The sequence below is a fragment of the Streptococcus halichoeri genome (genome assembly GCF_019774635.1).
GTDB classification, from domain to species: domain Bacteria; phylum Bacillota; class Bacilli; order Lactobacillales; family Streptococcaceae; genus Streptococcus; species Streptococcus halichoeri.
The window spans coordinates 806,877-864,547 of sequence record NZ_CP081502.1 but is presented as its reverse complement, the minus strand read 5'-3'; the positions used below and the strand labels follow the sequence as shown (position 1 = coordinate 864,547).

53 protein-coding genes and 1 tRNA gene (2 of these 54 cut by a window edge) are annotated in these 57,671 nt (G+C 44.5%); 5 read left to right on the top strand and 49 right to left on the bottom strand.

Features of this window, described 5'->3' with window-relative positions; translation table 11 throughout:
• From K5J94_RS04175 to K5J94_RS04120, 12 genes are all read right to left on the bottom strand, one after another.
• Positions 1 to 1,251: the 5' portion of an ABC transporter ATP-binding protein gene (locus K5J94_RS04175; protein WP_159564110.1), read on the bottom strand. It extends 450 nt beyond the left edge of the window; the window shows 1,251 of its 1,701 coding nt (coding positions 1-1,251); the start codon lies at positions 1,249 to 1,251; its stop codon lies off the left edge, out of view.
• Positions 1,252 to 1,265: 14 nt separating this feature from the next.
• Positions 1,266 to 1,814, bottom strand: a complete 549-nt coding sequence (locus K5J94_RS04170) for an ECF-type riboflavin transporter substrate-binding protein (RefSeq protein ID WP_221913616.1) — start codon at positions 1,812 to 1,814, stop codon at positions 1,266 to 1,268.
• Between the two features lie 9 nt (positions 1,815 to 1,823).
• Positions 1,824 to 2,666, bottom strand: a complete 843-nt coding sequence (locus K5J94_RS04165) for an SAM hydrolase/SAM-dependent halogenase family protein (protein ID WP_159542942.1) — start codon at positions 2,664 to 2,666, stop codon at positions 1,824 to 1,826.
• A gap of 713 nt (positions 2,667 to 3,379) precedes the next feature.
• Entirely contained in the window at positions 3,380 to 4,798 is a 1,419-nt protein-coding gene (sufB, locus tag K5J94_RS04160; RefSeq protein ID WP_159564107.1) for a Fe-S cluster assembly protein SufB, read from the bottom strand.
• A gap of 168 nt (positions 4,799 to 4,966) precedes the next feature.
• Positions 4,967 to 5,404 carry a Fe-S cluster assembly sulfur transfer protein SufU gene (gene sufU, locus K5J94_RS04155; protein ID WP_159564106.1) on the bottom strand — a complete coding sequence of 146 codons (438 nt, stop codon included), beginning with the start codon at positions 5,402 to 5,404 and terminating at the stop codon, positions 4,967 to 4,969.
• Complete coding sequence (locus K5J94_RS04150; RefSeq protein WP_221913614.1) at positions 5,391 to 6,617, bottom strand: cysteine desulfurase; 1,227 nt, start codon at positions 6,615 to 6,617, stop codon at positions 5,391 to 5,393. The genes sufU and K5J94_RS04150 overlap by 14 nt, the downstream gene beginning before the upstream one ends.
• A 13-nt stretch (positions 6,618 to 6,630) precedes the next feature.
• Positions 6,631 to 7,893, bottom strand: a complete 1,263-nt coding sequence (sufD, locus tag K5J94_RS04145) for a Fe-S cluster assembly protein SufD (RefSeq protein WP_159542954.1) — start codon at positions 7,891 to 7,893, stop codon at positions 6,631 to 6,633.
• A gap of 35 nt (positions 7,894 to 7,928) precedes the next feature.
• Complete coding sequence (gene sufC, locus K5J94_RS04140) at positions 7,929 to 8,699, bottom strand: Fe-S cluster assembly ATPase SufC (RefSeq protein ID WP_159542957.1); 771 nt, start codon at positions 8,697 to 8,699, stop codon at positions 7,929 to 7,931.
• 514 nt (positions 8,700 to 9,213) lie between these two features.
• Positions 9,214 to 10,428, bottom strand: coding sequence for an LPXTG cell wall anchor domain-containing protein (locus K5J94_RS09665; protein WP_408022834.1), 1,215 nt, complete (start codon positions 10,426 to 10,428; stop codon positions 9,214 to 9,216).
• Between the two features lie 653 nt (positions 10,429 to 11,081).
• Positions 11,082 to 12,257, bottom strand: a complete 1,176-nt coding sequence (locus K5J94_RS04130) for a glycosyltransferase family 4 protein (protein WP_221913612.1) — start codon at positions 12,255 to 12,257, stop codon at positions 11,082 to 11,084.
• A 4-nt stretch (positions 12,258 to 12,261) separates the two neighbouring features.
• Positions 12,262 to 13,032, bottom strand: a complete 771-nt coding sequence (gene mecA, locus K5J94_RS04125) for an adaptor protein MecA (RefSeq protein WP_221913610.1) — start codon at positions 13,030 to 13,032, stop codon at positions 12,262 to 12,264.
• Positions 13,033 to 13,435: 403 nt separating this feature from the next.
• Entirely contained in the window at positions 13,436 to 14,275 is an 840-nt protein-coding gene (locus K5J94_RS04120) for an undecaprenyl-diphosphate phosphatase (RefSeq protein ID WP_159542966.1), read from the bottom strand.
• A 362-nt stretch (positions 14,276 to 14,637) separates the two neighbouring features.
• Here K5J94_RS04120 and K5J94_RS04115 point away from each other — a divergent pair, with 362 nt between their 5' ends.
• From K5J94_RS04115 to K5J94_RS04105, 3 genes are all read left to right on the top strand, one after another.
• Positions 14,638 to 16,200 carry an ABC transporter substrate-binding protein/permease gene (locus tag K5J94_RS04115; RefSeq protein WP_159582996.1) on the top strand — a complete coding sequence of 521 codons (1,563 nt, stop codon included), beginning with the start codon at positions 14,638 to 14,640 and terminating at the stop codon, positions 16,198 to 16,200.
• A gap of 1 nt (position 16,201) precedes the next feature.
• Positions 16,202 to 16,942, top strand: coding sequence for an amino acid ABC transporter ATP-binding protein (locus K5J94_RS04110; protein ID WP_159542975.1), 741 nt, complete (start codon positions 16,202 to 16,204; stop codon positions 16,940 to 16,942).
• A gap of 399 nt (positions 16,943 to 17,341) precedes the next feature.
• Complete coding sequence (locus K5J94_RS04105; protein ID WP_159542978.1) at positions 17,342 to 17,458, top strand: putative metal homeostasis protein; 117 nt, start codon at positions 17,342 to 17,344, stop codon at positions 17,456 to 17,458.
• Positions 17,459 to 17,652: 194 nt separating this feature from the next.
• On the opposite strand, the gene K5J94_RS04100 is transcribed toward K5J94_RS04105, so the two are convergent.
• The 6 genes from K5J94_RS04100 to K5J94_RS04075 all read right to left on the bottom strand — a co-directional run bounded on the left by K5J94_RS04100 (position 17,653) and on the right by K5J94_RS04075 (position 23,695).
• Positions 17,653 to 18,543 (bottom strand): SPFH domain-containing protein, encoded by an 891-nt coding sequence (locus tag K5J94_RS04100; RefSeq protein ID WP_159564101.1) that lies wholly within the window; start codon positions 18,541 to 18,543, stop codon positions 17,653 to 17,655.
• A 211-nt stretch (positions 18,544 to 18,754) separates the two neighbouring features.
• Positions 18,755 to 20,419, bottom strand: a complete 1,665-nt coding sequence (locus K5J94_RS04095) for a DAK2 domain-containing protein (RefSeq protein WP_159564100.1) — start codon at positions 20,417 to 20,419, stop codon at positions 18,755 to 18,757.
• On the bottom strand, positions 20,419 to 20,784 hold the full coding sequence (locus K5J94_RS04090) for an Asp23/Gls24 family envelope stress response protein (protein ID WP_159542987.1): 366 nt from the start codon (positions 20,782 to 20,784) through the stop codon (positions 20,419 to 20,421). The genes K5J94_RS04095 and K5J94_RS04090 overlap by 1 nt, the downstream gene beginning before the upstream one ends.
• Before the next feature lie 125 nt (positions 20,785 to 20,909).
• Positions 20,910 to 21,098, bottom strand: coding sequence for a 50S ribosomal protein L28 (gene rpmB / locus K5J94_RS04085; RefSeq protein WP_003025909.1), 189 nt, complete (start codon positions 21,096 to 21,098; stop codon positions 20,910 to 20,912).
• 182 nt (positions 21,099 to 21,280) lie between these two features.
• Positions 21,281 to 22,453, bottom strand: a complete 1,173-nt coding sequence (locus tag K5J94_RS04080) for a glycerate kinase family protein (RefSeq protein WP_159564099.1) — start codon at positions 22,451 to 22,453, stop codon at positions 21,281 to 21,283.
• Between the two features lie 180 nt (positions 22,454 to 22,633).
• Entirely contained in the window at positions 22,634 to 23,695 is a 1,062-nt protein-coding gene (locus K5J94_RS04075; RefSeq protein WP_331461849.1) for a serine hydrolase domain-containing protein, read from the bottom strand.
• Between the two features lie 60 nt (positions 23,696 to 23,755).
• Between K5J94_RS04075 and K5J94_RS04070 the strand changes: the two genes are divergently transcribed.
• Positions 23,756 to 24,646, top strand: coding sequence for a LysR family transcriptional regulator (locus K5J94_RS04070; protein ID WP_159542993.1), 891 nt, complete (start codon positions 23,756 to 23,758; stop codon positions 24,644 to 24,646).
• Here K5J94_RS04070 and buk read toward each other — a convergent pair.
• From buk to udp, 11 genes are all read right to left on the bottom strand, one after another.
• On the bottom strand, positions 24,643 to 25,707 hold the full coding sequence (gene buk / locus K5J94_RS04065; protein WP_159564098.1) for a butyrate kinase: 1,065 nt from the start codon (positions 25,705 to 25,707) through the stop codon (positions 24,643 to 24,645). The genes K5J94_RS04070 and buk overlap by 4 nt on opposite strands.
• Before the next feature lie 10 nt (positions 25,708 to 25,717).
• Positions 25,718 to 26,632, bottom strand: a complete 915-nt coding sequence (locus K5J94_RS04060) for a phosphate acyltransferase (RefSeq protein WP_159564097.1) — start codon at positions 26,630 to 26,632, stop codon at positions 25,718 to 25,720.
• Positions 26,633 to 26,705: 73 nt separating this feature from the next.
• Positions 26,706 to 27,755: a PTS transporter subunit IIC gene (locus tag K5J94_RS04055; protein WP_159564096.1), complete on the bottom strand. Its 1,050-nt coding sequence runs from the start codon at positions 27,753 to 27,755 to the stop codon at positions 26,706 to 26,708.
• A gap of 10 nt (positions 27,756 to 27,765) precedes the next feature.
• Positions 27,766 to 29,175 (bottom strand): dihydrolipoyl dehydrogenase, encoded by a 1,410-nt coding sequence (lpdA, locus tag K5J94_RS04050; protein ID WP_221913607.1) that lies wholly within the window; start codon positions 29,173 to 29,175, stop codon positions 27,766 to 27,768.
• A 4-nt stretch (positions 29,176 to 29,179) separates the two neighbouring features.
• Positions 29,180 to 30,565, bottom strand: a complete 1,386-nt coding sequence (locus tag K5J94_RS04045; protein WP_221913605.1) for a dihydrolipoamide acetyltransferase family protein — start codon at positions 30,563 to 30,565, stop codon at positions 29,180 to 29,182.
• Between the two features lie 10 nt (positions 30,566 to 30,575).
• Positions 30,576 to 31,553, bottom strand: a complete 978-nt coding sequence (locus tag K5J94_RS04040; RefSeq protein WP_159559854.1) for an alpha-ketoacid dehydrogenase subunit beta — start codon at positions 31,551 to 31,553, stop codon at positions 30,576 to 30,578.
• A gap of 1 nt (position 31,554) precedes the next feature.
• Entirely contained in the window at positions 31,555 to 32,652 is a 1,098-nt protein-coding gene (locus K5J94_RS04035; protein ID WP_159564093.1) for a thiamine pyrophosphate-dependent dehydrogenase E1 component subunit alpha, read from the bottom strand.
• A 484-nt stretch (positions 32,653 to 33,136) separates the two neighbouring features.
• Positions 33,137 to 34,348, bottom strand: coding sequence for a phosphopentomutase (locus K5J94_RS04030; protein WP_221913759.1), 1,212 nt, complete (start codon positions 34,346 to 34,348; stop codon positions 33,137 to 33,139).
• A 68-nt stretch (positions 34,349 to 34,416) separates the two neighbouring features.
• Positions 34,417 to 35,088, bottom strand: coding sequence for a deoxyribose-phosphate aldolase (gene deoC, locus K5J94_RS04025; RefSeq protein ID WP_221913603.1), 672 nt, complete (start codon positions 35,086 to 35,088; stop codon positions 34,417 to 34,419).
• Between the two features lie 31 nt (positions 35,089 to 35,119).
• A complete protein-coding gene (locus K5J94_RS04020; protein WP_159543020.1) occupies positions 35,120 to 36,322 on the bottom strand; it encodes a NupC/NupG family nucleoside CNT transporter in 1,203 nt (400 codons plus the stop codon).
• Between the two features lie 20 nt (positions 36,323 to 36,342).
• Positions 36,343 to 37,122, bottom strand: coding sequence for a uridine phosphorylase (gene udp, locus K5J94_RS04015; RefSeq protein WP_159543023.1), 780 nt, complete (start codon positions 37,120 to 37,122; stop codon positions 36,343 to 36,345).
• Between the two features lie 162 nt (positions 37,123 to 37,284).
• Here udp and K5J94_RS04010 point away from each other — a divergent pair, with 162 nt between their 5' ends.
• The gene (locus tag K5J94_RS04010; protein WP_159547738.1) at positions 37,285 to 38,031 is read left to right on the top strand and encodes a GntR family transcriptional regulator; all 747 of its coding nucleotides are present in this window, start codon (positions 37,285 to 37,287) and stop codon (positions 38,029 to 38,031) included.
• A gap of 433 nt (positions 38,032 to 38,464) precedes the next feature.
• Here the strand turns inward: K5J94_RS04010 and K5J94_RS04005 are convergent, their stop codons facing one another.
• The 20 genes from K5J94_RS04005 to K5J94_RS03910 form a co-directional block, all read right to left on the bottom strand.
• The gene (locus tag K5J94_RS04005) at positions 38,465 to 39,346 is read right to left on the bottom strand and encodes a class II fructose-bisphosphate aldolase (protein WP_159543031.1); all 882 of its coding nucleotides are present in this window, start codon (positions 39,344 to 39,346) and stop codon (positions 38,465 to 38,467) included.
• 163 nt (positions 39,347 to 39,509) lie between these two features.
• A tRNA-Leu gene (locus K5J94_RS04000) sits at positions 39,510 to 39,595 on the bottom strand.
• A 54-nt stretch (positions 39,596 to 39,649) separates the two neighbouring features.
• Positions 39,650 to 40,576 carry an alpha/beta hydrolase gene (locus K5J94_RS03995; protein WP_221913601.1) on the bottom strand — a complete coding sequence of 309 codons (927 nt, stop codon included), beginning with the start codon at positions 40,574 to 40,576 and terminating at the stop codon, positions 39,650 to 39,652.
• A gap of 59 nt (positions 40,577 to 40,635) precedes the next feature.
• On the bottom strand, positions 40,636 to 41,343 hold the full coding sequence (gene lrgB, locus K5J94_RS03990) for an antiholin-like protein LrgB (protein ID WP_159543037.1): 708 nt from the start codon (positions 41,341 to 41,343) through the stop codon (positions 40,636 to 40,638).
• A 14-nt stretch (positions 41,344 to 41,357) separates the two neighbouring features.
• Positions 41,358 to 41,810 carry an antiholin-like murein hydrolase modulator LrgA gene (gene lrgA / locus K5J94_RS03985; protein ID WP_221913599.1) on the bottom strand — a complete coding sequence of 151 codons (453 nt, stop codon included), beginning with the start codon at positions 41,808 to 41,810 and terminating at the stop codon, positions 41,358 to 41,360.
• A gap of 132 nt (positions 41,811 to 41,942) precedes the next feature.
• Positions 41,943 to 42,671, bottom strand: a complete 729-nt coding sequence (locus K5J94_RS03980; protein ID WP_159543043.1) for a LytR/AlgR family response regulator transcription factor — start codon at positions 42,669 to 42,671, stop codon at positions 41,943 to 41,945.
• Positions 42,671 to 44,428 carry a sensor histidine kinase gene (locus tag K5J94_RS03975; RefSeq protein WP_159547736.1) on the bottom strand — a complete coding sequence of 586 codons (1,758 nt, stop codon included), beginning with the start codon at positions 44,426 to 44,428 and terminating at the stop codon, positions 42,671 to 42,673. Before K5J94_RS03975 ends, K5J94_RS03980 begins: the two co-directional genes overlap by 1 nt.
• A 70-nt stretch (positions 44,429 to 44,498) precedes the next feature.
• Complete coding sequence (locus K5J94_RS03970; protein WP_159543049.1) at positions 44,499 to 46,103, bottom strand: CTP synthase; 1,605 nt, start codon at positions 46,101 to 46,103, stop codon at positions 44,499 to 44,501.
• 283 nt (positions 46,104 to 46,386) lie between these two features.
• Positions 46,387 to 46,899, bottom strand: a complete 513-nt coding sequence (locus K5J94_RS03965; protein ID WP_221913597.1) for an NYN domain-containing protein — start codon at positions 46,897 to 46,899, stop codon at positions 46,387 to 46,389.
• An 11-nt stretch (positions 46,900 to 46,910) separates the two neighbouring features.
• Positions 46,911 to 47,660, bottom strand: coding sequence for a 23S rRNA (guanosine(2251)-2'-O)-methyltransferase RlmB (rlmB, locus tag K5J94_RS03960; RefSeq protein ID WP_159543056.1), 750 nt, complete (start codon positions 47,658 to 47,660; stop codon positions 46,911 to 46,913).
• A 201-nt stretch (positions 47,661 to 47,861) separates the two neighbouring features.
• Positions 47,862 to 48,314 carry a hypothetical protein gene (locus K5J94_RS03955; protein WP_159564448.1) on the bottom strand — a complete coding sequence of 151 codons (453 nt, stop codon included), beginning with the start codon at positions 48,312 to 48,314 and terminating at the stop codon, positions 47,862 to 47,864.
• Positions 48,315 to 48,530: 216 nt separating this feature from the next.
• Positions 48,531 to 48,935: a Mini-ribonuclease 3 gene (locus K5J94_RS03950; protein ID WP_159564450.1), complete on the bottom strand. Its 405-nt coding sequence runs from the start codon at positions 48,933 to 48,935 to the stop codon at positions 48,531 to 48,533.
• Complete coding sequence (gene cysS / locus K5J94_RS03945; protein ID WP_221913594.1) at positions 48,928 to 50,271, bottom strand: cysteine--tRNA ligase; 1,344 nt, start codon at positions 50,269 to 50,271, stop codon at positions 48,928 to 48,930. Before cysS ends, K5J94_RS03950 begins: the two co-directional genes overlap by 8 nt.
• Before the next feature lie 64 nt (positions 50,272 to 50,335).
• Complete coding sequence (cysE, locus tag K5J94_RS03940; RefSeq protein WP_159543065.1) at positions 50,336 to 50,920, bottom strand: serine O-acetyltransferase; 585 nt, start codon at positions 50,918 to 50,920, stop codon at positions 50,336 to 50,338.
• A 10-nt stretch (positions 50,921 to 50,930) separates the two neighbouring features.
• The gene (locus tag K5J94_RS03935; protein WP_159564454.1) at positions 50,931 to 51,686 is read right to left on the bottom strand and encodes an SseB family protein; all 756 of its coding nucleotides are present in this window, start codon (positions 51,684 to 51,686) and stop codon (positions 50,931 to 50,933) included.
• A complete protein-coding gene (gene pnp / locus K5J94_RS03930) occupies positions 51,679 to 53,907 on the bottom strand; it encodes a polyribonucleotide nucleotidyltransferase (protein WP_221913592.1) in 2,229 nt (742 codons plus the stop codon). The genes K5J94_RS03935 and pnp overlap by 8 nt, the downstream gene beginning before the upstream one ends.
• Positions 53,908 to 54,155: 248 nt before the next feature.
• Positions 54,156 to 54,890 (bottom strand): transaldolase, encoded by a 735-nt coding sequence (locus K5J94_RS03925; RefSeq protein WP_221913590.1) that lies wholly within the window; start codon positions 54,888 to 54,890, stop codon positions 54,156 to 54,158.
• A 17-nt stretch (positions 54,891 to 54,907) separates the two neighbouring features.
• Entirely contained in the window at positions 54,908 to 56,287 is a 1,380-nt protein-coding gene (locus K5J94_RS03920; RefSeq protein WP_221913588.1) for a PTS ascorbate transporter subunit IIC, read from the bottom strand.
• Between the two features lie 43 nt (positions 56,288 to 56,330).
• On the bottom strand, positions 56,331 to 56,612 hold the full coding sequence (locus tag K5J94_RS03915) for a PTS sugar transporter subunit IIB (RefSeq protein ID WP_159543075.1): 282 nt from the start codon (positions 56,610 to 56,612) through the stop codon (positions 56,331 to 56,333).
• A gap of 1 nt (position 56,613) precedes the next feature.
• Positions 56,614 to 57,671, bottom strand: the 3' portion of a protein-coding gene (locus tag K5J94_RS03910; protein ID WP_159583030.1) for a BglG family transcription antiterminator. The gene runs 994 nt beyond the window's last position; only the last 1,058 of its 2,052 coding nucleotides appear in the window; its start codon lies off the right edge, out of view; its stop codon occupies positions 56,614 to 56,616.

Sequence of the window (57,671 nt, the reverse complement as noted above, 5' to 3'; positions counted from 1 at the left end):
CCGATGCACACGCTGCTTTATCTCAGCTGGATCAAGGCCTCTAAGGCGAAGGCCAAGGGCCACCTCATCAAACAGCATAGCTTGACTAATCATCTGGTTAGGATTTTGTAAAACATAACCAATGCGTTCAGCGCGTTCTTTGATCGTATCCTTGCTAATATCCTGTCCTTGATAGAGCAAATGACCAGTGTTTTCGACAAATTGGCATAAGGCCTTGGCTAGAGTTGACTTACCAGCACCATTTTGCCCAACAAGGGCCACCATTTCCCCACGTCCAAGGGTCACAGACAGCTCATCTAGGACCTTTTGCTGCTGGGCAGGGCTGACTTTGGCCTGATGATAGCTGACAGAGAGCCCAGTTACAGTGAGGACTGGAGGCTTGGGAGCGAAGTTTGGAAGCGATGTCAACGCAGGCAGGTGCAAATCCGTTAGGTCTAGTTGGCTGAGCTGCAAGCCACTAGCTTGCCGCTTAAGAGGATAGCCCATCTGCTTTAAAGCCGATAAATAGAGAGGCTCTTGAATGCCATTTTCCTCTAAAAGGTTAGATTGCAACAAGCCATCAGGCTTGCCATTATAGACAATCTGACCATCATTAATGAGAACGATCCGATCTACCTCACACTGCAAGACATCTTCTAGGCGGTGTTCAATAATCAGAGTTGTGGCAGCTTGCTCATGATGAATGCGATCAATCAAGGCCATAATCTCTTGACCAGATTGCGGATCCAGATTCGCTAATGGTTCATCAAAAAGCAAGATTGGGCTGTCATCCACCAGCACGCCAGCTAAAGTAACCCGCTGCTTTTGCCCACCAGATAGGTCTTGTGGCCGTTTCTCCAAGAGCGGCAAGATCTCCAAGCGCGCTGCCCAAGCCGTTACCACTTCTTGCATGGCCGCTTTGGACAGGCCGTCATTTTCCAAAGCAAAGGCTATATCTTCAGCAACACTCAAGCCGATGAACTGGCCATCTGGATCTTGCAACACCGTGGAAACCAAATGAGACTTGTCATAAATTGACAAGCCAAATGCCTCTTGCTGATTAATCGTAAAACGACCTTGATAATGGCCTTGATGGGTGGCAGGAATGATACCATTTAAGCAATTTCCAAGCGTTGATTTGCCAGAGCCAGACGGACCAAGCAGCAATACCTTTTCCCCCTTGGCAATGGTTAAATCAATGTTTTTAAGCGTGGGTTCGGACTGCACATCATAGGTAAATGTAAAATCCTTCCATTCAATAAAATCTTTCATGACATCCTTTAACTTTAATCTTTACTCAAGCTGCCTTGCTGTGGCCTTGATTTAGCATAGGCGATCAGCAATAAACTACCACCAATGCCAATGGTCACCGCATTGACCAGACTAGATAAGATCCCTTGCGCAAAAACCTTGCTAGCCGGTTCACTATAAAAAATAATGTCACCATAAGGAGCAAGCAGCCCCCAACCAATCCCATTTGCTAGCACCTGCACGCCATTAAACAAAGCCAGATCTTTTTTTGTCAGCCCTTTTGTGTGAATCGCTAGGCGCTTTGCCAGCAGGCCTATCATCAGACCAAGAAAACCGCTGACAAGCACCCAGGTCCACCAAGGTGCCCCGTATTGTAGGGAATCCTTGAGCGCATGGCCAATCACCCCAATAAAAAAGCCAACACCTGGACCATAAAGCAGCGCAAACAAGGCTAAAACAGCATATTGTAACTGCAGATTCGTATTTGGAATGGGCGTTGGGATATTGACCAACATGCCAATGATAATAAATAGGGCAGCACCAATTCCTGTCGCTACAACTTTTTTAATAGTAGAATCTTGCATCTTTTTCTCCTAAATTTTCTTAACGGCTATTCGCCAATTTGAACCGACACCGACATTATAGGCTCGGGCAAAGGAACCTTGATTAATAGCCAGTCCAAGGCGATATAGTGAATTAATATACAAAATCGGCTGACCAATGCGAACATCAGCAAATGATTTGCCATAAGTAACCTGATTTTGGTAAACCAGCATATCATCCTTATAAATGGTCACCTCAAAACGCTCACCAAATTCAGGAGCTAAGGCATAAAATTCTGCCCGAGTAATGGAAGTCCACAGCGACCCAAACCGGACATCCAAAATATCAATCGCTCCAAAAACGGTGTCATCATGGATTCGCGTTGCCACCTCTGGCAGTTCAATAATCTGATCAACAGCCAACTCTGGGCCAACTTCTTCAAAGCTAATATGACCACTCGCTAACTTAGCCCCAGTATAGGCATAGACATCCCGTCCATGAAAGGTGTAAGAGAGCTCAGTATTGCGCCTGCGATTCTTCACCTCTGAGATTTCCCGAAGCGCAGCAATGCCCACATGCCGCTTAATATAAGACAAGGTGCCGTTATCTGGTGTCACGATGTATTGACCATTCTTGGTTAAGGCCACAACACTTTTACGTTTAGAACCAACACCTGGATCCACCACAGAGACAAAGGTGGTCCCACTTGGCCAGTAATCAATCGTCTGAAACAAACGATAGGAGGCCTCAAAAATATTGTAAGGGGTAATGTCATGGGTGAGATGATAAATGCCTAAATCAGCTGCTTCTTGCAAAGCCACACCAGTCATGGCGGCCACAGCACCATCAACGCAGCCAAAATCAGATTGTAAAACTAATAAATTGTTGGCCAAATGCTTTCTCCTTATCGATCAGAATAAACTCATTTTATCAAAATAAGCAGGGCCTGAACAGTTGTTTCTTACTATGAACAGTTATAGTTATAAACTATCCTTTGCCTAATGACTGCACAAGGGGTGCTATGTTACTAAACTAGCTAGTATGAGCTGGCGCTACCTAGTCCACCTTTTCTCCTCAGCTATGACTACAGGCTTACGTGCTGGCTAAATCAGATCAGCTGCTATAGCGAGCTTAGGCCTATGTGGCTGGCTGAGCAAGGATCTAGGGCTTTTTGGCAAAAGGTAACCAGCTGAGCTTGATCTTGGTTGCTGGGCTGAACTGTGGTAGCTGTTCTCATAGCTATGGCTATTAGCTATAGCCCCAAATGGCTAAGGCTGCTTGCTTGGCGAGATAGGACTTTTCTGCTGGAGTGATGAAGCACTCCGGCATACTGTGAGAAAACATAAACGGTCTGCTTTTTTACTTTGCTGTAGGCGTCCTGCTGCCTTGCTGCCGCTTTTTTTCTGTAAGCGTCTTGCTACTTTGCTTTCTGCTGCTTTTGCTTGGGGCGTCTCGGGCGGACCAAAAAAACCAACAGTCGCTCACTGCTGGCTAATACTATTAGCAGCCACAACTAAGCACTGCTGGTTTAAACTGCTAGAACTGATATGGCTACTTCTAGCAAGCAGCGACCGCCAAAGCCCAGTCAAAGCAGTTGCATACCTATCTACCCAACTGACCCTTCCATTTCATAGGAGATAAGTCGATTGAGTTCAACAGCATACTCCATGGGTAGTTCTTTGGTAAAGGGTTCAACAAAGCCCATGACAATCATCTCGGTCGCCTCAGACTCAGTCAGACCACGGCTCATCAGGTAATAGAGCTGCTCCTCTGAGATTTTAGAGACCTTAGCCTCATGCTCAAGAGCGACTTGGGAGTTGTGAATTTCATTGAAAGGAATTGTATCAGACTTGGACAGATCATCCATTAAAATCGTGTCACATTCGATATGAGAAACCGATTTTTTGGAGTGCTTATTAAAGGTTACCTGACCACGGTAGTCAACCTTGCCGCCACCTTTAGCAATGGATTTAGAGACAATAGATGAACTGGTATGTGGTGCATTGTGAATCATTTTTGCGCCCGTGTCTTGGTGTTGCCCTTTATTAGCAAAAGCAATGGACAGCATGGTGCCACGCGCACCCGGCCCATCAAGGTAAACAGAAGGGTATTTCATCGTTGTTTTCGCCCCCAGATTACCATCCACCCACTCAACCGTCGCATCTTTTTTAGCCGTTGCGCGCTTGGTCACCAGGTTATACACATTATCAGACCAATTTTGAATCGTGGTGTAGCGCATGTAGGCACCCTCTAAGGCAAAGATTTCGACAATAGCTGCATGTAGACTATTGGAAGAATAGGTAGGTGCCGTACAGCCTTCTACATAATGAACACTAGCACCTTCATCAACAATAATCAGGGTCCGTTCAAACTGGCCTGTGTTTTCATTGTTGATCCGAAAATAAGTCTGCAAGGGAATATCAACGCTAACCCCTTTAGGAACATAAATGAAACTCCCACCAGACCACACGGCAGAATTAAGGGCAGCTAACTTGTTATCTGTTGGCGGCACCAGCTTTGCGAAATACTGTTTAAACAAATCAGGGTATTCTTTAAGTGCAGAATCCGTATCTGTAAAGATAATTCCTAGTTTATCATATTCATCTTTCATATTATGGTAAACCACTTCGGATTCATACTGAGCAGAAGCACCCGCTAGATAAGCACGCTCAGCCTCAGGAATGCCAATGCGCTCAAAGGTTTCCTTGATTTTATCAGGGACCTGATCCCAGTCGCGAGCAGGCTTATCCAAAGCTTTTTGATAATAAATAATATCATCAAAATCAATATCAGACAAATCAGCACCCCAAGTTTGCATTGGCATTTTATGAAAGGTTTCTAGTGATTTAAGACGAAAATCCAACATCCACTCAGGTTCCCCTTTAGCAGCAGACAACTCTCGGACCACTGCTTCACTCAAGCCCTTGCCAGTGGAGTAAATCGGCTCAACATCATCATGAAAACCAAATTTATACTCTCCCAGATCAATTGGTTTGGGATCTACTTTTTCAATTGTTTCGGACATGTGTCCCCTTTCTACTATGATAGAAAATGATTCCTTACTACGAACCAAAGCTCCTAAGTTTGACTGAACAGGCCATATGAACCCCCGCCTCATCAGCTTATAGATGATTAAAGCTTGCATTAGCCCCTATGCGTTAACACAAGCCCTTGGCCTTAAGTAGTTGGTAGCTCAGTTAACCGAATCACGCTCAATCGCCTTTTTCAAAGCATTCCATGCCAAGGTAGCACACTTAATTCGTTGGGGAAATTTTGCTACCCCTGCTAGACATTCCGCATCGCCCAGCTCTTTAGCTTGCGCAGGCGCCTGACCCTGCACCAGCTGGGAGAAGGTCTCCGCTAAAGCTAACGCTTGTGCTTTAGTTTTACCGATAACAGCATCCGTCATCATACTAGAAGAAGCTGTTGAAATCGTGCAACCATGCCCAGAAAAAGCAATATCAGCAATCTGCTCACCCTCAAACTGAACCGACAAAGCAATCACGTCCCCACAAGTGGGGTTATTGAGCTGGATTTGCTCAACCCCGGCCAGGCTCCCATGATGGTGGGGATGTTTGGAATGATCAGCAACCAGGGCCATATACAAGCTATCTAACCTAGAGAGTGCCATTGAAAAACTCCTTCGTTTTTAAGATCGCATCCACCAAGCGATCACAATCTTCTGTGGTGTTGTATAGGTAAAAGCTGGCGCGCACGGTGGCATGGAGACCCAGATAAGCGATGAGCGGTTGGGCGCAATGGTGGCCAGCACGAACGGCCACGCCTTCATAATCAAGGGCAGTTGCAACATCATGCGGATGTAGACCAGCCAGATTAAAAGCAAGCACCGAGTGGTGCTGCGCAGGATCTTTGGGACCATAGAGGGTGAGTCCCTCAATAGCCTCAAGCTTTGGCAAAACATAGGCCATCAGCGCCTGCTCGTGGGCGTAAATAGCATCCATCCCAAGGTCCATCAAGTAATCAATGGCTGCGCCTAGACCAATAGCACCTGCAATATGCGGCGTCCCAGCTTCCAATTTCCAGGGCAATTCCTTCCAGCTAGCCTCCTGTTCATAAACAAAGTCAATCATCTCCCCACCAAATTCGATTGGCGACATGGCTTGAAGCAGGGCCTCCTTGCCATAAAGGACACCAATCCCAGTTGGCCCCAACATCTTGTGACCAGATAAGGTGAAAAAGTCACAATCTAAATCCTGCACATCAATCTTTTGATGCGGTGCTGACTGCGCACCATCAACAACCAGATAGGCCCCGACCTGGTGGGTCAAGGCAGCAAGTTCCTTAATCGGATTGCGACAGCCCAAAACATTGGAAACATGAGCCAGGCTGACAAACTTCGTCTTTGGAGATAATTTGGCAGCAAAGTCCTCCAAATCTAAAGCCCCCTCCCTGAGATGGGCAAAGACCAGCTTGGCGCCTGTTTTTTGGCAAGCTTGCTGCCAGGGGATGATATTTGAATGGTGCTCCATAATCGAAATCAGCACTTCATCTCCTGCCTCAAGCAGCCCTTCAGCAAACTTAGCCACCCAATTAAGACCCGTCGTCGTCCCTCTGGTAAAGATAATTTCCCTGCTAGATGCGGCATTTAAAAAGGTTTTGACCTTGCTGCGAGCAGCTTCGTAACGACTCGTTGCCCGCTCGGCCAAGCTGTGGACGCCGCGGTGTACATTCGCATTATCTTGCTCATAGTAAGCTTGGAGTGTTTGGATAACCTGCTTAGGTTTTTGGCTGGTCGCCGCACTATCCAGATAAACCAAACTTTCATCATTGACCACTTGATGTAAAATCGGAAAATCAGTTGCTATTTTTCTTGCATCTAACACATTGCCTCCTTTACTAGCGTGTCGCTAACTTCTGATCTAAGACCTCGATAATCTGCTCACGAACTGCCCTAACGGGAATCTCCGTAATGACCGTACCTAAGAAGCCGCGGATGACCAGTTTTTCTGCTGTTTCTTGATCCAAACCACGACTCATCAAATAATACATATCTTCGGGATCAACCTGACCAATAGAAGCCGCATGACCGGCTGTCACTTCATTTTCATCAATGAGCAAAATCGGGTTAGCATCACTACGTGCCTTATCTGATAGCATCAGGACACGGCTTTCTTGCTGAGCATCGGCTCCCTTTGCCCCTTTGATGATATGGCCAATACCATTAAAGGTCAAAGTCGCCCGCTCCAAAATCACCCCGTGTTGCAGAATGTGGCCCACTGAGTTCTTTCCATAATTGGTCACACGGGTATCAATCCCCTGGACCTGTCGGCCACTAGAAGCAGCAACAACCTTTAGATCAGCATGGCTGCCATGGCCCAACAAATCACTATCAAAATCAGCAATCACATTGCCTTCATTTAGCACCGCAAGGGCCCAATCAATAGCAGCATCTTGCTCTAGCCGTCCCCGTCGACTAATAAAGGTCGTCACGTGCTCTCCCAGCTGATCAATCGCTGAAAATTTAATTTGGCTGCCAGCTTGAGCAATTACCTCCACAGAAATATTAGCGCTGCTTTTGACAGGAGTGGTTCCATAAGACTGTAATTGCTCCAGATAGGAAAAACGACTGCCCTTGCCAGCAATAATCAGAACATGCTTATTAAATGGTACCGAACTAGTAGCATCCTGGTAAAAGATGCTCTCAATCGGCTCAGCAATTTCCACAAAATCCGGTACATAGAGAACTGCAGCACTGTTAAAATAAGCCGCATGGTAAGCAGCCAAGCGATCCTCATCAAAGGCGCGCGCTGTCCCAAAGTAGGTTTCAATAATCTGAGGAATCTCCGCTAAAGCGGAGTAAAAATCCGTAAAGACCACACCCTTTTCTACCAGCTCATAGGGGAGCTGCTCAAAGACGGTCTGGGTACCAACCTGGACTAGCTTAGGACCACTCCCAGTGTTGACAAAATCAGGAACCGCGCCAATGGCCTCGTTATCAGCAATCGTCCCGTCACCAAGGTCCCACCGGTGAAACTTGACCCGTTCAATATGGGGCAAGGGCAAATCAGCAATCTGCTCAAAGGCCTTGAGACGGTAATCTTGTAGCCACTTGGGTTCAGCCTTGGCTTGTGAAAATTGCACTAGTGATTCTTTTGACATTTGTAACTCCTTTGCTTTTTTGTCGAAGTAACAAATTAAACTTCTTCATGGTAATCAAGACCAAGTTCCTCAGCAATCTGGGCATAGCCTTCTTTTTCAAGGCGCGCTGCTAACTCTGGTCCGCCAGAAAGGACAATCCGCCCATCCATCATCACGTGAACCTTGTCTGGTTGGATGTAATTCAAGAGGCGTTGGTAGTGGGTGATAATCATCGCCCCAAAGTTTGGACCTCGCATGGCATTAACACCCTTTGAGACCACTTTTAAGGCATCAATATCAAGGCCCGAATCAATCTCATCAAGCAGGGCAAACTTTGGTTCTAACATGAGTAGCTGCAAAATCTCATTTCGCTTCTTTTCACCGCCAGAAAAGCCTTCATTAAGATAGCGCTCGGCCATTTCTTCTTTCATGCCAAGCAAAGCCATTTTGTCGTCTAATTTGCTGATAAAATCGCGTACTGAGATTTTATCGTCATCAGCCTTGCCAGCATTCATAGCTGCTCGGATAAATTCGGCATTGGTAATGCCAGGAATTTCAGCCGGATACTGCATGGCGAGAAAAAGGCCCAGCCGTGCCCGTTCATCTACCTCAAGTTCCAGGATATTGACACCATCCAAGCGAATCTCTCCTTGGGTAACTTGGTAATTGGGATTACCCATAATGGCAGCAGACAGTGTGGACTTTCCTGTGCCATTTGGTCCCATAATGGCGGCAATTTCACCCGTTTCTAAGCTTAAATTGAGACCTTTTATGATTTCTTTTTCCTCAATGGAAACATGTAAATCAATGATTTCAAGCGTTGACATCTTACACCTCATTTATTTCTAACAGGCCCTTTGAAGGCCTGTTTCACTTTTAACATCACTATTTCATTATAACAAAAAAAGCCTATAATGGCTTTCTGACGAACCAGGACTAGCCTACTTAGCCTAAAAAAGCCAGGCGGGACTACCAAGGGCTAGGAGGCAAGAGCTAGTCTAGCACAGCCAGGAAGCTGACGACTGTCTGGTCAGTCAGTCCAAGAATAAGACTTTTTTGCTGCCATTTGGCAAGACAAGGTGGGAATTACTTTACGAAAAAGGATGAGGCTCTGCTTTTTTTCTGTCTAGGGCAGAATATGGAAATGTTGCCAAAACAAAAAAACAAGGGGAGAGTGAGTCGGCTCTTCCCTTGTCCTTGGCAGTTGGTCCTCTCCTCTTGCTCAAAGGCTAGATGAAAGGACTCTAATCACTCAGTAAGAGTGGGTGGCACCTGTGCTTGAGTCTGGCAGAACGGGCACAGCCACCTTTTTTAGTAGTGGTTTGTAAAATAGGATAATAATTAGTTTTCTTTACGTTTGTAGGACAGTACACCGGCCGTAGCGATGACACTTAGGGCCGCCGCTGTGAAGAATGGCTGGCGCTGCTCACCAGTCGCTGGTAAGTGCTGGTGTCTAGCTGGCGCTGGGGCTAGCTGAGGCTGAGCTGGCATCGACTGAGGCTGACGACTAGGAGCAGTTGGCGCTGCTGACTGACCTTGTGGAGCTGGTCGGTCTTGAGGCACTTGCTCAGGTGTTTGTGGTTGATTAGGTTGACTAGGAACCTGTGGCCGGTGCTGCTCTGGTGCATGGGGTGGTTCCACCTCTGGCTTATGCGGCTCTTGAGGCTGCTCAGGTGTATGGGGTGATGGTTCTGCTGGCTTGTCTGGGCTTTGTGGTGTGCCTTGCGGACCTTGGGGTCCTTGCTCACCACGCGGACCCTGATCACCCTTAGGACCAGCTTCACCACGGTCACCTTGGATTCCTTGATCACCCTTTTCACCGCGTTCGCCTGGGAGACCTTGTAAGCCTTGTTCGCCGCGTTCGCCTTGGATTCCTTGTAAACCTTGTTCACCGCGTTCGCCTTGGATTCCTTGCTCACCTTTTTCGCCGCGCTCGCCTCGAATTCCTTGGTCGCCCTTTTCACCGCGTTCGCCTTGGATTCCTTGCTCGCCCTTTTCACCGCGTTCGCCTGGGAGACCTTGTAAGCCTTGCTCTCCACGGGGGCCCTGGTCACCCTTAGGACCTTGCAGACCATCTCTACCAGCAGGACCCTGTTCACCTTTAGGGCCGGCTACTCCGGCTTCACCACGTTCGCCGGTTTCGCCTTTATCACCACGCGGACCTTGCGGGCCAGCAGGGCCTCGTGCACCTACAGGACCAATTGGACCAGCCGGGCCGGCAGGTCCAGTCTCACCACGGTCTCCGTTCTTACCGGCTGGGCCTTGGGGGCCGGCTGCTCCGGCTTGGCCACGCTCACCGGTTTCGCCTTTATCACCACGCGGACCTTGCGGGCCAGCGGGACCACGAGCACCTACGGGACCGATTGGACCAGTGGGGCCGGCAGGGCCAGTTTCACCACGGTCACCAGTCTTACCTGTTGGACCAGCAGGACCTTTTTCGCCACGATCTCCTTTAGGCCCTCTAAGCTCCCCATTCTGAATACCTTGCCATAAAATCTCTTTCCACTTGTCTTCTTTATTTTTCTGTTTTTCTAAGTATTCTTCTAGTTTAGACAAATAGTCATAAATAGACTTAGTAGTGTAGTCATTGAATCCCCAGTCCTGGCGCTTCAAAGTTTGAGCAACCGAAGGAATCGGCCTCTCTGAAATGGCGCTAGATTGATCGCGGAGCTTATTGAGAATTGTTTGAGGACCCTCAGCCTTTACGCTCCCCCCCCCCCGAGGGTGAGTAATAGGGCCGCCGAAGTCAAGCCATAGCGGCAAACTAGCCGATTAAGGCGCTTTGATGTGGTTGTTTTCAATTGTCTTTCTCTCCTTTTTCCTTGTGATTAAAATATCGTAAGGTAACTAATATTTTCTACTCAGAGTATTATAGGAGAATGGGAAAGGCTTTTAAAGCTCGCATCCTGTCTTTTTTAAAGATATATGATCTTATTGAAAAAACCAATAGATGCTGCACATCTTTAAGCCCTTTTTGTTGTCGTCAACCTATTTCCACTTCTCATTTTTCTTCTTTCGTATCATTTATTTTTATAAACTTTATTTTTTGGATCTGCCATTTTTAGGCCTCTACCCTCCTTTAGCTTTTTTTCCTAGCGGCCAGAGGGACGGACTAGCAAAAAAAGAAGACCAAGCGGTCTTTTTTTGTCCTAATCTGATGCCGCACCAAGCGGTCTTCGCTAACTAAGCACTTCCGCCCAAATGGTAGCTTAATGGTGGTGGTCATGCTTATACCTGTCACGTCTGGCTTGTAGGACTTTCTGGCGGTAGTCACTGTTACCCAGAAATTTCAGGAGGTTAAAGAGCGGTGTGCGCTTTTCGCCCCAAATCTCTAAACCTTCAATGAAGACTTCCAGACCAAATAACAGGCCAAACAGCAAAAGCACTCCGCCCAAGCGGCTAGAGAGGTTGAGCAGCAAGGAAATCAAGGAAAAGAGCATGGCAATGCCATAGACGACAAGGACGGCCCCGCGATGGCTAAAACCCATAGAGAGCAAGCGGTGATGCAGGTGCATCTTATCCGGCTCGTAGATTTTTTTGCCAGAGAGGCTACGCCTTATAATGGCCACTAGGGTATCCATGATTGGAACGCCCAGGATGATCACTGGTGTGACCACCACCACAGCGGTAGCATTTTTTAACCCCTGAAGGGACAACACACCGATCATAAAGCCAATAAATAGTGAGCCCGTATCTCCCAAGTAGATCATCGCCGGGTGGTAATTGTAGGGAAAAAAGCCCGCAATGGAGGCACTCAGGATTAAGAGGGTGACGGTTAGGTAAAAATCAAGCTGGGGCAAAAAGAAGAACGAGACAATTGCCATGGTCAGCAAGCTAATCAATGAAACGCCACTGACTAGGCCATCTAAGCCATCGATTAGGTTGATGGCATTGGTAATGGAGACAATCCACAAGATGGTCAAGATAAAGGTCACAATGGGTCCAAAAGATAGCAAGGGGCCGCCAAAGGGAATTTTAAAGCTGTTGAAATGAAAATCCGTAAAGGCCCAAATCACAAAACTGCCAAAGAAGATGCCAAGCATCTTCAGTTTGGGGCTGATTTCCATAATATCGTCAATATAACCCGTCAACATGACGAGAAAGCCTCCCAGCACCACAGGCAGAATATAGGAAAAATAATCAAGTCCATGGATACTAATCCCTTGTGAGATCATCGGCACAATCACAAGGGTTGTTAGGACAAAGGAAATAAAAATGGCTAAGCCACCGCTACTTGGCATGGGGACTTTGTTAATCCGTCTTGCATTGGGATAATCAACTGCCCCCACCTTAAACGCCAAAAGGCGAACCAAGGGCGTTAGCACTAAAGAAATTAAGAGGGCACCAATTAAGACTAAAACATAGTCAAATGTAAATGGAAACATAACCTTAGACCAATTTTACCTTTTGTAATTTTTCAAGCGCCCCATCTACCATTAGTTGGGGAGCATGCTCTTGTAAGTAAGCTCGCGTTGTTGTCGTGGGGCTAGCGTGTTCCAGCAGGCGAGCATACATGACTGAGGCATAATAAGCTGGTTGGTTTTGAACATCCAATAGCACGGTCATATAGTAACGGTTGTTGTCTTTATAAAGTTCAGAAGCTTCCACCTGAAAATCAATAGCCTGAGCAAACTCAATAACGGCAGGCAAATCAGCAAAAACTAAAACATAATGAATATAGTCTAATGGATTAACATCCTCCTCTTCATCTCCTTCGCTCATGGCAGCTTGCTCTGTCGCAGAAGCATCTGGATCTTGTAGGGCATCCTCCATGGCTTCTTCTAGTTTTTCAAGCTTTTCATGAGCCTGTGTATCTCCTTTTTCCCGCAGGGATTTTTCCAGTGATTTGAAAAACTCCTCAGGAGACATCTGGGAAATATCACCCAAGTCCGCCAGATCTTCAAAATCAAGGTCCTTATTCAAGTCTGATTTGGTGACAAAAACATCAAGCCGGTCTTTGCGCGGTGTGACCCTAAAGCTCAACATGCCACTATCTTTAAAAGTGTCAGGAAGATCTAGCTCATCCATGACAGAATAAAAGAACTCTTCGGTCTTCTCCTGAGGAATCAAGAAATCCTTTAATTCCATCTCTCTTTCTTCTAAATCATCCATACTAATCGTAATTTTTAGTGTTGTTTCACTAATTTGTTTCATCTCCATAGTAGATACCTCGCACGCATAGTTACTCTATTATACAAGAAAACCTTGTAAATCGCAATTTTATGACCACTTCTTCCTATCTTTGCTAAAATGCCGCTCAAGCTGACATCTGCTCACGGCAAGAAAATCAGCTCGTGCCAGCAGTTAGTAGCAGGCGCATAGGCAGCTACGTTTGCCTACTTTGCTTGGATTTGCTTTGGCTGAGCAAGCGGTTGAAATGATAGCTTGCCTTACCTTTGCTAATTGGCCATGAAAAAAACTCTCAACAAAGGGTTAGCCCACTGTTTGAGAGTTAGTCTTATCAACTAGTGTTAAAAAAGCTAGCCTAGTGCTGCTGATTTGAATAAGGCTAGCTTAGCTCTGCTGATTTGCCAGGTTATAAGACTGCTAAATCATGAATCAGCTAGCGCAAGTGTGTGATGACATAATAAATCAATAACAAGCTTCCTAACCCAATCCGGTATTTGCCAAAAATGGTGAAATCATGTCGTTTGACATAGTCTGTTAAGAACTTAATAGCGTACAAACTAACAACAAAGGCGGTTAGGCTGGCTACGAGTAAAATCAGGGATTGACTCATGGTAAAGCCATGGCCCGCTGCAAAATATTTAACGACCTTTAAGAGACTGGCACCAAACATGACGGGAATGCCTAAAAAGAAAGTGAATTCTGTGGCAACTGTCCGACTGGTTCCCACTAAAATACCGCCGAGGATGGTTGCACCTGAACGGCTGGTTCCTGGAATAATGCTTAAAACTTGGAAGAGACCTATTAAAAAGGCTGTCTTATAGGGCATCTGGGCCAAAGTGGTGATCTGAGGCGTCATATGACGATGTCTTTTTTCAATCCAGATAAAGGCAAGCCCATAAATAATCAGCATCAAGGCCACCGTGATCACATTATAAAAGTGGTTATTAAACCAATCATTAAATTTAAGACCAACAAGAACGACCGGAATGATAGCCACAACCACCTTAGCCCATAGTTGCCAGGTCAGACGGACTTCTTTGGCTGTTTTTCCAGGCTGAAAAGGATTAAGCCTGGCAAAATAAACCACGATGACAGCTAGAATAGCACCTAATTGAATCACCACATCAAACATCTCCATATAGGAAGCATTTTGCTTTAAGGTGATAAATTCTTGGACCAAAATCAAGTGCCCTGTACTAGAAATCGGTAACCACTCGGTAATTCCTTCGACAATCCCGAAGAAAATAGCTTTCAAAAGCTCAATAAATAACATGATTTCTCCTAAATTCCTAAAATATTACCTTAAGTTTACCAAAAAAACCGTAAAATGACATAAGAAGCCTCTAAAAACACGCCTATTTTTTCCAGATAGCGCTGCTTTGGGGGTGCTAGTTTGTTTTTTTAGCCTGATGGGCTCCTTTAGCTCAAAAAAGCTGCGCAGCTATTTAACGAGAAAGCCGTAGAGCTCGGCTAAATAACTCAGCAGGTCAGGAAATGAGCAGCAAAAATTTATTTTTTATCATATTTTTGGCTGTATTTGTATAATTTTCCAATTTTTTAAATGATTTAAATTGCAATCACCCCGGATTTGCTGTAAAATGGAAAGAAAAATAGAGAAGTGAGACAGGAGCTTTTATGAAAAAGATATATCTCTACTTGGCAGCGACCCTTATGCTTTTTTTGAGTGGCTTTTCGACTGTCAAAGCAGATCAGTATCTTCGTGTGGGGATGGAGGCTGCCTATGCCCCCTTTAACTGGACACAAGACAATGATCAAAACGGTGCTGTACGCATCGAAGGAACTAAGACCTATGCCAACGGTTATGATGTCCAAATTGCTAAAAAAATTGCTAAATCCATGGGCAAAGATCTAATCGTGGTTAAAACTTCCTGGACAGGTTTAATTCCAGCACTAACTTCTGGTAAAATCGATATGATTGCTGCTGGTATGAGCCCAACTCCTGAACGCCGAAAAGAAATTTCTTTCTCAGACAGTTATTATACCAGCGAGCCTGTCTTGGTCGTGCGCAAGGATAGCCGCTTTGCTAAGGCACACACACTTACTGATTTTTCAGGTGCAAAGGTGACAGCCCAACAAGGCGTCTGGCATGTCAAACTGATCGATCAGATCAAAGGGGTTAAAAAGCAAACCCCAATGGGAGATTTCTCACAGATGCGTCAGGCCTTATCTTCTGGTGTTATTGATGCTTATATCTCCGAACAGCCCGAAGGCTTAACAGCCGAAAATGCCAATCCTGCTTTTAAAATAGCTCCGCTACAACAAGGTTTTACCTTCTCAAAAACAGACACTGCTATCTCAGTTGGCATGAAAAAAGATGATCCTCGCCTCATGCAGGTCAATCAAGTCCTCGCCAAACTATCCGAGCATGATCGGCAAAAACTCATGCGCAAGGTAGTGACCTACCAGCCAACTCTTGCCAAGGCAAAAAATGGTGAAAAACCATCCTTTTTCCAACAAATGTGGACCATTCTTTTAACCAACTGGCACCAGTTCTTACGTGGGACAGGCCTAACCTTACTCATTTCCATGGTAGGGACTGTCATTGGCCTAATGATTGGTTTACTAATCGGTGTCTATCGTACTGCACCCAAAGCCAAGCATAAGACAACTGCCTTTTTCCAAAAGCTCTTTGGTAGTCTGCTAACCATTTACATTGAGGTCTTTCGGGGCACACCGATGATTGTACAATCAATGGTCATCTACTATGGAACCGCACAAGCATTTGGGGTTTCACTGGATCGGACCTTGGCGGCTATCTTTATCGTGTCGATCAACACAGGTGCTTACATGAGCGAAATTGTCCGCGGAGGCATCTTCGCCGTTGATGCGGGTCAGTTTGAAGCCGCAACGGCACTTGGTTTTAATCACCGTCAAACCATGCGCAAAATTATTTTGCCACAGGTGGTGCGTAACATTCTCCCTGCCACGGGGAATGAATTTGTCATCAATATTAAAGACACTTCTGTGCTAAATGTTATCTCGGTAGTGGAACTGTATTTCTCAGGTAATACCGTTGCTACCCAGAACTATCAGTACTTCCAAACCTTTATGCTCATTGCCGTCATTTACTTTATCTTGACCTTTACTGTCACCCGCATTCTTCGTTATGTGGAACGCCGCCTAGACGATGAATCTTATACAAGGGTTGCCAGTCCAGCTCTGGTTGAGGAGGCCTAATATGTCAGAACCAATTATCGAAATTAAACATTTAAAAAAATCCTTTGGTCATAATGAAGTCTTAAAAGATATTTCTCTTTCTGTTAACAAGGGTGAGGTGATTACCATCATTGGTTCTTCTGGCTCAGGTAAGTCAACCTTACTTCGTTCTATTAACCTCTTAGAAATGCCAACGGCGGGAGAGGTCCTCTTTCATGGTAAAAACGTCCTAGCAGATGGCTATAATCTGACCCATTATCGAGAAAAACTCGGCATGGTTTTTCAATCCTTCAATCTCTTTGAGAATCTCAATGTGCTAGATAATGCTATTGTGGCTCAGACAACGGTCTTAAAGCGTAGCCATGCTGAGGCTGAAAAAATCGCCAAAGAAAACCTCACTATTGTTGGTATGACCGAACAATATTGGAAAGCCAAGCCCAATCAACTATCTGGCGGGCAAAAACAACGGGTTGCCATTGCTCGCGCGCTATCTGTCAATCCAGAAGCTATGCTCTTTGATGAACCAACCTCAGCCCTTGATCCTGAAATGGTCGGCGAAGTCTTAAAAATCATGCAAGATTTAGCCAAGTCTGGTCTAACCATGATTATCGTCACCCACGAAATGGATTTTGCCCGCGATGTTTCTAACCGTATTATCTTTATGGATAAGGGCCTAATCGCCGAAGAAGGCCGACCCCAAGACATCTTTGAAAATCCTACTCAGGCACGAACCAAAGAATTTTTACAACGTTTCTTAAGCTAAGAAACCCTAAGCTAGTGCTCTTGTCAGGACTAGAGTGGTTTTCACACAGGACTTCTAACGAACAAATGAGCACAGCCATAAACATTCAAGTCAACCCTCAGGCAAACTGGTCCCATCAGCTGCTTGAGGGTTTTTGTGGCTAAACAAGCCGCCATAAAAAAAGCAAAAGTTCACTGGCACCAAGGCCACTAGCAGGGCTTCAGACGGCAAAAATGACTTCCATAGAGAGCTGTAAGCTATGAATCACCAAACCAGCTAAAAACACTGAGGTATTTGGGATAGAGCAGGTTGTCAATCCAGCAAGAAAAAATAATTGCTTAAAATACTTTACTGGTTAAGTTTATTGTGCTATACTAGTCTTTGTTAACGTTAATAAATACTTTTTATGAGGAGGTTATTATGGCTGAAAAAACTGATTTAGCATCGGCTTACCGACGGCTAAAGAGTCCCAATATCAAAACCAAAAAGCGTGCTTTGAAGATTATTCATGAGTACAAGAGATTTGGTAAGAAATAATAACTAAAACATTAAAAGTCAGACAAACAAAAAAACAACTAGGACACATCCCTCCGTTCTAGTTGTTTTTTATGGTCTTTTTTTTAGTATCTTATCAGGCAAGCACAGAGCAATCAAAAGTTCTAGCAAAAGAGAGGTAACTTGATAGACGTTTGTGCTAACCTACTTGACCTACTAAAGAAAAGCTAAAAACCTTATTTTACTTTTAATGCTGATAGCACTTGGCTGCGAATGTCATCTACACCATTAGGTGTATTTGGCAAAAACAGGGTTTGATTTCCTTTAGACGCAAAGGTATTTAAGGTATCTAAATATTGGTTGGTTAATAAGATAGACATAATCTGCTCTTCATCCAAGCTAATGTTAGCTTCTTTTAATTCTTGAATAGAATCTGCTAAGCCATCTACAATTGCTTTACGCTGTTGAGCAATCCCCACACCATGTAAGCGATCTTTTTCTGCTTCAGCAGAAGCCGCCGTGACAATCTTAATCTTATCTGCTTCAGCAAGTTCTTGCGCAGCGACGCGCTTACGTTGAGCGGCATTGATTTCATTCATTGATTGCTTGACCTCGGCATCAGGTTCAACCTTAGTGATCAAGGTCTTAACAATGATATAGCCATAGGTGGACATTTCCTCTGCCACTTGATGTTGGACTTCCAAGGCGATCTCATCTTTTTTCTCGAATAATTCGTCCAGGGTGAGCTTGGGTACAGATGAGCGTAGAGCGTCTTCAATGTAGGACTTGATCTGTGCTTCTGGCTTCATTAATTTGTAGTAAGCATCAGTGACATTTTTTTCATTCACACGGTATTGGGTGGCAACATTGAGGGTGACAAAGACATTGTCTTTTGTTTTTGTTTCGACGACAATTTCTGATTGGAGGAGGCGTAACTGCACACGCGCAGCTATTTTATCAATGCCAAAGGGCATCCGGATGTGAATCCCACTAGTTGCGGTCACTTGATATTTACCAAATCGTTCAATAATAGCGACTGTTTGTTGTTTGACAACATAAAGTGTACTGAGCACTACTAATACTAGCAGTACTAAAATACAAAGTAAGACAATGATTGCAGTATTCATCTGGAACTCCTCTAGATTTTGACTTATTGTGATAAGACAATTATAATCTTTTTTTTAGGATTGTCAATTCTTTTTAATGCCAGCTGCAGTTTATCAGCTGCGCTAGCAATAGAAAAAAGCCCCTAAACTCTAACGCGTCAGCTGGTACTGATAACCCGACGACTTGCTACGCTAGGTGGGGCATTAAGATAAACTCATTTTTGTAAGGATGTTACTCAACACTCATGAGATAAGGGTAGACAGGTTGCATGCCTTGATGAATATCTACTTCTATATCTTCATAGGTGGTTTCAAGGTAGTCAGCCAACTCGTTTGCAAAAGCTTGATTGCCTTCTTCTCCGACAAAGAGAGTAACAATCTCACTATCATCTGTAATCATCTGAGCAAAAGTGGCTTTAATGGCAGTCTCTAGATTGGCATCAGATACCAAAATTTTGCCATCAACCATTCCCAGATAATCATTTTCGTGAATATCAAGCCCGTCAATGGACGTGTCACGCACAGCCAGGGTAATGCTGCCACTAACAACGTCTGATAGACTGGCTGTCATATCTGCCACATTTTCTTGGAGGGATTTAGATGGGTCAAAGGCAAGTAGACTGGTTAAGCCTTGCGGCACTGTTCTTGTTTCAACAACGGCTGCGGCTTGCTCGACCACTTCTGCTGCTGACTGGGCAGCCATAAAGATATTTTTATTATTTGGTAGAATAATCACGTTTTTGGCATTGACTGCCTCAATGGCTTTCACAATGTCTTCGGTGGATGGGTTCATGGTTTGACCACCTGAGATGATGTAGTCAACGCCTTGAGCTTTGAAAATATCAGCTAGGCCTTCACCTGCGACAACAGCAATTAAGCCAAAATCTTTTGGTTGAGCTGCCTGGCTGGCTTGGTTCGTTTTTTGGACTTGGGCATCGTGCTGGTTGCGCATATTTTCCACTTTCACCTTCACAAGCGAACCAAATTTCAAGCCTTCTTGCATCACTAACCCGGGGTCTTCTGTATGGACATGCACCTTAACAATTTCATCGTCATTGATGACAAGTAAAGAATCACCCAGATTACTCAAATAACCTTGGAATTCTTCATAATTGAATTCTTTTACATAGGTTGGTCCTTGTTTTAGGGCCACCATAATTTCCGTACAATAACCATAGGTAATGTCTTCGGTAGCCACATGTCCTACAACTGCTTTATGGTGTTCGGCATTAATCATTTCAGACATATTAGCTGGGGTTGCTTTGAAGTCTTCTGAGGCAACATAGTCGCCATTTAGGGCAGACAAAAAACCTTCATAGATAAAGACAAGGCCTTGGCCGCCTGAATCCACTACGCCAACTTCTTTAAGGACAGGAAGTAATTCTGGTGTCTTAGCAAGGGCGCGTTTAGCACCTTTTAGGGCTGCTTCCATTACTGCGATGGCGTCATCACTGGTCTCTGCTTTTTTGAGAGCTGCTGTGGCTGCTCCTCGTGAGACTGTTAAAATGGTGCCTTCGACAGGTTTCATAACTGCTTTATAAGCTACTTCAACGCCGGCTTGAAAAGCTTGGGCTAGGGCCTTACCATCAAGTTCTGTTTTATTTTTGATGCTTTGGCTAAAACCACGGAACAATTGTGAGGTGATAACGCCTGAATTGCCACGCGCCCCCATAAGCAACCCTTTAGAGAGGATTTGACCAACTTCTCCAACGGTTGTTGCTGGTTTATCAGCAACTTCTTTGGCACCATTATCCATGGTCATTCCCATGTTTGTCCCAGTATCACCATCTGGAACAGGGAAAACGTTTAAGGAATTAACATATTCTGCTTGCTTTCCAAGACGCGTCGCAGCTGCTTGAATCATCTCTTGGAATAAGCTTGTTGTAATATTTGACACTACTTTTCTCCTACAACCCTGATATTTTGTACGTAAACATTAACCATATTAGCCGAAATGCCAAGTTGACTTTCTAGATTAAATTTCACCCGTTCTTGAATATTTTTCGAAACTTCGCTAATTTTCACACCGTAACTCATCACGGTGTAGACGTCAACAGAAATACCTGTTTCTGTTGATTTCACCACTACTCCTTTGGAATAGTTTTCTTTACGAAGTAGTGATTGAAAATTATCTTTTATGGCACTTTTGCTTGCCATGCCAACAACGCCAAAAATTTCCGTTGCTGAACCACCAACGACAGTTGCAATAACATCGTCAGAGAGTTCAATAAGACCATCTTTTGTATTGATTTTTACAGTCATAATTGCTACCTCATAAAGTTTTGTCAGTTTATTCTACCATATCTCAGGGGAATTGTAAAAAATCGAGGCAAGGACAAACTTGCGGCGATTTGTCAAAAGAAAAAAAGCCCTGAGGCTTATTTCAATTAAACGCGTTCAACTTTACCAGATTTAAGCGCACGAGCTGAAGCCCAAACTTTTTTAGGTTTACCATCAACAAGGATTGTTACTTTTTGAAGGTTTGGTTTAACGGTACGTTTGGTTTGGTTCATAGCGTGTGAACGGTTGTTTCCTGATACGGTTTTACGACCAGTAAAATAACATACTTTAGCCATTTTGGTTTATTTCCTCCTAGGTAGAATGTGTTTACGGATGTGCTAGCACCACATACCAAAACATTCTATCACAATTCAAGAGGTCGCGCAAGTATTTTTTCATTTCCTGATTTTCCAACGTCCCTGCCCTCTCCTTTGCACGAGCTAGTGCATTTTAGGTAGTTTATGTGTTAGCAGCTGATTTAAGGTCTAAACGTAAGAGATGGGGCTTGGCTGCTTGCAAGCAAGCGGCAAATGTTTTCTACGGTAGTTTCAAGATGAACAGCCCCTTGGGCCAAGGCGTCTGGCAAAGATATGGGCCCTGGTACGAGGCTAAAAATGGCTGTTATTCCTGCTTGATAAAGCTTTGCACTCCCCTGGTCAATCTGACCAACACAGGCATAAACTGGTTTGTTGTATTTCTGAGCAAGATTTGCTACGCCCAAGGGAACCTTACCAAAGGCGGTCTGCCCATCGATACGACCTTCACCAGTAAAGACGTAATCAGCATTTTTGATGGCTCCTTCCAGATCAAGTAAGTCTGCTATCAGGTTGCTACCAAGCTGCCATTGGGCATTGGTCAAAGCTAATAAGCTAGCTCCTAAGCCACCGGCTGCACCTGCGCCAGCTTGTAGGGCAACATCACGCCCTACTGCTTGTTGCAATAATCGAGCATAGTGCTTGAGATTCTCTTCTAAAATTGGAATCATCTGAGCAGTTGCTCCTTTTTGCGGACCAAAAATCTGGCTAGCTCCGCTAGGACCTAGTAGGGGATTAGTGACATCACAGGCCAGGATGATTTCTGTCTGTGCTAATCGGGAATCTAATGCTGTCACATCAAGGGCAGATACTTCAGCTAAAGTTCCCCCACTAAGGCCAGCTGGTAGGATTTGCTGGTCTTGGCCGATAAAACTTAGGCCCAAGGCTTGCGCCATTCCAGCACCGCCATCGTTGGTGGCACTGCCACCAAGTCCTAAAATGATACGCTTAGCGCCTTGGTTAAGAGCATGACGTATGAGTTGGCCTGTGCCATAGCTGGAAGTGCGCAGCGGGTTACGTTTGCTGCTAGCTAGTAACTCTAAGCCATTAGCCTTGGCCATTTCCACTACAGCTAGCTGCTGCTTTGGAAACCAACCATAATAAGCACGGACTTGCTCTTTTACTAGTGGCCCTGAAACAGTGAGGTCGATCCGTTTGCCTCCTAAGGCCTGTAAAAGAGCATCCACCGTCCCTTCGCCCCCGTCAGCCATCGGGAATGAACAAATGTCTGCATCCGGAAAAACTGCAAGAATCCCCTTGGTCATCGCCTGACAGGCTTGTATGGCTGATAGACTCTCTTTAAAGGAGTCAGGAGCTAAAACAAATTTCTTTCCCATACTATTCATCTGCCTTTACTGTAAACATGTGTCTGAGCTATCTATAAGCTCTGATTCCTAGCCAAGTTTAGCAAATTATCTCTGGCTTGCCAAGAGCTAAATGGTCGCCTGGTTAAGCAGGTATACTTGAAGCAAGCTAGCTTTGGTTATTTTTTGCCTCTCTTTCTACTTGCTTTGCTATCATCTTTTGTTGCTTTTTGTCTGGTCATGCTCGCGCTCAATCTCTGATAACAAGAGATAGATTAGCTGGATACACAAGGATGATTGCCCAGCATTATCCGTTGTTCCACTTAGGTAGAGATTTAGTTGGGGGCAAAAAAAGGCAAAGGCACCAGAAATACCAGAATGACCATAAAATTCAGGACGCTTGTGATTTCCTGGCTTTCCCATTGCAAGCAGCATGTGACCTCCACCATATAAGACCGGAGCATAGTCTGCCTGCAAGGGATAGTAATCTTTGAGCCGATTCCAGTGGTCTTTGTTAAAGAGCTGGCCTTCAAAAAAGGCACGGATAAACACCAGTAAATCCTGACAGGTGGATACGCCACCGCCAGCTCCCTGCCCACTAGCTACGACTTTTGGTCTATCCAAATAGGCACGGCCTGTATAAAGTGGGGGAATAACAGCATATTCACTGCTGCAAAGGTAGGAATGCTGCAAGCCTAAAGGAAGCATAATCGCCTTTTCGACACAGACATCCAGATCCTGGTGGCAAATGTGCTCAATAATAAGTCCTAACAAGGTAAAATTAATATCAGCATAATAGGCGGCCTTGCTCCCTGGTAGGAAATGAGCTGGTGTGGCCTGGACCCACTCCTTCATTTCTTGCCAACTATAGGCAAAATCCTCACGAGCAATGCGCTCTTTTAAACGAATTGGCTCTTCATAAAAAATATTACCAAAGCCTGTGCGCTGAAAGAGTAAATCAGCGACAGTAATCGGCAAATCCTGGTTTTTAGGCAGCATGGAATGGATACCAGCTAGCTTTTCTTTTGGGATGAAATCGGTTACAATAGAGTCGTAGAACACTTTTTTCTGGTCAATCAGTTGCAAGATTAGAGTGGTTACCCATAACTTTGTCACACTAGCCATTAAAAAGGGCGAATCTGCCTGGAGTTGTCCCCAAGATAACTGGACTTTGTCTTTTTTATCTGTCGTCTCAAGCGCCACAATCGCTTGGGGTAGGTGGTGTTTTTGGACAAAGGTAGTAAACAGTTTTACTAATTTTTCCTGATTCATCATGTCACCTCCTTTTAGGAACTTCCTTAGCTTTTAATAGAGTTTGCAATAGAAAGAATGCTTATGGACATTAGACAACTTTCCTACTTTTTAACCATTGCCAAGGCACAAAATTATTCGCACGCGTCCAAGATCTTATTCGTGTCACAACCGGCACTGAAACAAGCCATTTCAAAAATGGAAGACGAATTGAATGCACCGCTATTTATTTACCAAAATCATCGGCTCAATCTTACTGAGACAGGTACACTCCTCAAAGAGCGTGGGGAGCCGATTGTCAAAGCCTTTAATCAATTAGTTTTTGACCTGCAAGAACAGGTGGATAAGCAAAAACAAACTTTGACAATTGGGGTGACTTTTTTGACCATGCTGCAGTACATGGATCAGATCTCACGCTTTATTCGGCAAAATCCTGCAATTAATCTCCATATCGTCCAAGACGGCTCAATGGCTCTGCAACACCTGCTGGTCCAAGAAAAAATCGATCTTGGGATACTTTCTTTGCCCCAGGTTGAGCCTGATATTATAATTGATTTTTTAGCTATTGAAGAATCCAGCTATTCTGGTTGTGTTGTTGTGCCTAAGGGACATCCTCTAGCAGGTAAACAAGAGGTGAGTTTTGGCGAGCTTGCTCCCTATAATATTGCCAGCCTGAGTGACCATTTTGCTTTAGGGGTATACACAAAAAACCGCTGCCAAGAACTAGGAACTAGCGATCATATCATCTTGGTTCACGATGATTTTGAAATATTGCTGCGCAGTCTTGATAGATTAGATGTGATTACCATTCTTCCCAAAGAATTAGAAGTATATAGCAGCATGACTGAATTGGTTTGGATTCCCCTTATGGATAGTCACAATACCTACAAGCAAGGGCTGGCCTATCGCAAAAAAATAAGTCAGAATGCTGATGCCATTCACAGATTTATTGCAGCGATGAAAGCCTCATCCTAGGCTTCAAAGGATAAAACCTGATAGGCTTCTGCCTTATTTAGGACACGTAAACCACCAAGAGCTAACGCTTCTAGCTCACACTCGCCTGGATAAGCTTTAAAGGGAGCAATAAAGGCGGTGCGCTTTTCAACTTCTTGACACAAGGCTTGTGAGTAAGCCATCCCCCCAGTTAAAATGACCTGATCAATTGGGCCTGTAATGCTCGCTGCCAAAGCAGCTAATGTTTTAGCAATCCCTAAAGCCAGGGCTTCAAAGACAAGTTTGGCATTGGCATCACCTTGTGTGATGCGTGCTTCTACCTCGCGTAAATCAGCCGTCTCACAATGCGATTGGAGACCGGCTTTTTTGCGTGCTAGTTGGTTAAATGCTGGTATGCCTAGTTCTTTAATCACTGGTAGCATGGCTTTTAGGGGCATACCGCCTGAACGCTCTGCCGAAAACATGATTTCATCATCCGAAACAAAATCAACCACCTGACCTTTTTCATGGGCAGATGCACTTGAGCCACCTCCAATGTGAGCAATGACTAAATTAACGTCATCATAATTCTTACCAAGTGCTTGAGCTGCTTTTCTAGCGACAGCTCGCATATTCAAATGATGACCTGTGGAGGTTCTTTCGATGCCTTTGATGCCGGTTAACCGCGAGACAGGTTTCATGGAATCAACCGTCACTGGATCATAGACAAATGCTGCTTGGCCATTTCCGTACTTAGCCATCAAGGCTTTGGCTAATTTTGCTCCTAGATTAGAGGGGTGCTCTAAAATAGGTCGATGCTCTAGGTGCTCAATTAAGGCATCATTGACGAGGATGGCACCTGGTTTAACTGGACCAATCAATCCGCCTCGGCCAACAGCTAAATCAATGTGGCTCACAGCGTGCTTGGCAAGGATGACTTCAATATCATTTAAGCGAAGATCAAACTGGTCATAAACCTTAGCAAAGGGGGCTAAATCAGCAGCTTGATATGTGATCTCTTCTTTCCAAGCCATCGTCTGATTGGTAAAGAGGGCAACTTTTGTCGAGGTGGCCCCTGGATTTATAGCTACAATGGTCTTCATTAACTTCTCCTTATCTCTTTTTGGTCATGAGGATTTGGGCTAACAATAAAGAGGCATATTTTTCTTCAAAGCTAGAACTCCTTGAGGTAATAATCACAGGAACTTGGGCCCCCATAATAAGCCCTGCCATTTCGGCGCCACCAAAAAGGGTCAAGGCCTTGGAGGTAACATTTCCGGTGACAATATCTGGTGCAAACAAAACATCAGCATCACCTTGAATCTTGCCTTGATACTCTTTGGTACGGGCGCTTTTAGGTGATAAGGAAAGATCAATGGACAAAGGACCTTCCACCACCAGCTGGTCCTTGCCGGCGTAGGCTTTGGTGAGTTGGGTCTCCATGACTGAAGAGGGCAATTTGGGAATCAGATTTTCTGCTGCTGATAGCAAGGCAACTTTCACAGGGGCTAGGCCCAAGGCCGACATTATCTCTACAGCATTTGCAATGACTACCGAAGCTGTGGCCTGATCAGGTTGTAAAATCAAGCCACCATCAGTAATAGCCAGTAATCTCTTTAATTGGGGCACAGCTAGCAGAGCGACATGAGAGAGAGTCGCTGCTTGGCGGATACCTGTTTCTTTATTGACAACCTCTTTTAAGACTTTGCCTGTGGCAATGTGGCCTTTTAAAATAGCATCGCCCTTTCCTTCTTTGACCAATTGAACCGCTTTAGCCGCCGCTGCTTGGTCATCAGCTAGATCAATGATCTGATACCAATTGGGATCAATCTGATAGGCTGCTAATTTTTCTGCTAGTTTGTTTTTGTCATCAATGAGATAAGCGTTAACTCGCCGCTCAGCAATAGCTTTTTCAAGACAAGCTAAGACTTGGTCATCAGCAGCCTTGATGACCACTAGTGTGATGGGCTGCTCAGTTGTTTGTATTTCCGGGCGAGCTTCTAATAATTTATCAATTAATAAGGACATACAGGACTCCTTTTTTTAAAAAGAATGCAGTTGTCAGGTTGTTCACATGATGCCTGCATTCTTTAACCAAATACTAAATATTTAATTTGTAATCCTCAGGTTTCACAATATGAAGAACATTCATAAACAGGTGTTTAAAGAGAAAACCAAAGCCAAGGGGAGCAAGAGCAAATACCAGCAGGGCAATGAGCAGATTGGTGAGCGAGTAGCCTCCTGCAACGAGATTTAAGTGGTTGATAGGACCAACCAAACCACTAAAGCCAAAACCAGCACTCATTGGCGTTCCTTGAATATCAAAGACATCTGCTAAAACCCCACAACAAGCTGCCGAGCAGATAATGGGTAATAAGGTCTTTGGATTTTTGACCACATTTGGCATGGAAATCTTGGGCGAACCTAGGAAATGAGCCAAGCTTGTTCCGTAGGAATTTACTGACCAGCCCAACACAGCAAAGCCAAAGCCACAGGCACAAATGCCAATATTTGCAGCACCTGAACCAACACCTGATAGGGAAATCGCCAAGGCTATACCTACAGTGGTAATTGGTGACACAATTAAGATACCAAAAACAATCGCCAATAAGATACACATCACTAGGGGCTGCAAATGAAGCAACTGCGCCGTGCCAAGTCCAATGACTTGGGTAATTTTGGCGACATAAGGCAGGAGCAGGCGACCAAAAATACCGACTACCACTAACAATAAAGGTGGAATAACCAAAATGGTATAGGCTTTTAAGCCATTTCCCACTAATAAAATGAGTGCAGCTCCTAAGGCAGCAGTAAGCAGCATATTAATGATGTCGCCTGTACCGGCCAGCACGATAAGCCCCTTTTTAAAGGTAACAGCACCAGCAGCAAACTCAGTAGCAAGACCCAAAGAAGCCGCCTGAATGGGAGTAAATTTAAAGTTAACACCAACCATGGTGCCACAGACCAAGCCCATTAGGGCATTGGACATGCCAAAAATTCCAAGGTAGGGGGTTAAGAGAGGAAAGTGTGGTGCTAAGGCTTTAAAAAGCTCTGATAAAAGGGCGCCAGGGATTAAAACCACCACCGCTCCTGTGGCAATACCATTTAAGACATTCATTGCAAATGCTTTTGCAGATAGTTTAGTTTCCATATTCTTACCTCTATTGGTGGATGGCCTGGCCAAGTAAGCCTTCACTGGCATCCATAATCGTCTCAGATAAACTTGGGTGATTATGGATTGTGAGTGTTATATCTTCTGCTGTTAGTAAATTTTCAATAGCGAGAGTGACTTCGCCGATTAATTCACTGACTGCTGGCCCAACCATTTGCGCACCAATCAAGCGATTATCAGCTTTATCAGACACTAGCCGAACAAAACCTTCGGTATTGCCCATTGATAAGGAACGACCATTGCTAGCAAAGCGAAAAGTCGCTACCTTGACAGATATTCCTGCTTGGCTGGCTTTTTCCTTGGTTAGACCAACCGTAGCAATCTCTGGTTGGGTATAGGCAACTGTTGGAAGGGCGAGATAATCAGCGGCTACGCCTTTAATATTTGAAATGGCTTGCGCAGCCACCTTGCCCTCATACGAGGCCTTATGAGCCAGAGCTGGACCTGTTGTAATATCACCGATGGCATAAATGTGTTTTTGTCTGGTCTGCATTTGCGCATTGACTGGAATCAAACCGCGCTCATCCACCTCAAGGCCAGCAAGTTCCAAACTAACGCTATCGGTATTGGGCTTGCGACCGACCAAAACAGCAATTTTATCTGCCTGAATACTAGCTGCTTTTCCTTGTGATTGATAAAAGAGTTCAAGTCCCTGGTCGGTCTTTTCATAGTGTGAAGCTTGGGCATTAGTTAAAATGCGCATGCCGAGTTTTTCTGCTTGGGCAAGCACTGGTTTGACCAAGTCCGGCTCAAAACCACTAAGTACACGATCAGTTCCTTCTAAGACAGTGACATGACTGCCTAGATTAGCATAAGCCATAGCTAGCTCCATGCCGATATAGCCACCGCCAATAATTGCTAATTCCTGCGGGATAGCCGTGAGGTTTAAAAGCCCTGTGGAATCTAGAATATCTTGATTAAAGGCAAAGGCCTTCAATTCAATAGGCCGACTGCCCAGGGCTAAAATAGCATTTTTAAAGCGATAACCCTCACCTAGACCATCTTTGGGTGTGATGTGCAGAGTATCTGGAGCAACAAAGTGGGCTTCTCCTTGCACAATATCAACCTTATTTTTACGCAACAAGGTAGCAATGCCACTGGTTAATTTGCCAACAACTGCCTGGTCTTTCCAATGTTGTGCCTGTTGAAAGTCTAACTGACCGGATAAGTGGAGACCAAAGGGGCTAGTTGCCTTTGTTTTAGCAAATTCTTGTCCGACATGAATGAGTGCTTTTGATGGGATGCATCCCACATTTAAACAGGTACCTCCAATAGCTTGGCGCTCAACTATCACGACTTTTTGCCCTAGCTGAGCAGCTCGGATAGCAGCTACGTAGCCTCCAGGACCTGAACCAACAACAATCGTATCTACTTCATTTGTATATCCACCAACTACCATCTCATCACCCCTCTGCTAATAATAAATCTGGATCATGCAAATAATTCTTAAGCAGGTTAATGGCTTGTTGGGCATAGACCCCATCAACGACACGATGGTCAAAAGCAAATGATAGCTTCATAACAGGCTTAAGGATAGGGTTGCCCTCTTCATCTGGGAGGAAAAGCTGATCAATCCGGCCAACATTCAAAATGGCTACTTCTGGCAAATTAATAATTGGTGTTGACCAAACCCCAGACGTTGCCGCTGCACCAACATTGGTCACTGAAATGGAACCTTTGCCCATATCAGTTGCTTCAAGCTTGCCATCGCGAGCTTTTTGAGCAATGACTGAAATGTCATTGGCAATTTCAAACAGACTTTTGCTTTGTGCATTACGGATCATTGGTACCATCAAACCGCGTGGGGTATCTGTTGCCACACCAATGTTGTAATACTGATGGCGATGCAACTCATTTTTTTCCATATCTAAGGAAACATTCAGTTCAGGGAAATGTTTGAGCATGGCCACCAAGGCTTTAACCAAATAAGGTGTAAAGGTTAATTTAATATCTCTTTCAGCAGCCAGCACTTTCATTTTCTGCCGGTGGGCTACCAGCGCTTCCACTTCAACTTGGTCAAAGACCGTCACCTGTGCAACCTGGTTACTGCTTTTAGAAAGTGCATCGGCTATAGTTCTGCGCATTGCTGGGATTTTTTCAATAGTATCCACAAAGAGGTCTTGGTTGCCCTTTGCTTGGGGATTAGTAGAAGCCGGGGTTTGCCTTTCCTCTAATGCAGCTTGGTCATAATCCTCTGACCTTGCTTGCTGATCTTGCTCAGAAGAAGCCGCTTGCTTGTGTGTTAAAGCTTGGGCCAGATAAGTATCAAGATCTTCTATCGTAATGTGCCCATGATTGCCTGTTCCTATTACTTGGGTGAGATCAATTCCTTTAGCACGCGCATATTTGCGCACACGAGGAACTGCTAACTGCCGGTAGTCCTTATCTGAAGTTGGCTGTGCATCCTTTTGGTCCTTAGTTTGGGTAGAATCAAGTGCAGACTGGTCTACGTCTGTCTGATCAAGGTCACTCGCTAACGTAGTGCTTGTTGCTTTGGTTTTAGCCATAGTAGCATCAGACCCTCCACCTTTTAATGCAGCCTGTAATTCTTCTTTGCTTTCAGCAATATCGGCAATGGGTTGCCCTACAATGCCAATATCACCTGCTTCAACGTAAATTTTGGCCAGGTAACCATCAACAGGACAAGGTAATGCGACAACAGCCTTATCACTTTCGATTTCTAAGAGAATATCGTCTTCTTTGACCTGATCACCCACTTGGGCTGACCAAGACATGATGGCGCTTTCGTGGGTTCCTTCGCCAGCATCTGGTAGGATATAGTGATACATTATGGACCTCCTAGAATTCTACAATTTCTTGTGCTTTCATAACAATGTCTTCAACGCTAGGTAACCAGAGTTCTTCAGCCATTCCAAAAGGAAAAATGGTATCAGGTGCGGTCACCCGCGCTACCGGCGCATCAAGTTCCATGAAGCAACGCTCTGCAATTTCTGACATGATTTGACCAGCGACCCCAGCTTGACGTTGGGCTTCTTGAAGGACAAGGACACGGTGGGTCTTTGTAATGGAAGCCTGAATGGTTGCATAATCAACTGGTGAGATGGTTCTCAAATCAAGCACCTCTGCACTAATACCCTTAGATGCCAAAGCCTCTGCAGCTTGCACCGCCAAAGGAATCATCTGACCATACCCAATAAGGGTCACATCAGATCCCTGGTGAACAATAGCTGCCTTATCCAAAGGAACAGTATAGTAACCTGTCGGCACCTCATCTTTCACCGTCCGGTAAAGACGCAGATGCTCTAAGAAAAAGACCGGATCTGGTGAAGCAATCGAAGCTAAGAGTAAGCCCTTGGCATCATAAGCGGAAGAGGGGATTACTACTCGCAGACCAGGTATTTGAGCAAACATGCCTTCTAAACTATCAGAATGCAGCTCTGGAGTATGGACCCCACCACCATAAGGTGCTCGAATCGTTACCTGCGCATGCCTTGTTCCCCCAGTACGATAACGTTGCCGAGGTAATTGAGCAATCAAGGCATCCATTGCTTCAACGATGAAGCCAGAAAATTGAATCTCAGGCAGCGGAATAAAGCCTTCTTGCGCAAGTCCAACTGACATGTGGATAATCCCTGATTCAGCAAGCGGCGTATCAAAAACCCGCTCCTCACCAAAAGTTTCCTGTAAGCCAGCCGTAATCCGAAATACACCGCCATTTTTACCGACATCTTCACCAAAGATCAGTGCATTATCATACTTTTGCATGGCTTCTTTTAAGCCATCACTAACAGCTTGGGCTAATGTAAGAACTGGCATACTAGTTTTCCTCCTTTGCAGCATAGATGGCTTTTTGTTCTTGGATATTTTGAGGTTCCTGCTCAAACATAAAACCTAAGAAATCTGTGATTTTTTGTGGCTGAGTCTTAACCATTTCAGCTAGGGCTGCTTTGGCCTGCTCTTTCACGTCTTCATAAATGGCATCTGTTTGCTCTTGGCTCCATAAGCCTTTTTCAGTGAGATAATGCCCTAATCTAATCAAAGGATCCTTCTTGCGCCACTGCTCAACTTCTGCCTCATCACGGTAGCGTTTGGGATCATCAGACATGGTATGTGGTCCGAAACGGTAAGTTAGATTTTCAATCAGGATTGGGCCATTGGCAATTACATAATCCCTGGCTTTCTTGACAGTATAGTAGACAGCTACTGGATCCATACCATCGACACGAACTGCTGGAATACCTGCAGCAACTGCCTTTTGTGCTAGGGTAGCAGCCTTGGTTTGCCGGGCAGTTGGCACTGAAATGCCATAGCCATTATTTTGCACAACTGCGATCAATTGGGCCTTAAAAATACCAGCAAAGTTAAGAGCTTCGTAAAAATCACCTTGGGAGGTTGAGGAGTCGCCACACAGGGCCAATGCTACCTTGGCTTCACCCTTCATTCGTTTGCCAATAGCATTACCAAGAGCCTGAATTGCTGTGCCTCCCACAATCACATTAGGTGAGTACATCGTCAGATCTTCTGGATATTGATTAGCCTTAAAATGGCCTTTATACCATAAAAAAGCCTGGGTCAGGGTCATGCCAAACTGAACACCTGTAAACACATCTCGGTAAGTCGGGGCAAAAACATCACCTTTTTCAAGAGCTAAGACAGAGCCATACTGACTAGCTTCTTGCCCTCCTCCTGGTGCGTAGTTGCTTAGGGCTCCCTGGCGATTTAAAAGAATAACCCGTTCATCCATGGCCCTACCCCAGGTAATCGTTTTCATTAACTGAATTAATTCGTCTTCTGATACTTCAGCCATTGCTTTGGCATCAACCACTTGACCAGCCGCATCCAAAACTTGATACATGGGAAAATTAGCATCATAAGAAGATACAATGTCAGCAAAATGTAATGTACTAATAGTCATAGCTGCTTCCTTCCTTTCTCTATAATGATAGCGCTTTCTTTTAATAAGCTGAACTATCTAAATCTTATAGCACTATAAGTAAGACAAGCACTCTGCCAACCAATCCATCTCATAAAATTCTCATGAACAGCTTACAAATCTGCTATTATTGCTATTGCTATTGCTAAAAGCAAAATGCCTGCGTAACCACAGGCAACCACCTCAAAGCCCAAGCAGCTTCATCAAAAAAGACCGAAAAGCAGCAGCAAGATAGCCGACTTTCGGTCACACTTCAAAATCAACGGAAGTTTAGCTTTTCCAACAACTCTGTTTTGAATAATAAATACCACAACCTAACCACTTAGTTTGTTGGAAACATCCTCTCTTAAAAAGCTTCGCTATTTCCTTTGCTTGGGACGTACCGATTGCAAAAGGAAATTTAGCTAGCTAAAAAAGGGCTGACGCCTCAGATAGAAGCCGCGAGCCCTCACCTACTTAGTAATGCCTACACTAAACGATCCAAGAAACTTTCCCCAATCATGGCAGTCTCCACACCAAAGTTCTCAGCAATGGTCGCAGAAATATCAGCAAAATGACCAACTGGCAATACCCCATTGCCCTTAAATGCTGGACTGTAAGCCAACAAAGGGATGTACTCACGGGTATGATCCGTACCAACATAGATCGGATCATTACCATGGTCTGCTGTGATTAAAAGCAAGTCTTTCTCACGCATCGCAGCCATAATGTCTGGCAAACGCCCATCAAATTCTTGCAAGCAATCCCTGTAACCTGCAGGATTGCGACGATGACCATACATGGCATCAAAATCAACCAAATTCGTAAAGGATAAGCCCCTTGTAAACTCACTCAGACCAATGGTTTTAACCAAGGTGTCAATCCCATGACTGTTCGATTGGTTATGCCCCATATCATGGTTAAGACCCGAGCCGTTAAAGATGTCATTGATCTTTCCAACAGCATAGGTATCTATGCCCGCCTGATCTAGTTTATTCAACACAGTATCTGCAAACGGTGATAAGGCATAGTCATGACGATTTGCTGTTCGGGTAAAGTTTCCTGGTTCCCCGACATAAGGTCTGGCAATAATCCGACCAAGCAAGGCGGGACGCTCTAAGGTAATAGACCGTGCAAATTCACAAATCCGATACAACTCCTCTACTGGGATCACATCTTCGTGGGCTGCGATCTGTAAGACCGGATCAGCTGAAGTATAGATAATCAACTCACCCGTTTCCATCTGCCTTGGACCAAAGTCAGCAATAACGGCTGTCCCTGAGTAGGGCTTATTAGCTTCACGGATGACCTTGCGGCCAGAGAAGTCTTCGATTCTAGTAATGATTTCTTCTGGAAAGCCATTCCAGAAAGTATCAAACGGCTCGGTAATCTTAAGCCCCATCATTTCCCAGTGGCCCGTCAGGGTATCTTTTCCAAGAGAGACTTCCTCTAACTTGGTCGCATAACCACTAGCATTTGCTTTCGCAGCTACTGTAGCCAGCGCCTGCGGACGTGGGATATTACCCAGACCAATTTTGGCCATATGCGGCACATCTAGCCCCACTGTTTTGGCAATGTGCCCTAAGGTATCTGCCGCACCATCAGGCACACCGGCATTTTGGAAATGATTAGCATCAGGCGCTGCCCCAATTCCTACAGAATCAAGAACTACCAAATGAATACGTTCAAATGTTGACATCATTTATCCTCCACAAATGAAAAATCGGAGATTTTAAACTTATTAATCCTATTTTTCTCTTTATTTTTCTAGTAAGTACCTTCTTGCACCTTTTGATTTTTGACCAATTTAATGATGCGGCTGGTGCCTAGGCGTGCTGCACCCAGCTTAATAAATTGTTCAGCATCTGCTAGTGAAGAAATCCCCCCTGCCGCTTTAATGCGCACATCTTTACCAATGTGCTTTGCCATGATTTCTACAGCATCAAAGGTCGCCCCACCTGTCGAAAAACCGGTAGAAGTCTTAATAAAATCAGCTCCCGCACGTGTTACGACTCCACAGAGTTTAATCAATTCTTCCTCGGTTAATTGGCATATCTCTACAATGACTTTTAAGATATAATCTTGGCAGGCAGCCTTAATATGACGAATCTCTTCTTCAATGCTGTCAAAATTACCATTTTTGACATCGGTTAAATTAATCACCATGTCAATTTCATCGGCACCATTTGCAATCGCATCTTGGCATTCAAATACTTTAGCAGCTGTCGTGCTATAGCCATTTGGAAAACCAATAACGGTACAAATAGCTGTTTTTCCTGCAACATAAGCCGCAGCTTTCTTCACATAAGAAGGCGGGATACAAGCCGAAGCCGTTTGATAGGCAATAGCATCATCCAAAATCGCTTGAATGTCTTCCCATGTTGCTGTTGTTGCTAATAACGTGTGGTCTACCGTTTTTAAAATATCCTGAATGTCCACTTGTAACATCTCCTTTTTATGTTCACAATCCTTAAAATAGGGTCACAATTCCAACAATAAAGGCACTGAGCATGCTAACTGCAATCCCGCCAATCATTGCCCGGAAAACGAGCCGAGCCAGTGTTCCCCGCTTTTCTGGGCAAAGCACGGCAATCCCTGAGACACAAATACCTAAACTAGAGAGATTGGCAAAGCCGCAAAGTGAAATGGTCGCAACGAGAGCTGTTCTATGGTCCAATGTCTTAATGACTTGACCTAAATGTTGAAAAGAAACAAATTCATTTAAAATGAGTTTATTTCCAAGGAGGTTACCTTCTAATAAAATACTCTTGCTATCAAAGCCCATTAAAAAGCCAAACGGTGCAAAGAGATAGGAGAAAATTTGCTCCAGGCGAATACCAAAGCCACTCAAAATCAGATTAATCAAGGAAACGAGACCGACAAAAGCAATCAAGCTTGCCCCAATTGAGAAGGCCATTTGCGCGCCGGTGCTAGCGCCTTCTGCAATAGCATCAATAACATTGGCATTATTGCCTTTATTATCCATTTTAATGTCATCAATTTTTTGCACAGGCTCTGTTTGGGGAAATAAGATCTTAGCAATCAAGATACTACCGATTGGCACCATGGTCGAAGCTATCAAGAGATACTCCATTGGAATCCCTAAAGCAATATAGCCACCAAGGATGGATACAGACATACTCCCCATACCTGACACCAAGACGACCATGATTTCACTATCGGTCATGCGGCCCAGATATTTACTCACTAAAATCGGACTATCGGTCTGACCAAGAAACATATTGGCAACAGCGACAAAGCTTTCAACTTCTGAAGATTTCATGATTTTGCCAACGGCTTTACCAATCCACTTCACCACAAAGCCTAAAATTCCTAAATAATAGAGTAAGCTAACCAAGGCTGATAAGAAAACAATATTTCCCAAGGTCTGGATAGCAAAGATAAAGCCTGTCTTAGCCGTACTATCAGCCAATGAACCAAAAACAAAACTCAAACCTGCTTGTCCACAGTTGATGACTTTGGTGACACCATCTGAAACAAGGCTAACGATTTTTTCTCCCAAAGGTATCCGCACCAAAATGAGTGCAATAATAAATTGAACCAGAAGTGCCTTACCAATTAATGTAAGCGAAACACCCTTACGGTTAAACGAAATACCATAAACAATCCCTAGGACAAGTAAAATACCAAGGACACTGTAAATAAACTGCATGATTCCCTCCAAGGTTGGCCTTATTGAGCTTTATCGTTAGCAATAAGTGTCCGCAAGGCCTCAACAGCCACCTGGATAGCTGCTTCGGTGTCATGTGCCATTGGGTTATCCATACCTAAGCTATTGCGTTCTTGGTTCCCAACCACTAGAAAATCAGAACCACAGCGTACGCCAAGATGGCTTGCTGCAACAAAAAGCGCAGCTGATTCCATTTCGGAGGCCTTGGTGCCTAAACGCTTCCAAGCTTCCCATTTATTTAACAGTTCATAGCTAACCGGCATGCGTTCTGGTTCATGTTGACCATAAAAAGCATCTTTACATTGGACCACACCGGTATGACTTGTGTAACCAAGTTTTTTAGCAGCTCCCACAAGAGCATTGGTCACTTCTAAATCAGCTACCGCTGGAAATTCGATTGGGGCGTACTCCTTACTGGTTCCTTCCATACGGATGGCACCAGTAGCAATCACAATGTCGCCTCCTTTAACATCCAGATCAATCCCTCCACATGTGCCAACACGTACAAAAGTATCCGCTCCACAAAGTTTTAACTCTTCCATGGCAATGGAGGCTGATGGACCACCAATACCTGTTGAAGTGACACTGACTTTTTCCCCATCTAGGGTACCTGTGTAGGTGACATATTCTCGACTATCAGCTACAAGAACGGCATTATCAAAATGCTCCGCAATTTTAGCACAGCGTTTAGGGTCGCCTGGCATAATTACATAACGTCCAACATCTCCTGGACGGATTTGGAGATGGTATTGTAATCCGACTTCACCTGAATAGTTTTGCATGTTAAAGACCTCCTTTTTGTCTTGTCTACTTTATTGATGCACTTGTATAATAACATACATGTTGGAATTTGTAAACGCTTTTATAAAAAAGAAAGCGGTTAATTTTTTTGCTTGCTTTTTTGAAACCATTCCATTAAACTAACTAATAGACAGGAGAGCCCCATGCCTAATAATGCCTTAAATCATAAACTAAAAAAACTAAAACATGTCCAGGTCTACAATAAGATTTTTAAGATGATCCAAGATGGCACCTATTCTCCCGGAATGCAGTTACCTTCTGAGCCAGAATTAGCTGAGCAATTAAACGTTAGTCGGGCTACTCTTCGTAAATCCTTAGCCCTACTACAAGAGGACCATCTAGTGATTAACAAACGTGGAAAGGGAAATTTTATTCGAGAAATTCCTGACAATTTGTCTAAAATCGGCTATGAAAATAGACAACACCCGATCAAAGCTTGTCTAACAGCAGAGATTAAAGAGGTCGAATTGGAATTTCGCATTGAAGTCCCTGCCGATGCTATCCTTGCTTCACTCAAGCAAGAAACACCTGTTGTCGTTATTTCTGACCGTTGGTATCACACTGAGGATGGGCCACGTGCTTATACCCTTTCCTTTATTCCAATCGAAGTCATCTCAAAATACCATATTTCTCTCAACAAGCCTGATCAACTGCTAGATTTTCTGGAGCAGCAGATTTATCAAAGGGAGGTCGCTGATTTTTCCCAGAGCCTCTTTGATTACACCCGCGCAGGGAATTTTTCGGCAACCAAGTACATTTTATCTGAGGATGAGCAGTTTATCCTCATTCAAGAAAATATCTACCAGCAAGAACAATTACTAGTTTGCAACAAGCATTATCTACCTCTGAACCAATTTGAACTTTTTATCCAATCACAATCCATGCCTTAGGCTAGCTGACTGACGTAGCAAGCGGCTCGGTCTCATTGGGCGAATCTAACAATGACTGAGCTTAAGAATGCTGAAGTAAGTTAGTTTCTGGCAGAAGTTTGTGACTGATAGCAACGATTTTTTAACAATGACTGAGCGGTTTGCTGTGGTCATTTTTTGGTGTTTGAGGAGCAAGCCTGGGCAGGCGGCCAAGCTGACCAGCCCAGCTCCTACTATTGTGATTATTGCCTGGGATTAGGTGCAAAGCAAGTGTCGTATAAAAGCGCAAAAGAAACAAACAGGCCGCAGTGGGAGGTTCTGCGTCTTTTTTGCTACAAAGCTAATTGTCTGCTACAAAAAAGAGGGATAAGATAAAGCGGCTGCCTATGTTTAGGCACCATAAAAAGGCTTAACAAAACGTTAAACCTTACTTTTTAATTATTGAGCAGTTTGCTTAAGCTTTGTTTGCTGAACCAAAGACATTGATACGTTCTTCAACAGCTTCTTGGATAGCTTTAACACCTGGTGCCAAGAATTTACGTGGGTCAAATAATTTCTTACCATCGTACTCTGCTTCGTTTGCGTCATAGTTACGAGCAAATTCGCGTGTTGCGTTAGAGAACGCGATTTGGCATTCTGTGTTAACGTTAACTTTAGCCACACCAAGTTTGATAGCTGCTTGGATTTGATCATCAGGAATTCCTGATCCACCGTGTAAAACGATTGGGAAGCCTGGCACAGCAGCAGTTAGTTTTTCTAAGTGTTCAAGGTTAAGACCTTCCCAGTTTGCTGGGTATGGACCGTGGATGTTACCAATACCAGCAGCCAAGAAGTCAACACCTGCTGCTACCATTGCTTTAGCGTCTTCGATTGGTGCAAGTTCACCAGCACCGATGATTCCGTCTTCTTCGCCACCGATGGTACCCACTTCAGCTTCGACAGAAATACCTTTAGCATGTGCTTTTTCAACAACTTGGCGTGCTTTTTCAAGGTTTTCTTCAAGTGGAAGATGAGAACCATCAAACATAACTGAAGTGTAACCAACTTCGATACATTCTAAAGCGTCATCGTAGTGTCCATGGTCAAGGTGAATAGCTACAGGAACTGTAATGCCCATTGATTCCACTAATGATTCAATCAACACTTTACAGACTTTGTAACCACCCATGTATTTCGCAGCACCCATTGATGTTTGGATAAGAATTGGAGCTTTTTTAGCTTCTGCCGCACGTAAGATAGCTTGCGTCCATTCTAAGTTATTTGTGTTAAATCCACCCACAGCGTAGCCGTTTTCACGAGCTGCTTGAACAAATTTTTCTGCTGAAACGATTGCCATTTATTAGGCCTCCTCTTATTTTTCGGGTTATTCCCGTTTACATTGTTCATTCTAGCACAATTAAGGAAAAAATTCTAGCCCTTGGCTATGATAAAGCGTTTTCCAACTGCTTTAGTCGGTAGCTTTGAGAGCAAAAAAAATGAGCCCTTAGGCTCATCACTGATGCGGAGAGTGGGACTTGAACCCACACGATCTAAAGCGATCACAGGATCCTTAGTCCTGCGCGTCTGCCAATTCCGCCATCCCCGCTACTCAGTAGCAACATAAAATATTATAGCAAGTAGCAGGGGGACTTGTCAAGAGTTATTGGTGATATTTCTGTAAAAATCTTGCAATCTGTTCTTCATAGGCAGAAGGATTGGTCTTATAGGATTGAGCATGCTTGGCACCCTTAACCAGATACAGAGCTTTAGGGCCTTTGGTGGCATGGTAATTGTCATAGACCATCGCGGTTGGTACAAACTTATCCTGGTCACCATGAATAAACAGAACAGGGCGTTTATTTTTTTGCAGCTGCTTGATGGCGCTGGCTTCTTGGTAAGAAAAACCGGCTTTTAACTTAGATAGAGCTGAAACTTGATAGAGAATAGGAAAAGCAGAGAGGTTATACATGGCTTTTGCTTGGTATTTCAACTCTGCCCAAACACTGCTATAGCCACAATCTTCAATGATGCTAGAAACCTGATGAGGCACCTCTTCACCACTGGCCATCATGACGGTTGCTGCGCCCATTGATAAACCAAACCAGGTCATATCAGTCTTTGGATTTTCCGCAAGAAGGATCTGGGTCCATTTGATCAGGTTGAGGCGATCTTGCCAGCCATAACCAATAATCTGCCCTTGGCTTTCCCCATGGGCTTGATTATCCGGCATCAGAACATTATAGCCTAGGTTGTGAAACAACATGGCATAAGGCTTCATATTGGCTTTGCTATTGGCGAAGCCATGAACCACTATTGCCGTCTTATCTGATGGTTTTGCGGCAGGCAGGTACCAAGCCACCTGTTTGATGTTGGCGCGCGTCATCGTTTTCTTTTGAACGGTTAAGCGATCAAAAGCCTGTTCTGAGGCATACAAGGGATCAGAGGGCTTGCGTTTGCCATTGTCAATAAAGCTTTTTTCTGCTCTTACTTGGGCGACGTGAAAAAAATAAAAGCTAGCGCCCACACTGACAAGGGTTAAGGCGAGTAAAAGAAGGCCTAAGTACTTTGATAATCGAACTATTTTCATACTAACTAGTTTACCTTATTTTTCGCAAAAAGGAAAGGCTTTACCTCTCCTTTGTTTTTTTATAAGAGTGCACTACTCATAATCGGCACCACTACGGTAACAATAACCCCAACAATAACTAAGGCAATTGACCCCATGGATTCTTCCACTTGGCCAAAATCTTTTGCTGCTGAAACGCCAAGGGCATGTCCGGCAGTTCCTAAGGCTAGGCCACGGGCAATCGGGTCGTCAATCTTAAACCAGCGAATAAAAGGTTTGGCTAGCGCATAGATGATGACACCATTTAAAATACATGCTAAAGAAGTTAATTCTGGTGAGCCACCCAAGGCCTTAGAAGTCGGCATAGCTATTGCTGTAGTGGCAGCTTGAGGCAGCATCGAAGCAGTGATAACCTTGCCTAACTGAAGGAGACTAGCAATCAGATAAATACCATAGACGGCTACAATACTACCTAGTGCAATACCGCCTAAGATATGCACCCAGTATTTTTTTAAAACCTCGCGTTTACGGTAAAGGGGAATTGCAAAGCAGATCGTAGCAGGTTCTAAAAAGAAGCTAATAATTTGCCCGCCTTTGTTGTAAGTAGCAAAGCTTAGGCCAGTGGCCTTTAGAGTCAAAATACCAAGCACCATCGCCACAAATAAGGGTGCAAATAAGAAGAAGCCATTTGTTTTCTTAAATAAAATTTGACCGAGATAAAAGGTTCCAATTGACAGGAGGACACCAAACATCGGTGTGGTTTTTAATAATTCCATAAAGGCTGACATTATCTTTCTCCTTACTATTTAGCATAAACATGTTGATGGGCTGCTTTTTTTGATCTTCCATAATGCTGGTGCTTAGACACATAGCTGAGTGCGGTTTTTCCAACTGCTTTAGGATTAAAGCGCAGCAATAGTTGGGTCATCCAACCTGTAGCAACCAAAAGGAGCAAGGTGGAGAGGAAAATCAAGAGTAAGTTCAGTACAAAATGAGCGTGGAGCAGGCCTAGCGAATTAATGACTGAGACACCTGCTGGTACGAAAAACAAGCCAATATTATCTACTAATAAATCACCAACCCTTTCGACCTGTTCTAATTTTAAAACGTTGGTACAAAGGGCTACAAAGAGCAAGACCAAACCAATAACTGAGGCTGGCATAATAAAAGGAAGCAAGGATTCAATCCATTTTGATAAGAGAACAATACCGCCAATAACAACACTTTGATACATGATGGAATAGGTTTTTTTCATTGTTGCCAACTCCTTTTTAAACGTTTTCTTGATGGTTTTAGTATAGTAAAAAAAGAGCTGGAAAAGCTCTTTTTGGAGTAAAACGCTTACTTTTGAGTACAAAATGCTCTTTTTCTGGCATGAAATGCTTTTTTACAGCCCCAACTGCTGCTTAAAGCTTTTTAAGTAGGAGCGACTAACGGGGACCTTACCACCGTCTGACATGGTTACCTGATAAGTCTGATTAAACCAAGGCTGGATTTCTTTAATATGATCTTGATTGATGATATAAGAGCGATGCACCTTTAAAAAACAAGGCACATCAAGATGGCGCTCTAAGGCCGACAAACTCATTTGTGTTTCATAGGAAGCTTGATTAGTATGAACTGTAGTGACTTTCCCTTGGACTTCACAATAAAGTATCTCAGCAAAAGGCAGCAAATAAATGCGTTCGTCCGTCTCTACTGTCAGCCGCTCATTTGCTAATACTCTTGTAGGCGTTTGCTTAGCAACTTGTTTACCTGCTAGCGCTGCTTGGGCCTTGGTCATGGCTTTTTTAACGCGGTCTTGCTCAAAGGGTTTTAGTAAATAATCCAGCGCATTGAGCTCAAAAGCCTCAAGGGCGTGGTCATCATAAGCTGTCGCAAAAATAATCAGCGGCGGCTGAGACACCTTGTTGATCGTCTTAGCAAGATCCAAACCACTCTCATCTGTCAAGTGAATATCCAAAAAGAGCAGATCAGGTGATTGCGTCAAAATCAGTTGTAAGGCTTCTTCGATGGATTCGCCTTCAAAAATGGCATCAGCTATTTGGGTTTGTTGAATCAGGTAGGCCAATTCCATCCGAGCTAGCGGCTCATCATCAATAATTGCAACTTTCATTAGCTTTCCTCTTTCTGATAATTGAGTGGTAGGGTAATTTGGCATTCTGTGCCTTGCTGATTAGAATACACCACAAAATGAGCCTGCTCGCCAAATAAATTCTCCAAACGCCGATTAAGATTTTCTAAAGCAGAGCCGGTTCCCCGAGCAGAAGGGACCACTTGATGGCCAATTTTTGCAAGCAACTCTTCTGCTATGCCTTGGCCATTGTCTTTAACCATTATCTTGATGCTGTCGCATTCATTGCTTAGTTTTACTAGCACATGGTTATCAGTCTTACGCCCAGCAAAAGCATGCTTTAAGGCATTTTCCACCAATATCTGAATGATAAAAGGTGGGATTAAGGCGCTGTTTAGCTCCTTGCTTTCCACCTCAATAGCCACCTGATAGCGGTCGGGAAAACGGGCCTGCTCAATAGTCAAATAAGCCTTGAGATGGTTTAGCTCTTCTTCTACCGTAATCAGGTTTTGTCTTGTGCTAGTCAGGTTGGAGCGAAAATAATTGCCTAATTGCAACAATAAATAGCGGGCTTTTTCACTGTCAAAACGCATCAAAGCAGAGATAGTATTGATGGCATTAAAGAGAAAGTGGGGATTAACTTGTGCCTGTAAGGACTTGATTTCGGCGTCTTTTAGCAAGCCCTGCTCCACTGCCAATTGACCTAGTTCTAGCTGAGTTGAAAAAATATCACCCAGACCTTTGGCGAGCTGCTCTTCGACATAGGTCAATTGCTGCGCATCGGTAAAATAGAGCTTGAAGGTGCCGGCCACCTGGCCTTTGACATACAAGGGCACGACAATGGCGGCTGCCAAAGGACAGTTGGGGTAATGACAGCCAATTTCTGATTTGTGACGAGCAACATGAATCGCCCCTGTTTCAATCACTTCCTTGGAAAGATCGGTAATGATTTCTTTAGCCGGAATATGATGGTCACTTGCGGCCCCCACATGCGCAAGAATGGACTTGCGGTTGGTCACACTGACCGCTGAAACCCGCATAAAACGTTGTATCTCTTTGGCTGCTTGATGAGCCGAATCTGGCGTTAAGCCTTGGCGAAAATAGGGCAGGGTTTTATTAGCCAATTCCAAAACATCATGTGTTTGGATAGCTTTAGTGCTTTCTTCTTGCTTTAAAGTACCAAGGATAATCGATAAGAAAATCCCTGTTCCTAATGCATTGACAAACACCATAGGAAAGGCAATAGTCTGAATCAAGGCCAGGGCCTGCCTTTTGTCTGGAAGAAAAACAAAGATACACAGCATTTGGACAATTTCCATCAAGGCCCCACACAGGCTCCCTTGCCAGACGGGCGGATAGCTTTTTTTTCGTAAGCTGATTCTCCCTGCTAAGCCTGAGAGTAGCCCGATTAATAGGGAAGAAATAAAGTAGGTGTAGGGTGCTGTCCCTCCTTGGAGCCATCTGATTGTCCCAGAAATCAAGCCGACAAAAAAACCAACAAAGGGGCCACCAATCAGACCAGACATACCAATCGTCAGGGCTCGGGTATTGGCAATTGAGGTGTGTGACGCCAGGTTAACGACACCACCATTGCTGATTTCAAAGGGAGCTGGTACGAGAACACCGGTGAAATTACTGATAATGGCAAAGAGACTAAAGGTAATGATGAGAACCCAGCGCACCTTTGGGGAGGTGCGATCATACATCATTTTCTTATAAAAAGGGCTAATCATTAAGAGATTAGCCAGTAAGATGATTAAACCTACTCGTTCGAGTAAGGGGAGTAATAATGCAATCATAGCCTAACCTTTCTCCTTCATTATAGCACTAGTGATGAGAAAGCAGCAAGCCAAGCAAGGTGCAAGGTGTTTAGGCTTGATTTTCAACTGCCGCTGTGACAAAGGCGGTGTAGAGCTCTTCTGCGCGATTAGGACGTGATTGTAATTCAGGGTGATATTGAGCCGCCACAAAGAATTTTTTATCAGAGAGCTCAACGACTTCCATCAAGCGGTTATCTGGTGAAACACCTGAAAAAACAAAGCCGGCAGCTTCAAATTGCTCACGGTATTTGGTGTTAAATTCGTAACGGTGGCGGTGACGCCGTTGCACGACCTCTTGGTGGTGATAGGCTGCAGCGGCTTTTGATCCGGCCTTTAATTTACAGGGGTAAAGACCAAGGCGCAGCGTGCCGCCCATATCTTCAATATCAATCTGATCCCGCATAATATCAATAATCGGATAGGGCGTGTTAGGCTCAAGCTCGGCTGAGTTGGCCCCTTTGAGATGGAGGACATTGCGCGCAAATTCGACACAGGTTAATTGCATGCCTAAGCAGATGCCAAGCATCGGCACGTCATTTTCGCGTGCATAACGGATAGCTTCAATCTTGCCTTCTGTTCCGCGCTGGCCAAAGCCGCCGGGCACAATAATCCCATCTGCGTCACCTACCAGCTCGGCAATATTATCAGACGTGACTTCAGCGGCATTGACCCAGTTCAGATCAATCGCGACATCATTCACATAACCTGAATGCTTGAGCGCCTCCACTACCGAGAGGTAAGCATCTGGCAATTCGACATATTTACCAACTAAGGCAATCTTGACTTTTTTCTCAAGGTTCATGACCTTGTTAACCATGGCTGACCATTCTGTCATATCTGCTTTTGGAGCGTTAATCTTTAAATGATCACAAACGATTTGGTCCATGTTTTGGGCTTGCATGTTAAGGGGGATTTGATAGATATGGTCAACATCCAATGATTCAATAACAGCCTCTGGAGCAACGTCACAAAACTGAGCCAGTTTATTTTTAATCCCTTGACCGGCTGGTTGCTCTGTGCGGATGACCAACATATTGGGTTGAATACCAAGGCCACGTAATTCTTTAACCGAATGTTGCGTTGGCTTGGTTTTCATTTCTCCTGCTGCTTTTAAATAAGGGAGTAAGGTTGTATGAATGTACATGACATTGTCAGAACCGACATCAGCCTTCATTTGGCGCAAAGCCTCTAGGAATGGCAAGGACTCAATATCACCTACTGTTCCCCCAACTTCGGTAATAATCACGTCTGAATCAGTGGTTGTGGCTGCTCGCTTAATTTTTTCTTTTAAAGCATCCGTAATATGAGGGATGACTTGGACTGTGGCACCTAGGTATTCACCTTTACGCTCTTTGCGTAAGACCTCGCTATAGATTTTCCCAGTTGTAACATTGGAATATTTGTTTAGGTTAATATCAATAAAACGTTCATAGTGACCTAAATCAAGATCAGTCTCAGCGCCATCATCTGTCACATAGACTTCCCCATGCTGGTAAGGACTCATTGTCCCAGGATCAATATTAATATAGGGATCGAATTTTTGGATAGTTACTTTTAATCCACGATTTTTCAATAAACGACCAAGGCTAGCAGCCACAATTCCTTTACCGATGGATGAAACAACACCACCAGTTACAAAAATATATTTTGTCATCAAATCTCCTCTACTTACCAGCTATCAACCGGTAATTTTCCTAAATTAAAAAATCGTCATTTGCCTTTTGAGAAAGGGGAGACTCCCATGATAAGAACTTATCTCAACAAATGGATGATTTCAACCTCTAAAATAAAAATAGCTCCCTATTACTAGGGAGCCTTTGACCTCTTAAAGAGGTGCCCGAATAATAATATAAACTATCTTGTGTTATTTGTCAAATGATTAATGGAAAAAAGCTAGGGCTAGCGCTCTGATAGCTAGTAGCTAGCCTGCTTTACCATCACAGTTTCGTTAACAAATCCTGTAATTTGGATAATTGTCCGTCATCCCAGGGACTGAGCTTGGGCTTTTTCGCATCTATAGAAGCAGACATGGTATCTAAGTCTGACTTGACAGTATTAACACGCCGTTCCAATTCACGCGCTGGCACGCGCAGAGCGCCCTGTGAGAAAATAGTCCACTGTTCATTGAGATCACTAGTTGCCACCTCAACCAATGTTAGAGCGGTATTTAGTTCAGCTGCGGTACGCTCGATATAGCTATCAGCTGTTTCGTCTTCTTCTGTAAAGACCACAGAAATCATGTACTGGTCATAGCACTGCCGCACCCCGGGCACAAATTGGGCATCAAAGACACAGATAATTTCTATCTTTTCGAAATGCGCATAGTTGTTTAGCTTGTTCAGCAAGACTGTTCTGGCCTGATCCAGTTCGTTGGTTTTAAATAAAAGGCGGGTTTCCTGCCAAAAGGCAATCATATTGTAACCATCAACCAGTAAGAGACGTTTTTTCATTGGCGATTCTCCTAAAGCTTATGACGAAAAACCTCATACATGAGAATAGCTGCCGCAACACTGGCATTTAAACTTTGCACATGGCCTTGCATGGGAATGGTAATCATTTCATCAACCTGTTTTTTGAGATTGTGAGAAAGTCCCTTACCTTCGTTGCCAATAATCAGTGCTAGCTTTCCTGCCGTCTGCCATTGATGTGCTGGTGTCCCCTGCATATCTGTCCCAAAAATCCAAAACCCCTGTGCTTTTAAGAGCTCGATGGTCTGACTGAGGTTGGTCACACGGACAATCGGCACGTGCTCTACTGCTCCAGTTGAGGTTTTAGCAACCACTGGCGTAACACCAACAGCGCGATGCTTGGGGATAATCAAGCCACAAACTTGGGTGGCATCAGCTGTCCGCAAAATCGAGCCGAGATTATGCGGATCGGTAATGCCATCAAGGATTAAAATAAGCGGGTTTGGTTCTTTTTCTGCTTTGGCTAATAAATGCTTTAGCTCAGCATAAGCAAAAGCTGACACGCGCAGTACAAAACCTTGGTGCACAGCTCCTTGGGTCATTTCGGACAGGGTTTTTTTAGGCGTCCAAGCAATGGAGACTTTCTTTTGGGCGGCAAGGGCCTTGATTTTATCAACATTTTTACCCCGTAGGTCTGCTTGAATATAGAGCTTATTGCCAGTATTAGCCGCTAGGCTTTCGCTAACAGCGTGCACACCGTAGACAATATCATCATGGGTTTCAGTCACTTCTTTTGTTTTCATATCTTCTATTATACCATGATTCTAAGTAAAAGCTTGACTAGAGTGGGCGAAAAAAGCAAAAGGATGCGATGACACAAGTTAGTCAGGTGCCAACTTGTTTGATCACATCCCAAGCTAGGTTAGGGCTGTAGATTAGGTCATAGGCTAAAGCCACAGATTAGGGCCAGGGCCGTTGGTAGTTAGTTAGGGTAAAAGCAAAGCCTAGGCTTGTCGCGAGTCCTCGTGTCCTGAATAATGGAAAAGCTGGCTTTGTTGGGTTAGATGTCCTAGGGCATCCGTATGCGTCACGTGAATAGCGTACGTGCCAGCACTATAACCGTTTAGGTCAAACCAAGCTGACATTTGGTTAATGGCTGGTGCTAACTCAAAGGGAATCCGAGCAAGGACGTGCCCGGCCTGATCTTGCAGGGCTATCTCTAACTTTCCGCCTTTGGTTAATGGCGGTGCTAGTTGAAGTGTCGTATCCACAATGGTTTGGTTGGGGCGCATCTGGGCCTGTACTTGCAGCGCTTTGGTTGTGATGACTGGGCTAGGATTTGTTGAGGCAAAAGGCACACTGGCTTCTTGTGCTTGTGCTAGTGGGGCAGTACTTAATAACAAAATTCCGGCTACCACTGCTGTGCTTAGAGTTGCTAATCTATTTGCTGCTTTCATGCTTTTCCTCCTTAGTAAAAGTTTCTACACCTTCATTGTAAAGTTTTGATTTAAAAAAGCAAGTTTTAAGGTTAATGACTAGCACCATTTTTAGTAAGGGGCAAAGACCAAAGCAGACTAAAAAAGCTTGGGATCTTTGCCCAAGCCTTAATTACTTATCTGGAGTGAGGCACGTGCCAGAGCCCTTAGACCTAATCGTTTGACACCACCTTCACATCACTTTTTGTTTTTTTGTTCAACATAATTGATGCACCAAGCAATCAATTCTTCTAGGCGCTGCTTTTGGTCTGTCATATCCAGATAACCCATCACGGCCTCAAAGCCAGTGGACATTCGGTAGGTGATGACATCGGCATTTTTGGCCTTGGTATGGCTCTTGGTATTGCGGCCGCGTTTGTAGTAGGCTATCTCTTCTTCGGTCAGCAGGCCTTGATCCAACATCGCCTGAATCAGCTGGGCTTGAGCCCTGGCTGAAACATATCTGGTTGATCTGTGATGCAGCTGGCTGGGTTTGGTTTGCCCTTGAAAAATCAAGTGACGCCTAATGTAGTAAGAGTAAACAGCGTCGCCTTCAAAAGCTAGGGCAATACCATTAATAAGTCTGACATCAACACTAGTCACGGCTCCACCTCACGCCGTCCTTAGTATCTAGTAATCTAATGCCTTGCGCAGCTAAGTGGTCGCGAATCTGGTCAGCACGTGCAAAGTCTTTTTGCTCTCTGGCTGCTTGGCGCTCAGCGATTAGGGCCTCAACCCTCGCATCAAGCTCTTCTTCTTGAAAAGCAATCCCAAAAACGGCTAGCATTTTTTCCAGTTCCTTTTTGGCATTGGCGGTATAGTGACCCGAATTAATCCACTTAGCAAAGTCATAAATAACAGTAATGCCATTTGGCGCATTGAAATCCTCGTCCATCGCCGCCCTAAACTCAAAAATGAATTCTTCAATCTCTCCTTGAGGGGCATGTCCTGTGAAGGGCTGTTGCACCGTATTTTTAAGGTATTTGAGATTAATCTGCGCATCATGAAGAGCTTTGTCTGTAAAATTAATAGGCTTGCGGTAATGTTGGGTCGCCAAAAAGAAGCGCAATACCTGGCCATCCACTGTTTTGAGCAAATCATGCACCGTAATGAAGTTGCCAAGTGACTTGGACATTTTTTCATTGTCCACATTGACAAAGCCATTATGCATCCAGTAATTGGCAAAAGGTTGACCAGTCTTTGCTTCAGATTGGGCAATTTCATTGGTATGATGAGGAAACTCTAAATCCGCCCCACCGCCATGAATGTCAATCGTAGCACCCAGAATTTCTGTAGCCATGACCGAGCATTCAATATGCCAACCCGGCCGACCAAGGCCCCAGGGACTATCCCACGAAACCTCACCAGGCTTAGCGGCCTTCCACAGAGCAAAATCCAGCGGATCTTCTTTCAAGGCCGTCTCGCTATCTATGCGGCCACTAGCACCCACCTCTAAATCTTCTAGGGTTTTATTGGCTAAGCGACCATAGTTGGGCGATTTGCGAACACGAAAATACACATCACCTTGAGCCTCATAGGCAAAGCCTTTTGCCACTAGCTCCTCGATGAAAGTAATAATTTCCGCCATATAATCCATAACCCGAGGGTGCTTGGTAGCTGGTTTTATTCCTAATTGCTTGGTATCTTCGATAAAAGCAGCAATAAATCGATCAGACAGTTTCTTAGGAGAAATGCCTGCTTTGGCTGCTGCCTTGATAATCTTGTCATCAACGTCTGTAAAGTTTGACACATAGTTTACATTGAATCCCGTGTATTCAAAGTAACGGCGAATCGTATCAAAAGCCACAGCCGATCGCGCATTTCCAATATGGATGTAGTTGTAAACCGTAGGGCCACAGATATACATCGTGACAAGATTTTCATTGATGGGAACAAAGTCCTTTAATGTGCGTGTCAGTGTATCATAAATTTTAATCATTTATTTGTCCTGTCTCGTCCAAAGAATCATTACTGATTTGTTCAAATAGCATTTTCACCTATTTTTATTTTTTTAATGCAGAATAGGCCGCCTCGCGGTGCTGCTGCAAGTCCTGAATCACCTGCTCATCTTTTTTCCCATGCACGCGAACAATTTTAGCTGGAACACCAACTACTGTTACGTCCTCTGGTACATCGCTTAAAACGACAGCTGCTGCTCCAACCTTGGCCTTAGCACCAATTTCAATTGGTCCAATGATTTGCGCATGGGCTGAAATCAAGGCACCTTGGCGAACTGTTGGATGGCGCTTACCAACATCCTTTCCTGTACCACCAAGGGTGACACCGTGGTAGAGCATGGCGCCTTTTTCAACAATTGCAGTTTCGCCAACCACTAGGCCCGCCCCGTGATCAATGAAGACTCCAGGGGCAATTTGTGCACCCGGGTGAATTTCAATATTGGTCCAAAAACGCCAAAATTGGCTATGCATGCGTGCTAGTAACTTAAAATGATGTTGCCAAAGAAAATGTGATAAGCGGTGGGCGGCCAGGGCCTTAATCCCTGGATAAGTTAAAATCACTTCAAGTGATGAACGCGCCGCTGGATCTTGTTCCTTGACAATTGCGATACTATCTTTCCACCAACCCATGATGCCTCCTTTATTCGGTGATTGTCGTCCAATCAATGAGGGTTTGTTGCTCATCAAAAGGATTGATGACAACACCATAGGTGTCGTCAACCTCGTTGTCACCATTGCGCGGCTGATAAATGTCTTGAATTGTCCAAGCTAAAATAACACCCTGGCCACGGCGAAAAGCTCCGCCAAAGTCGTCCTGGTTATACCACTTAGCCAGACTGGTTAAATTGGTAAAAGCTGGAACATAGCTTTTGCCCTCTGGTGTTGACATGGTCGGAAACAGGCGATCAAAATGCTGGTCGTCGCGTGGCAAGACAAAAACTGGAACAAAATAAACCTTGTCCATAGCTTGTGCTGCCTGATTAGCATCGCTCATGACTTGATTCAAAAGAGTGGTGTAAGTGTTGATAAATGTAATCAATTCATTATTTTGGAAAATGGTTGAATTTCCAAAATCACCTTTTTTCTTCAGATTAAAAACAAGTCCTGTCGCACCCACTGAGATGGCCTCTTCTACTAAGGCAACCACCGAACGTTCCATCCAATAGTGGTCTTGCGCACTCTTTTGTTCCTCCTTAAAAAAGGCCAGGTCGGTGTCATCGGTAAAGACCGGGACCACTCTTTGCCCTTCTACATCAATCGCGTAGGGTTCTTTAGCAGCTAAGACCGGGCACTGGTGCAGGGCATCTACTAGGCCCACACCATCAAGAAAATTGTCAGGGGCATGGATAAAGGCCCGCAGGCGAAGATCGAGTTCTTTAATAGCAGTTTTAGTCATGATTTTCTAGTTGTGTTTTATCTTTAGGAGTATGAGGCTCAGGTTTATGAGCATGACGGTCATGGCGATGACTCTTAGAGTGTTTCGTAGAGCCAGTCGCTGTTTCAGTGGCTTCAGGCTTTGGTGGACGTGGCAAGAGAGCTTTCATTGAAGCATCAATCCGGCCCTTATCATCCACTTTGATGACTTTAACATCCACGACTTCCCCAAGCTCTAAAACATCTGCAACATTGGCTGTTCTTGTCCAGGCAACTTCTGAAATGTGCACAAGTGCATCGGTCTTGTCAAAGAGATTGACAAAAGCACCAAATTTTTCAATGCGCACAACCTTGGCATGGTAAACTTCACCAACCTTCGCTTCGCGCACCAAGCCTGCAATTAACTCTTTTGCTCGGTTAATGGCTGCTTGATCACTTGAGAAGATTTGGACATTGCCTTCTTCATCAATATCGATTTTCACGCCGGTTTCAGCAATAATCTTGTCAATGGTCTCACCGCCCTTGCCGATAACCACTTTAATCTTGTCCACGTCAATCTTAATGGTATCAATCTTAGGAGCTGTAGGAGCCAATTCTGGCCGCGGAGCTGCGATGGTGGCTTCAATCACATCGAGGATTTCAAAACGGGCTTTCTTAGCCTGAGCCAGGGCTTCTTCCAGGATTTGTGGGGTAATGCCCGCAATCTTAATGTCCATCTGGAGAGCAGTGATACCTGTGCGGGTTCCTGCCACCTTAAAGTCCATATCACCAAAGTGGTCTTCTAGCCCTTGAATATCAGTTAGGACAGTGTAATTGGTCCCATCAGAAATCAAGCCCATGGCAATCCCAGCAACGGGAGCTTTGATTGGGACACCACCGGCCATCAAGGCCAAGGTTCCGGCACAGATCGAAGCCTGTGATGATGAGCCGTTGGACTCGAGGACCTCAGCCACCAAACGGATGGCATACGGGAAATCTTCTAGGCTTGGTAGGACCTGGGCTAAAGCACGTTCACCAAGAGCACCATGGCCAATCTCACGGCGGCCAGCTGCACCATAACGTCCGGTCTCTCCGACAGAATATTGGGGGAAATTGTAGTGGTGCAAGAAGCGTTTCTTATATTCTGGTTCTAAACCATCAATAATCTGTGTTTCCCCCATTGGAGCCAAGGTTAAGACTGATAAGGCTTGCGTCTGACCGCGGGTAAAGAGGCCTGAGCCGTGAACTTTTGGTAAAAAGTCAATTTGGGCGTCCAGAGGCCGAATCTCATCGACCTTACGGCCATCAGGCCGAATCTTCTCCTCGGTGATTAAGCGCCGGACCTCAGCGTGTTCCATTTGCTCCAGGATTTCAGCCACATCCCGCATAATGGTAGGCAAGTCCTCGTCCTCGGCAAATCTGGCTTCATATTCGGCCTTAACCTCTTCTTTGACGGCTTCTGTTGCAGCTTCACGTGCTTTTTTCTCTTCGACTTGGACAGCCTTTTGGAGGTCAGCATTGTATGTAGCGATTATTTCTGCCTGTAAGTCCGCATCAACCTGCAGGAGTTCCACTTCAGCTTTAGCTTTACCGACAGCGGCAACGATCTCTTCTTGAAAGGCAATCAGGTCTTGGATGGCTTTGTGGCCACGAAGAAGGCCTTCTAACATAATCTCTTCTGATAGTTCTTGTGCACCTGACTCGACCATATTGATGGCCGCTTTGCTCCCAGCGACTGTTAATTCTAATAGCGAAGCTTCTTTTTGCGCCTTGTCTGGGTTGATGATAAATGACCCATCACTGTAGCCAACCTGCACACCAGCAATTGGGCCGTTAAAGGGAATATCCGAGATGGATAGGGCTAATGAAGAGCCAAACATCGCTGCCATTGGGGCGCTAGCATTTTCATCATAAGAAAGAACGGTATTGATCACTTGGACTTCGTTACGAAAACCCTCGGCAAACATGGGGCGGATGGGGCGGTCAATCAAGCGAGCGGTCAGCGTCGCATCAGTTGATGGCCGGCCTTCGCGCTTCATAAAGCCTCCTGGGAATTTACCGGCTGCGTACATTTTTTCTTCATAGTTGACTTGGAGGGGGAAGAAATCACCGCTGGCCATTTTCTTAGACATGACAGCAGCTGTAAGCACGGTAGAGTCACCATAGCGGACAATGACAGCGCCATTGGCTTGCTTTGCGACTTGGCCGACCTCTACAACAAGAGGTTTCCCAGCAAAAGTGGTTGTAAACGTTTGTTTGGACATGTATGATTCCTTAAGTTTCTCGCCTTTTTTGAAAAAGGCAAACTCTTCCTTTCAGCATTTTTCGAGATTCTACGTTGTTTTGCTACAAAAAGCAATCGGTCACACTTACTGATCAACTCCTCTTTGTATCAAACGACGTATCTTCACAATTTTACCATAAATTCCTAAAAAATTCATGGTTGTCTTTTATTCTCACTGACATTTCTGCAGTAAAAAAGCTCCTTCAAAGAGGAGTTTTTTAATGAGGCTTACGACGGCAGATTCTCATCTTCTAAAATCTTAAAGCCCAGACTCTTGCTATCTGCTAAGAAGGCTTGAACTGTTTCCAAGGAATAGTGCTCCAAGTCCTTGCCTCTTAATGATAATCTAGCTATTAAATCACTGGTACAGGTGATAACATCAACGCCGAGCTGATTGGCTTGGTAAATATTGAAAGTTTCACGCGGGCTAGCCCAAAGCAACGCGATCGCTGCTTTTTGATGACAGATCTGCACAGCTTCAGCCATTAGGGGCATTGGATCAACACCCGTATCAGCAATGCGGCCAGCAAAAACCGAGACAAAAGCAGGCACACCAGCGGTTAAATGTTCAACTACTTCACGCACCTGATCCAAGGTAAAAATGGCTGTGACGTTTAACTTAATCCCCTGCTCAGAAAGTTCTTTAATCAGACTGGCCGTTGATTGGCCTTTAGAATTCACCACAGGGATTTTGACATAGACATTGTCACCAAGTTCTGCAATCCGTTTGGCTTCTTGGCGCATGCCGATAATATCATCTGCAAAAACTTCAAAAGAAACTGGGTAGTCCTTAATATGGCTAAGCACCTCCTGGGCAAAACCAAGATAGGAACTAATACCGGCCTTTTTCATCAAACTAGGATTGGTCGTAAAACCAGTTACCAAACCCGTGTCCAGGTCCTTTAACATGGTGTCTAGAACGGCACCATCTGAGAATACTTTTATTGTTAATGGATTATTCATACTTGCCTCCTATAGCTTTAGTTGTTATCACTGACATTATTAATGGCTTCGCTTGAATGAGATAAAACGTTAGGTACCACTAAAACAAGGGCCACCAAACCAACCACGAGATAGATTCCCAATTGGCCTAGTGAAGCACCTAATCGACCAAGTAAGATTCCTAAGACACCAAAATCAATGTCACCAAAAGTGGTATTTGTAAAACCTAATCGGCCAAGAACCGGCAAGAGAAGAGCAGGCAAGAAAGCCAAAAGCAAACCATTTGCAAAAGCTCCTAGCACGGCTCCGCGTCTGCCTCCCGTGGCATTGCCATAAATCCCTGCTGTCGCTCCGCAAAAGAAATGAGGAACCATACCTGGGATAATCAACACGCCACCAGCAGCACCTAAGATTAACATACCCAGCAAACCACCGACAAAACTAGCAGCAAACCCTAAAATAACAGCTGTTGGTGCATAGGGGAAAAAGACTGCACAATCAACTGCCGCAATAGCATTAGGGATTAACTTGCTGGCAATACCCTGAAAGGCAGGAATCAAGTCGGCTAAAATCATCCGAACTCCCGCATAGACAATGGCGACACCCACAGCAAAGGTTAAACCACTCTTAATAGCAAAAATAAATGGATTTTGACCTGCTGATAGACCAGTGGCTACCGATGCATCGCGTAGCACTGAGACTAAGGTTGCGACTAGGTAGAAAATAACCATAATCAAGCCAGTGGAGATTGTTGTGTTGCGGAGGAAACTCCATTTTTCAGAAATCTGCAAATCCTCAGTGTCCTTACTGCCTTTGCCGACCTTGCTTCCTACCCAAGCAGCAAGATAGTAGCCCAAGCTGCCAAAGTGACCAAGTGCAATCGCATCGCCATCCGTAACTTTGAGGGTGTATTTTTGTCCAATGGCTGGGGAAATGGCCGACCAGGCACCCAAAATGAAGCCACCCACCAAAATCAGCTGACTTCCCTTAAAACCAACAGCACCAAGGACAGCTGACAAGAGGCAGGCCATGAAAAAACTATGGTGCCCTGTTAAGAAGATATATTTAAAGCGCGTGAAGCGGGCAAAGGCCAGGTTAAGGAGCAGGCCAACAATTAAGATTGACATAGTTTCCACTCCGAGGATTTTTTGGGCAACGGAAGTGACGGCTTCATTGTTTGGCACCACTCCTGTAATGCCAAAACCATGCTCAATCAATTTGGCCAGAGGATCGAGATTAGCTACAATGACACCCGCCCCTGCTGATAACATAAGATAGCCAAGAATAGGGCCCAACGTGCCAGTCAAGACTTTGTGCCAAGGTGTTTTCAAAGCAATCAGGCCAGCAAAAGCAATCAAGCCCATTAAAAAGGCCGGTTCCTTTAAAATATCTCTAAAAAATGCTAATAATGCTTCCATACGAAAGTCCTTTCTATCCAGTGATCGAGGATACTTGCAGTCATTAAGCCATACCACTCATTTCTTTTAAGACAGGAACGAGGTCTTCTTCGATTTTTTTGCGATTGGTATAACTTTTAACGATACACACCTTGGTGCCTTGCGGGAAAATATCTTCAAATTCCTTAACAGTCACATAGAGGTCTGCTCCTTTCCCAACAGCAGCATTTGAATCACACGATTCCGCATCTACTGCTATCCCTAAAGAAGCAGCAATAGCTTCAACTTTCATACGTAGCAAGAGGCTGCTACCGATACCATTACCACAAACAGTTACAATTTTCATTTTATGCATCTCCTTCTTCAATAATCTGGCGAATGATGGCAAGGATTTCTGGCTTTGTTGGTGCGGCAATCAAAGCAGCAATCTGCTCATCATCTTCTAAAATCATTGCTAATTCTTGTAAAGCTTTTAAATGTGCGGTCGAATCAACCGCAGCTAAGACAAAGATGAGCTGGACGTCTTTGTCATTATCACCCTCATGGGCAAGATCAAAGCTTACAGGATGTTTGAGTTGTAATAAGGACATCCCCAAGTGGTGCACCCCCTGTTCAGGGGCAGCATGCGGCACTGCCACCTTAGGTGCAAGGACAATATAGGCGCCCAGTTCATTTACAGAGGCAATCATGCCCTCAATATAGCGCTTTTCAATAAATCCATGCTCAAGTAAGGGACGAGCCGCTAGACTAATCGCCTCTTGCCAATTGGAAACGGCTGTTTCTTGTTGAATAAAATCTTCTGTCAATAGTTCCAATAGACCAAGTCCTCCAATTTCTTTTTCAAAATGATTGCCAATCAAATAGTCTGACAGATCATAAGCAAGCTCTTCTTGATTACTAATCGTTGCGTGTTTATCAATAATAGCCAACAACTCATCCAGCGCCAGCTGATTGGCCAAGGGAATGTTAAAGTCCCGGCAAACCATTTTCTTTAACATCAATCGCTCAACAGCTCCCATAATCGGCTGCGTCACATAGACTGGCTTTTGACAGGGAAAATGAACCGTGGAAAAGACCAAGTCATAAGTGCTGGCATCCAGCAAAGCAATCTTATCTAACTGATGGATCTCAATAAACTGCAATTGAGGAAACAACTGCTTTAACTCCGCATGCAACATCAAAGACGAACTAATCCCATTAGGACAGACACAAAGAGCCACCAAATGTGTCTTTTCACTGGCCTTTGGCTTTTCCAACCGCCCACCAAAATGAATGGTAAAATAAGCCACCTCATCTTCACTAATAGCTTTGCCTAGTTGCTTTTCTAGGGGTGATAAGCTGCGCTTAACCAGATAAAAAAGAGAGGCATACTGACTTTTGATCTGGTCCTTGAGCGGATTGTGGA

Bases quoted from the DNA above. Each gene is read 5' to 3' on its own strand.
- K5J94_RS04170 (WP_221913616.1), bottom strand. From the start codon at position 1,814: ATGCAAGATTCTACTATTAAAAAAGTTGTAGCGACAGGAATTGGTGCT.
- sufB (WP_159564107.1), bottom strand. From the start codon at position 4,798: ATGTCCGAAACAATTGAAAAAGTAGATCCCAAACCAATTGATCTGGGA.
- sufU (WP_159564106.1), bottom strand. From the start codon at position 5,404: ATGGCACTCTCTAGGTTAGATAGCTTGTATATGGCCCTGGTTGCTGAT.
- sufD (WP_159542954.1), bottom strand. From the start codon at position 7,893: ATGTCAAAAGAATCACTAGTGCAATTTTCACAAGCCAAGGCTGAACCC.
- sufC (WP_159542957.1), bottom strand. From the start codon at position 8,699: ATGTCAACGCTTGAAATCATTGATTTACATGTTTCCATTGAGGAAAAA.
- K5J94_RS04130 (WP_221913612.1), bottom strand. From the start codon at position 12,257: ATGTTTCCATTTACATTTGACTATGTTTTAGTCTTAATTGGTGCCCTC.
- mecA (WP_221913610.1), bottom strand. From the start codon at position 13,032: ATGGAGATGAAACAAATTAGTGAAACAACACTAAAAATTACGATTAGT.
- K5J94_RS04120 (WP_159542966.1), bottom strand. From the start codon at position 14,275: ATGTTATTTATTGAGCTTTTGAAAGCTATTTTCTTCGGGATTGTCGAA.
- K5J94_RS04115 (WP_159582996.1), top strand. From the start codon at position 14,638: ATGAAAAAGATATATCTCTACTTGGCAGCGACCCTTATGCTTTTTTTG.
- K5J94_RS04110 (WP_159542975.1), top strand. From the start codon at position 16,202: ATGTCAGAACCAATTATCGAAATTAAACATTTAAAAAAATCCTTTGGT.
- K5J94_RS04105 (WP_159542978.1), top strand. From the start codon at position 17,342: ATGGCTGAAAAAACTGATTTAGCATCGGCTTACCGACGGCTAAAGAGT.
- K5J94_RS04100 (WP_159564101.1), bottom strand. From the start codon at position 18,543: ATGAATACTGCAATCATTGTCTTACTTTGTATTTTAGTACTGCTAGTA.
- K5J94_RS04090 (WP_159542987.1), bottom strand. From the start codon at position 20,784: ATGACTGTAAAAATCAATACAAAAGATGGTCTTATTGAACTCTCTGAC.
- rpmB (WP_003025909.1), bottom strand. From the start codon at position 21,098: ATGGCTAAAGTATGTTATTTTACTGGTCGTAAAACCGTATCAGGAAAC.
- K5J94_RS04080 (WP_159564099.1), bottom strand. From the start codon at position 22,453: ATGGGAAAGAAATTTGTTTTAGCTCCTGACTCCTTTAAAGAGAGTCTA.
- K5J94_RS04075 (WP_331461849.1), bottom strand. From the start codon at position 23,695: ATGATGAATCAGGAAAAATTAGTAAAACTGTTTACTACCTTTGTCCAA.
- K5J94_RS04070 (WP_159542993.1), top strand. From the start codon at position 23,756: ATGGACATTAGACAACTTTCCTACTTTTTAACCATTGCCAAGGCACAA.
- buk (WP_159564098.1), bottom strand. From the start codon at position 25,707: ATGAAGACCATTGTAGCTATAAATCCAGGGGCCACCTCGACAAAAGTT.
- K5J94_RS04060 (WP_159564097.1), bottom strand. From the start codon at position 26,632: ATGTCCTTATTAATTGATAAATTATTAGAAGCTCGCCCGGAAATACAA.
- K5J94_RS04055 (WP_159564096.1), bottom strand. From the start codon at position 27,755: ATGGAAACTAAACTATCTGCAAAAGCATTTGCAATGAATGTCTTAAAT.
- lpdA (WP_221913607.1), bottom strand. From the start codon at position 29,175: ATGGTAGTTGGTGGATATACAAATGAAGTAGATACGATTGTTGTTGGT.
- K5J94_RS04045 (WP_221913605.1), bottom strand. From the start codon at position 30,565: ATGTATCACTATATCCTACCAGATGCTGGCGAAGGAACCCACGAAAGC.
- K5J94_RS04040 (WP_159559854.1), bottom strand. From the start codon at position 31,553: ATGCCAGTTCTTACATTAGCCCAAGCTGTTAGTGATGGCTTAAAAGAA.
- K5J94_RS04035 (WP_159564093.1), bottom strand. From the start codon at position 32,652: ATGACTATTAGTACATTACATTTTGCTGACATTGTATCTTCTTATGAT.
- K5J94_RS04030 (WP_221913759.1), bottom strand. From the start codon at position 34,348: ATGTCAACATTTGAACGTATTCATTTGGTAGTTCTTGATTCTGTAGGA.
- K5J94_RS04020 (WP_159543020.1), bottom strand. From the start codon at position 36,322: ATGCAGTTTATTTACAGTGTCCTTGGTATTTTACTTGTCCTAGGGATT.
- udp (WP_159543023.1), bottom strand. From the start codon at position 37,122: ATGCAAAACTATTCAGGTGAAGTCGGATTACAATACCATCTCCAAATC.
- K5J94_RS04010 (WP_159547738.1), top strand. From the start codon at position 37,285: ATGCCTAATAATGCCTTAAATCATAAACTAAAAAAACTAAAACATGTC.
- K5J94_RS04005 (WP_159543031.1), bottom strand. From the start codon at position 39,346: ATGGCAATCGTTTCAGCAGAAAAATTTGTTCAAGCAGCTCGTGAAAAC.
- K5J94_RS03995 (WP_221913601.1), bottom strand. From the start codon at position 40,576: ATGAAAATAGTTCGATTATCAAAGTACTTAGGCCTTCTTTTACTCGCC.
- lrgB (WP_159543037.1), bottom strand. From the start codon at position 41,343: ATGTCAGCCTTTATGGAATTATTAAAAACCACACCGATGTTTGGTGTC.
- lrgA (WP_221913599.1), bottom strand. From the start codon at position 41,810: ATGAAAAAAACCTATTCCATCATGTATCAAAGTGTTGTTATTGGCGGT.
- K5J94_RS03980 (WP_159543043.1), bottom strand. From the start codon at position 42,671: ATGAAAGTTGCAATTATTGATGATGAGCCGCTAGCTCGGATGGAATTG.
- K5J94_RS03975 (WP_159547736.1), bottom strand. From the start codon at position 44,428: ATGATTGCATTATTACTCCCCTTACTCGAACGAGTAGGTTTAATCATC.
- K5J94_RS03970 (WP_159543049.1), bottom strand. From the start codon at position 46,103: ATGACAAAATATATTTTTGTAACTGGTGGTGTTGTTTCATCCATCGGT.
- K5J94_RS03965 (WP_221913597.1), bottom strand. From the start codon at position 46,899: ATGAAAAAACGTCTCTTACTGGTTGATGGTTACAATATGATTGCCTTT.
- rlmB (WP_159543056.1), bottom strand. From the start codon at position 47,660: ATGAAAACAAAAGAAGTGACTGAAACCCATGATGATATTGTCTACGGT.
- K5J94_RS03955 (WP_159564448.1), bottom strand. From the start codon at position 48,314: ATGAAAGCAGCAAATAGATTAGCAACTCTAAGCACAGCAGTGGTAGCC.
- cysS (WP_221913594.1), bottom strand. From the start codon at position 50,271: ATGATTAAAATTTATGATACACTGACACGCACATTAAAGGACTTTGTT.
- cysE (WP_159543065.1), bottom strand. From the start codon at position 50,920: ATGGGTTGGTGGAAAGATAGTATCGCAATTGTCAAGGAACAAGATCCA.
- K5J94_RS03935 (WP_159564454.1), bottom strand. From the start codon at position 51,686: ATGACTAAAACTGCTATTAAAGAACTCGATCTTCGCCTGCGGGCCTTT.
- pnp (WP_221913592.1), bottom strand. From the start codon at position 53,907: ATGTCCAAACAAACGTTTACAACCACTTTTGCTGGGAAACCTCTTGTT.
- K5J94_RS03925 (WP_221913590.1), bottom strand. From the start codon at position 54,890: ATGAATAATCCATTAACAATAAAAGTATTCTCAGATGGTGCCGTTCTA.
- K5J94_RS03920 (WP_221913588.1), bottom strand. From the start codon at position 56,287: ATGGAAGCATTATTAGCATTTTTTAGAGATATTTTAAAGGAACCGGCC.
- K5J94_RS03915 (WP_159543075.1), bottom strand. From the start codon at position 56,612: ATGAAAATTGTAACTGTTTGTGGTAATGGTATCGGTAGCAGCCTCTTG.